This is a genomic window from Spirosoma spitsbergense DSM 19989 (genome assembly GCF_000374085.1).
Classification (GTDB): domain Bacteria; phylum Bacteroidota; class Bacteroidia; order Cytophagales; family Spirosomataceae; genus Spirosoma; species Spirosoma spitsbergense.
This window is the reverse complement of sequence record NZ_KB893564.1, coordinates 1-57,671: the sequence shown is the minus strand read 5'-3', so window position 1 is coordinate 57,671 and position 57,671 is coordinate 1. Positions and strand designations below refer to the sequence as shown.

General features: G+C 50.6%; 49 protein-coding genes and 1 pseudogene (1 of these 50 running past the window's edge). 26 read left to right on the top strand and 24 right to left on the bottom strand.

Annotated elements, in window-relative coordinates; all coding sequences use genetic code 11:
• Both B157_RS0121895 and B157_RS0121890 read left to right on the top strand, forming a co-directional pair.
• Positions 1–323 carry the 3' end of an MBL fold metallo-hydrolase gene (locus B157_RS0121895; RefSeq protein WP_020605452.1) on the top strand. Its footprint begins 1,084 nt before the window's first position, so only the last 323 of its 1,407 coding nucleotides appear in the window; its start codon lies off the left edge, out of view; its stop codon occupies positions 321–323.
• A 37-nt stretch (positions 324–360) separates the two neighbouring features.
• Positions 361–813 carry a DsrE family protein gene (locus B157_RS0121890; protein ID WP_020605451.1) on the top strand — a complete coding sequence of 151 codons (453 nt, stop codon included), beginning with the start codon at positions 361–363 and terminating at the stop codon, positions 811–813.
• A 628-nt stretch (positions 814–1,441) separates the two neighbouring features.
• On the opposite strand, the gene B157_RS0121885 is transcribed toward B157_RS0121890, so the two are convergent.
• The 7 genes from B157_RS0121885 to B157_RS38450 all read right to left on the bottom strand — a co-directional run bounded on the left by B157_RS0121885 (position 1,442) and on the right by B157_RS38450 (position 12,164).
• Positions 1,442–3,094: an FAD-dependent oxidoreductase gene (locus tag B157_RS0121885; RefSeq protein WP_020605450.1), complete on the bottom strand. Its 1,653-nt coding sequence runs from the start codon at positions 3,092–3,094 to the stop codon at positions 1,442–1,444.
• A gap of 42 nt (positions 3,095–3,136) precedes the next feature.
• Positions 3,137–5,143: an FAD-dependent oxidoreductase gene (locus B157_RS0121880; RefSeq protein ID WP_020605449.1), complete on the bottom strand. Its 2,007-nt coding sequence runs from the start codon at positions 5,141–5,143 to the stop codon at positions 3,137–3,139.
• Positions 5,144–5,156: 13 nt separating this feature from the next.
• Positions 5,157–6,617 carry a RagB/SusD family nutrient uptake outer membrane protein gene (locus B157_RS0121875; RefSeq protein ID WP_020605448.1) on the bottom strand — a complete coding sequence of 487 codons (1,461 nt, stop codon included), beginning with the start codon at positions 6,615–6,617 and terminating at the stop codon, positions 5,157–5,159.
• Between the two features lie 20 nt (positions 6,618–6,637).
• The gene (locus B157_RS0121870) at positions 6,638–10,039 is read right to left on the bottom strand and encodes a SusC/RagA family TonB-linked outer membrane protein (protein WP_245565196.1); all 3,402 of its coding nucleotides are present in this window, start codon (positions 10,037–10,039) and stop codon (positions 6,638–6,640) included.
• A 16-nt stretch (positions 10,040–10,055) separates the two neighbouring features.
• On the bottom strand, positions 10,056–11,033 hold the full coding sequence (locus tag B157_RS0121865; protein WP_157618536.1) for a FecR family protein: 978 nt from the start codon (positions 11,031–11,033) through the stop codon (positions 10,056–10,058).
• 5 nt (positions 11,034–11,038) lie between these two features.
• Positions 11,039–11,767: an RNA polymerase sigma-70 factor gene (locus B157_RS0121860; protein ID WP_020605445.1), complete on the bottom strand. Its 729-nt coding sequence runs from the start codon at positions 11,765–11,767 to the stop codon at positions 11,039–11,041.
• A gap of 226 nt (positions 11,768–11,993) precedes the next feature.
• Positions 11,994–12,164 carry a hypothetical protein gene (locus tag B157_RS38450; RefSeq protein ID WP_157618535.1) on the bottom strand — a complete coding sequence of 57 codons (171 nt, stop codon included), beginning with the start codon at positions 12,162–12,164 and terminating at the stop codon, positions 11,994–11,996.
• Between the two features lie 368 nt (positions 12,165–12,532).
• On the opposite strand from B157_RS38450, the pseudogene B157_RS40595 reads away from it, so the two are divergent.
• Together B157_RS40595 and B157_RS0121845 are read left to right on the top strand one after the other, a co-directional pair.
• A pseudogene (locus tag B157_RS40595) lies at positions 12,533–13,036 on the top strand (IS1 family transposase).
• A 220-nt stretch (positions 13,037–13,256) separates the two neighbouring features.
• Positions 13,257–13,937 carry a hypothetical protein gene (locus B157_RS0121845; RefSeq protein ID WP_020605442.1) on the top strand — a complete coding sequence of 227 codons (681 nt, stop codon included), beginning with the start codon at positions 13,257–13,259 and terminating at the stop codon, positions 13,935–13,937.
• A 45-nt stretch (positions 13,938–13,982) separates the two neighbouring features.
• On the opposite strand, the gene B157_RS0121840 is transcribed toward B157_RS0121845, so the two are convergent.
• Positions 13,983–14,813 (bottom strand): GLPGLI family protein, encoded by an 831-nt coding sequence (locus B157_RS0121840; protein ID WP_020605441.1) that lies wholly within the window; start codon positions 14,811–14,813, stop codon positions 13,983–13,985.
• Positions 14,814–14,934: 121 nt separating this feature from the next.
• On the opposite strand from B157_RS0121840, the gene B157_RS0121835 reads away from it, so the two are divergent.
• Genes B157_RS0121835 through B157_RS0121825 form a run of 3 tightly spaced genes read left to right on the top strand, consistent with a single transcriptional unit; the run spans position 14,935 to position 17,285 of the window.
• On the top strand, positions 14,935–15,681 hold the full coding sequence (locus B157_RS0121835) for a helical backbone metal receptor (protein ID WP_020605440.1): 747 nt from the start codon (positions 14,935–14,937) through the stop codon (positions 15,679–15,681).
• Positions 15,678–16,259 carry a Uma2 family endonuclease gene (locus tag B157_RS0121830; RefSeq protein WP_020605439.1) on the top strand — a complete coding sequence of 194 codons (582 nt, stop codon included), beginning with the start codon at positions 15,678–15,680 and terminating at the stop codon, positions 16,257–16,259. The genes B157_RS0121835 and B157_RS0121830 overlap by 4 nt, the downstream gene beginning before the upstream one ends.
• Entirely contained in the window at positions 16,260–17,285 is a 1,026-nt protein-coding gene (locus tag B157_RS0121825) for an AraC family transcriptional regulator (RefSeq protein ID WP_020605438.1), read from the top strand.
• 1 nt (position 17,286) lies between these two features.
• Here B157_RS0121825 and B157_RS0121820 read toward each other — a convergent pair whose 3' ends face one another.
• Positions 17,287–17,631, bottom strand: coding sequence for a DUF4260 domain-containing protein (locus B157_RS0121820; RefSeq protein WP_026308882.1), 345 nt, complete (start codon positions 17,629–17,631; stop codon positions 17,287–17,289).
• 92 nt (positions 17,632–17,723) lie between these two features.
• Positions 17,724–18,725, bottom strand: coding sequence for an NAD-dependent epimerase/dehydratase family protein (locus tag B157_RS0121815; protein ID WP_020605436.1), 1,002 nt, complete (start codon positions 18,723–18,725; stop codon positions 17,724–17,726).
• Positions 18,726–18,975: 250 nt separating this feature from the next.
• Between B157_RS0121815 and B157_RS0121810 the strand changes: the two genes are divergently transcribed.
• The 3 genes from B157_RS0121810 to B157_RS0121800 all read left to right on the top strand — a co-directional run bounded on the left by B157_RS0121810 (position 18,976) and on the right by B157_RS0121800 (position 23,113).
• Positions 18,976–19,878 (top strand): hypothetical protein, encoded by a 903-nt coding sequence (locus tag B157_RS0121810; RefSeq protein WP_020605435.1) that lies wholly within the window; start codon positions 18,976–18,978, stop codon positions 19,876–19,878.
• A gap of 74 nt (positions 19,879–19,952) precedes the next feature.
• Positions 19,953–21,818, top strand: a complete 1,866-nt coding sequence (locus B157_RS0121805; protein WP_020605434.1) for an ABC transporter ATP-binding protein — start codon at positions 19,953–19,955, stop codon at positions 21,816–21,818.
• 101 nt (positions 21,819–21,919) lie between these two features.
• A complete protein-coding gene (locus B157_RS0121800) occupies positions 21,920–23,113 on the top strand; it encodes an OmpA family protein (RefSeq protein WP_020605433.1) in 1,194 nt (397 codons plus the stop codon).
• Positions 23,114–23,170: 57 nt separating this feature from the next.
• On the opposite strand, the gene B157_RS0121795 is transcribed toward B157_RS0121800, so the two are convergent.
• From B157_RS0121795 to B157_RS0121770, 6 genes are all read right to left on the bottom strand, one after another.
• Positions 23,171–24,361: an MFS transporter gene (locus tag B157_RS0121795; protein ID WP_041952236.1), complete on the bottom strand. Its 1,191-nt coding sequence runs from the start codon at positions 24,359–24,361 to the stop codon at positions 23,171–23,173.
• A 51-nt stretch (positions 24,362–24,412) separates the two neighbouring features.
• Positions 24,413–24,796: a nuclear transport factor 2 family protein gene (locus B157_RS0121790; protein WP_020605431.1), complete on the bottom strand. Its 384-nt coding sequence runs from the start codon at positions 24,794–24,796 to the stop codon at positions 24,413–24,415.
• 104 nt (positions 24,797–24,900) lie between these two features.
• Positions 24,901–25,971, bottom strand: coding sequence for a M42 family metallopeptidase (locus tag B157_RS0121785; RefSeq protein WP_020605430.1), 1,071 nt, complete (start codon positions 25,969–25,971; stop codon positions 24,901–24,903).
• A gap of 45 nt (positions 25,972–26,016) precedes the next feature.
• Positions 26,017–26,670 carry a DUF4276 family protein gene (locus B157_RS0121780; RefSeq protein ID WP_020605429.1) on the bottom strand — a complete coding sequence of 218 codons (654 nt, stop codon included), beginning with the start codon at positions 26,668–26,670 and terminating at the stop codon, positions 26,017–26,019.
• Positions 26,667–28,175 (bottom strand): AAA family ATPase, encoded by a 1,509-nt coding sequence (locus B157_RS0121775; protein ID WP_425423212.1) that lies wholly within the window; start codon positions 28,173–28,175, stop codon positions 26,667–26,669. The genes B157_RS0121780 and B157_RS0121775 overlap by 4 nt, the downstream gene beginning before the upstream one ends.
• Before the next feature lie 131 nt (positions 28,176–28,306).
• Positions 28,307–28,735, bottom strand: a complete 429-nt coding sequence (locus tag B157_RS0121770; protein WP_026308879.1) for a helix-turn-helix domain-containing protein — start codon at positions 28,733–28,735, stop codon at positions 28,307–28,309.
• A gap of 134 nt (positions 28,736–28,869) precedes the next feature.
• Here B157_RS0121770 and B157_RS0121765 point away from each other — a divergent pair, with 134 nt between their 5' ends.
• The 13 genes from B157_RS0121765 to B157_RS0121705 all read left to right on the top strand — a co-directional run bounded on the left by B157_RS0121765 (position 28,870) and on the right by B157_RS0121705 (position 41,143).
• Positions 28,870–29,562: a ClpP family protease gene (locus B157_RS0121765; protein WP_026308878.1), complete on the top strand. Its 693-nt coding sequence runs from the start codon at positions 28,870–28,872 to the stop codon at positions 29,560–29,562.
• A 217-nt stretch (positions 29,563–29,779) separates the two neighbouring features.
• A complete protein-coding gene (gene clpX / locus B157_RS0121760) occupies positions 29,780–31,012 on the top strand; it encodes an ATP-dependent Clp protease ATP-binding subunit ClpX (protein ID WP_026308877.1) in 1,233 nt (410 codons plus the stop codon).
• A gap of 164 nt (positions 31,013–31,176) precedes the next feature.
• The gene (locus tag B157_RS0121755; protein ID WP_020605424.1) at positions 31,177–31,791 is read left to right on the top strand and encodes a hypothetical protein; all 615 of its coding nucleotides are present in this window, start codon (positions 31,177–31,179) and stop codon (positions 31,789–31,791) included.
• Positions 31,792–31,998: 207 nt separating this feature from the next.
• Positions 31,999–32,616: a hypothetical protein gene (locus B157_RS0121750; RefSeq protein WP_026308875.1), complete on the top strand. Its 618-nt coding sequence runs from the start codon at positions 31,999–32,001 to the stop codon at positions 32,614–32,616.
• A 287-nt stretch (positions 32,617–32,903) separates the two neighbouring features.
• Positions 32,904–33,512: a hypothetical protein gene (locus B157_RS0121745; RefSeq protein ID WP_020605422.1), complete on the top strand. Its 609-nt coding sequence runs from the start codon at positions 32,904–32,906 to the stop codon at positions 33,510–33,512.
• Positions 33,513–33,802: 290 nt separating this feature from the next.
• Complete coding sequence (locus tag B157_RS0121740; protein ID WP_020605421.1) at positions 33,803–34,945, top strand: aspartate aminotransferase family protein; 1,143 nt, start codon at positions 33,803–33,805, stop codon at positions 34,943–34,945.
• 114 nt (positions 34,946–35,059) lie between these two features.
• On the top strand, positions 35,060–36,034 hold the full coding sequence (locus B157_RS0121735) for an N-acetylornithine carbamoyltransferase (protein WP_020605420.1): 975 nt from the start codon (positions 35,060–35,062) through the stop codon (positions 36,032–36,034).
• 54 nt (positions 36,035–36,088) lie between these two features.
• Positions 36,089–36,871, top strand: a complete 783-nt coding sequence (gene argB / locus B157_RS0121730) for an acetylglutamate kinase (RefSeq protein WP_020605419.1) — start codon at positions 36,089–36,091, stop codon at positions 36,869–36,871.
• A gap of 136 nt (positions 36,872–37,007) precedes the next feature.
• Positions 37,008–38,030, top strand: coding sequence for a sugar kinase (locus B157_RS0121725; protein WP_020605418.1), 1,023 nt, complete (start codon positions 37,008–37,010; stop codon positions 38,028–38,030).
• 13 nt (positions 38,031–38,043) lie between these two features.
• Positions 38,044–38,703 carry a beta/alpha barrel domain-containing protein gene (locus tag B157_RS0121720; protein WP_020605417.1) on the top strand — a complete coding sequence of 220 codons (660 nt, stop codon included), beginning with the start codon at positions 38,044–38,046 and terminating at the stop codon, positions 38,701–38,703.
• Positions 38,704–38,786: 83 nt separating this feature from the next.
• On the top strand, positions 38,787–39,464 hold the full coding sequence (locus tag B157_RS0121715) for a response regulator (protein WP_020605416.1): 678 nt from the start codon (positions 38,787–38,789) through the stop codon (positions 39,462–39,464).
• Position 39,465: 1 nt separating this feature from the next.
• Positions 39,466–40,830, top strand: a complete 1,365-nt coding sequence (locus tag B157_RS0121710) for a sensor histidine kinase (protein ID WP_020605415.1) — start codon at positions 39,466–39,468, stop codon at positions 40,828–40,830.
• A gap of 106 nt (positions 40,831–40,936) precedes the next feature.
• Positions 40,937–41,143: a hypothetical protein gene (locus B157_RS0121705; RefSeq protein ID WP_020605414.1), complete on the top strand. Its 207-nt coding sequence runs from the start codon at positions 40,937–40,939 to the stop codon at positions 41,141–41,143.
• Positions 41,144–41,159: 16 nt separating this feature from the next.
• Here B157_RS0121705 and B157_RS0121700 read toward each other — a convergent pair whose 3' ends face one another.
• Positions 41,160–42,566: a DUF389 domain-containing protein gene (locus B157_RS0121700; protein ID WP_020605413.1), complete on the bottom strand. Its 1,407-nt coding sequence runs from the start codon at positions 42,564–42,566 to the stop codon at positions 41,160–41,162.
• An 89-nt stretch (positions 42,567–42,655) separates the two neighbouring features.
• Here B157_RS0121700 and B157_RS0121695 point away from each other — a divergent pair, with 89 nt between their 5' ends.
• Positions 42,656–43,903 carry a cation:proton antiporter gene (locus B157_RS0121695; protein WP_020605412.1) on the top strand — a complete coding sequence of 416 codons (1,248 nt, stop codon included), beginning with the start codon at positions 42,656–42,658 and terminating at the stop codon, positions 43,901–43,903.
• Positions 43,904–43,938: 35 nt separating this feature from the next.
• Here the strand turns inward: B157_RS0121695 and B157_RS0121690 are convergent, their stop codons facing one another.
• Positions 43,939–45,345, bottom strand: a complete 1,407-nt coding sequence (locus B157_RS0121690; protein WP_020605411.1) for a chloride channel protein — start codon at positions 45,343–45,345, stop codon at positions 43,939–43,941.
• 156 nt (positions 45,346–45,501) lie between these two features.
• On the opposite strand from B157_RS0121690, the gene B157_RS0121685 reads away from it, so the two are divergent.
• Positions 45,502–46,431: a hypothetical protein gene (locus tag B157_RS0121685; RefSeq protein WP_020605410.1), complete on the top strand. Its 930-nt coding sequence runs from the start codon at positions 45,502–45,504 to the stop codon at positions 46,429–46,431.
• 112 nt (positions 46,432–46,543) lie between these two features.
• Here the strand turns inward: B157_RS0121685 and B157_RS0121680 are convergent, their stop codons facing one another.
• Complete coding sequence (locus B157_RS0121680) at positions 46,544–49,108, bottom strand: FdhF/YdeP family oxidoreductase (RefSeq protein ID WP_020605409.1); 2,565 nt, start codon at positions 49,106–49,108, stop codon at positions 46,544–46,546.
• A gap of 201 nt (positions 49,109–49,309) precedes the next feature.
• The gene (locus tag B157_RS0121675; RefSeq protein WP_020605408.1) at positions 49,310–51,340 is read right to left on the bottom strand and encodes a vanadium-dependent haloperoxidase; all 2,031 of its coding nucleotides are present in this window, start codon (positions 51,338–51,340) and stop codon (positions 49,310–49,312) included.
• Positions 51,341–51,684: 344 nt separating this feature from the next.
• Between B157_RS0121675 and B157_RS0121670 the strand changes: the two genes are divergently transcribed.
• Positions 51,685–53,415: a tetratricopeptide repeat protein gene (locus B157_RS0121670; RefSeq protein ID WP_020605407.1), complete on the top strand. Its 1,731-nt coding sequence runs from the start codon at positions 51,685–51,687 to the stop codon at positions 53,413–53,415.
• Between the two features lie 91 nt (positions 53,416–53,506).
• Here B157_RS0121670 and B157_RS0121665 read toward each other — a convergent pair whose 3' ends face one another.
• The 4 genes from B157_RS0121665 to B157_RS0121650 all read right to left on the bottom strand — a co-directional run bounded on the left by B157_RS0121665 (position 53,507) and on the right by B157_RS0121650 (position 57,080).
• The gene (locus B157_RS0121665) at positions 53,507–53,866 is read right to left on the bottom strand and encodes a hypothetical protein (RefSeq protein WP_020605406.1); all 360 of its coding nucleotides are present in this window, start codon (positions 53,864–53,866) and stop codon (positions 53,507–53,509) included.
• Positions 53,867–53,921: 55 nt separating this feature from the next.
• A complete protein-coding gene (locus B157_RS0121660; protein WP_020605405.1) occupies positions 53,922–54,827 on the bottom strand; it encodes a universal stress protein in 906 nt (301 codons plus the stop codon).
• A 246-nt stretch (positions 54,828–55,073) separates the two neighbouring features.
• Positions 55,074–56,417: a vanadium-dependent haloperoxidase gene (locus B157_RS0121655; RefSeq protein WP_020605404.1), complete on the bottom strand. Its 1,344-nt coding sequence runs from the start codon at positions 56,415–56,417 to the stop codon at positions 55,074–55,076.
• A 108-nt stretch (positions 56,418–56,525) separates the two neighbouring features.
• Positions 56,526–57,080: a hypothetical protein gene (locus tag B157_RS0121650; RefSeq protein WP_020605403.1), complete on the bottom strand. Its 555-nt coding sequence runs from the start codon at positions 57,078–57,080 to the stop codon at positions 56,526–56,528.
• Between the last annotated feature and the right edge of the window lie 591 nt (positions 57,081–57,671).

The window sequence follows — 57,671 nt, the reverse complement described above, 5'->3', positions numbered from 1 at the left end:
TGCGGGAATGGACGGTACAGACGTTAAATCTACACTTGACTGATCCTGATCTGACTATTCTTGACGTGCGAAGTGAGGAAGAACGCAGCGCAGGCTATATACCGAATTCCCAACATTTATACGTAGCGCACCTGCGCGATCATCTCAGCGAACTGGACCCCAGTCTGCCGCTCGTAGTGTACTGCGGCTCAGGATTTCGGGCCTCTATTGCCGCCAGTATCCTACAACAAAACGGCTTCTCCGATGTGAGTAATGTTCCGGGTTCATGGACGGCCTGGCAGGAAGCTGACCTGCCGGTTGAAAAACCGGGTCTATCGGATTAACTACTATATCAATCAACGTTTAAACCAACCAGAAACGATGAAAACGATCCTATTGCTGACGGTAAGCCTGCTGATGACTACGATGGCTGCGGTCAACGCCCAGAAACAACCGGCTGAATTTCACGGAGCTACCCCAACGAAAGCGCATTATCAGGTAGTTTACCAGCTCAACACCGATGATGATGGCAAAATAAAGGGGACGCTGCGAAATATCCAGAACGCGCTCGATGACCCCCGGCTGAAGGGTAAGCTCGACGTAGAGCTGGTCGTTCACGGGGCGGGAGTATCTGTCTATCGGACCGATAAGCCCTACGAAGAACTGGTGAAAGGGCTGCAAAGCCGGGGGGTAATTCTGGCCATGTGCGAAAACACCATGCGGGAGCGTAAGATCGATAAAAAGGAACTGTTTCCTTTTATTAGTTATGTACCCAGTGGCAACGGAGAACTGATTATCCGCCAGCAGGAAGGCTGGGCAATCATGCACCCTTAACTAACTCTAATGCCATTGCCCTTACGCTCTGAAACACGGGGGTGAAGGCCGGCTCTCAAATGGCAAGATCGTCCATCAGTCGTTCGCAGGCGACTGATGGACGATCTTCTTTACAACTGACTGTCAGGTGATTCTTTCCGGATGGCGGCTCCTGTACGCTACGGAGTAAGATTGACAGATAGCAAAGAGACCCACCTAGCCCTACCCCAAGATCGTTCACTTAAACGTCGGGTAAGCTAGATGAATTATTAGTCGTCGATCAATGACCAATGCTTTTCCTTCAACCACGCGGATGCTGCTATGGTTGAAGGAGAGAATTGATACCGCCAGGCATTACTGACGAGGGTACCTCCAGAGCAAGAACGTCCCGTTTGGCTAACAAATCCCGTAAAATGGGTTGGCCTCGTCCATAGGTGTTTTTACTCCCGTAGGCAGGTAATTCTTCGGCCGTCAACACATGTTGATTTTGGTCAGGAGTTTCCAGCGTAGGAATTCGCCGGAAGGCACCCCTTAAATAAAATGGCTTAACAAAGGAGCGTACTGAAACAACCGTTCACAGAGCAGCCGCGTCCAGTTTTAATAAACGCGGCTTCTCTGTGAACGAGCTTCTTCTTATGCAATAGATAAACTAAAGGGTCAGTCGCTGACCATCATTCAGAAGGACTACTTTTAATTTCTCGTAGGGTAGCTTCTGCAGACTTACCTTATTCTGAATGGCCAGCACGGCCGCCGTAGCTGCCGACTGCCCCAGAATCATAAAGACCGGCTCCATGCGAATGGAACCGTAGGCAATATGGCTTGCCGACATGGCAACGGGCACCAGCAGATTGGTGCACTCGGTTTCTTTGGGCAGAATTGAGCCGTACGCAATGGAGTAAGGCTGTTTGGGATGCACGCCAATGTCGCCCTCGTTCTGCACAAAGCCATCGGCTTTGATGTACCGCTGGGCATTGTGCGCATCCAGCGAGTAGGAACCCATGCCCACCGGATTCGGTACGGCTGTTTTGCCCAGCGCATCGGCTTCGCGCATCACAAACTCCCCAACCATGCGCCGGGCTTCCCGAATATAAATCTGGTGGGGCCAGCCGCCGTTGTCCGTAAACTCATCTTTGGGCAGCCCCCACTCCTGCATCCGCTCATGAACATCCGCCGATACGCGGGGGTCGTTTTGCAGGAAATACATCAGCCCTTTCTGGTACAACTCATGGTCACGGATAATCGCGCGTCTGCGTTCGTAGGTCGCTTCGGGGTAGTCGTAGTTCTTGCCGAGGTAGTCGGTGCTAAACGGGCCGTGGTTGTTGGTATCCGTCTTGCGGTTCGGAATAAGGTCGTATTTGTTGAAGGTTTCGGTATACCCATTGGCATAAACGCGCGCCAGCAGTTCATAGCGGGCCGGGTCGTAGCCCTCGGGTTTGGCGAATGGAATACGGTTGTCGGGGTGGTTGCTCAGGCACATCCGGAAGCAATACGCCTGAATCTTGTTGTCGCCCGACCCCTTTTCGCCGATTGGTTCTGCCGATACTTCGGGGAGTAAGCCGCTGTTCGGATCGCCCGGCGTTTTATAAGGGCTAACGTTGGTCTTGAAATAATGAGCGTGCTGAAACACCCCCGGCTGCACCCCGTTGAACTCCTCCCCATAAACGCTGTTGGCTTCGCGGCCCACGTGATACGACACGCCCGCTGCCGCCATCAAATCGCCCTCGTAGGTGACGTCGATAAACATTTTGCCGATGTATTGCGTACCGCTCAGCGTCCTGAACGACTGGATGGCGGTGCCCCGCTTCTGCACCCCACCCGCCGACCGATTCAGGTATTCGTTGCGATAAACGGTAATGTTGTTTTCCCGGACGAAATCCTCGAACACCTGCTCGGCGGCATGGGGTTCAAAAATCCACATGGTGCGGTTGGCCCCATCGAGGGCGGGGGTTCCCTGCCCTTTGTTGCCAAACTGCTCCCGCTTCTCCCAGTTCCAGGAGCCGGGCTTCTGATAATGGTCGTAAAGTCGTCCGTAAAACGTCCGCGCCAGCCCGCCAATCACTGATTTGTCGCCCGTATCGGTAAAGCCCAGCCCACCCGCGCTCAGCCCGCCCAGGTGTTTATCGGGCGAAACGACGATGACGGACTTACCCATTTTTTTAACCTGTACCGCGGCCGTTACAGCCGCCGACGTACCGCCGTAGATGATAACGTCGGCCGTTCGGGTGACGGCGTTGACGTGGTTTAAGGGGCCGGACCACGCGCCTAAGATGGTTAGTGTAAAGAGGGAGATTAGTAATTTCATTGACATGAGAATTTGGAAAAGAAACAATAAACAGGCTGCATACTACTGCTTCACCGGCACAAACAGCACCGCATCTGCCACGACGATACCGTCCGCATTTTTATTCGATACGGCCACGTAGCCTTTTTGCCCGGTAGGAAGCGTTACGTTGCCCAGCGACACCCACTCGCCGGAAGTTTGGCCTTCTACCCGGATATCGGCTTCGTTGACAACGACTTCGCGGTCCTTTTTCCCGTCCGAAATCGTGAGCGTTGTGCGACGGCTGCCATTGTCCAGTTTCGGGAAATAAGCATACACACTGTAGGGACCTGGTTTGAGCACACGAGGCCGGAAACGAACCACTTTAGGCGTTTGCCCCTGACTGCTATCGGCCAGCCACGACGGTCCGTAGCTCCCCTTGCCTTTATTGATCTGACTCCAGTTGCCCACCCGGTCGATGCTGCCCTCACTGGCATCATCGACCAGAATTTCAGCCGTGCTGCCATCGGCCAGCGGGTTGGTTTTGAGCTGGCTTTGCAGCTTCGTTATATCTATCCGCTGGACAGGTACGCCTGCGTCGATGGCCATGGCTGCCGCCAGCCCCGCCGATTGCCCCAGCACCATAAAGACCGGCTCCATCCGAATAGATCCGTACGCAATGTGGCTCGCCGAGAGGCATACCGGCACTAGCAGGTTGGTACATTCGGTTGGTTTAGGGGTCAGTGACCGGTACGCAATCGGATAGGGCGGAAAGCCCCCCACTTCGACGTTCCCTTCATTTTTGACCATCTTCACGCCGTTTTTTTCGACCACAATGCGCTGGCAGTTGTGGGAATCCATCGTGTAGGCCGCCATACCAACGGCATCCTGAACCCGTTCGCGGCCTTCGCAGTTACGCTGCGTCATCACATAGTCGCCAATCATGCGCCGGGCCTCGCGGATGTACAGCTGGGGCGACCAGTTTCCGGTATCCGTATACTCGTCTTTGGGGTATCCCCAGGCCAGCATCTCCTGCCGGAGTTCGGCGGGGACGCGCGTATCATGGCCAAAGAAGTACAGCAGCCCTTTTGTATATTGTTCGTGGTTGGCAATAATGGCCGTCCGTTCGGCATAACCGGCTTCGGGATAGCGGGCATTGGCCCCGATCATATCGGTCGAAAAACCGTTCCGGTTGTTGATGTCGGTTTTGCGGTTGGGCATCCGGCTCCAGATAAAATAATTGCCGAGTTTGCGCTGGCTGGGCTGGGCCGCCATCAGTCGAAGCAACAGGTCGTAGCGGGTTGAATCATAGCCAGCAGGGCGGGTAATGGGGATGCTGTTGGCGGGGTCGTCGGTGAGGCAAATGCGGTAATTGTAGGCTTGCGGTAAGTTGTCACCGGTACCGTTGGGGGCTAGTCTGGCCGCGCTGATACCCCACAGCAAGCCCGAATCGGGATTGCCGGGAATTTTGTAGGGATCGATACCGTCGGGAAACTGGTGGCCGTTCATGAGTTGAAAGCCATTGATGGTTTCGTCGTATACGCTGTTGGCTTCCCGGCCTACCATGAAACTCACCCCGGCTTTGGCCATCAGGTCACCCTCGTAGGTACAGTCGATGAACTGCCTGGCCCGAATTACGCGGTTGGTGGCGGCATTGGGCTGGTCTGACTGCTCCAGAGTGATGGACTGAATGGTTGTGCCGACTTTACTGGCCGACACCAGCCGATGGTTGTAAAGCACCGTCACCTGGCCCCGTTTGATGTATTCACCAAATAAATTCTCGGCGACGTGCGGCTCAAAAATCCATTGTTCAAACTTGCCGTAATGCTGCCCGATGCGCCGGTAATAGTCGCGGGCCAAACCGGTCACGGCGTATTTATTGCCAATGTCGGTATACCCCAATCCGCCCGTTGTCAGCCCGCCCAGGTGTTTGCCCGGTTCGATGAGCAGCACCGATTTGCCGGCCTTTTTAGCGGTATAGGCCGCCATAACGCCCGCCGAAGTCCCCCCGTACACGCAAACGTCGACGGAGACGGGGGACGGTGTCTGGGCAAACGCGGGCAGCAGAGCCAGCCAAAGTAAGTACTTCATAGGTCAGATACGATCAATAGCCGGGGTTCTGGTCAGTAACGCTGATGTCGGGGTTGTTGTCAATTTCCTGTTGCGGAATGGGCCAGAGCAGGTGTGCGTCGGCCACGTCTTTACCCCGTGCGGCTTTGATGGTGGTTTTGAGTTTGTCGACGCCGAGTCGTTTCAGGTCAAGCCAGCGCCCCGCTTCCATCATAAATTCGTAGGCCCGCTCTGTCAGGACCAAATCCCGGAAGGAAGCGGCTGTTTGTCCGGCCAGTGTAAAATCGACCGACGGCGCGGGTACGTTGGGCGGAAACCCATAGGCCCGCCGGTGTACTCTGTTCAGGTTTTCGAGCGCGGCTGCCGTAGGGCCGTTAGCCGCCTGACTGCCCGCTTCGGCCGAAATCAGCAGCGCTTCGGCGTAGCGCAGGAAGGGGAAATCGTTACCGGCCGGATTGGCGGGAACATCGCGGAATTTGCGGAAACAGATCGGCTCGGCCGTAGGGAACGTGGTCAGTTTGCCCGACCGGTTGATGTAGGACGAGTATAGATTATAATCCTTCCTTAAATCCTTGTCGCTCCAGTTTTTAATGAGCGGAATGGCCGTTGTTGTCCAGTGCGCACGCACCCCGGTCGTGTACGGCCCATCGGCGGGGTGCTGGTAACTGGGGTAGCCCCAGCCCTGTCCGGCAATCCGGGCGTACTTGAGGTAAAAAACCTCTTCCGGACTGGTAGTCAGATCGGCGCCGAAGACCTTCTCAAACTCATCCGACGTTTTTACCTCCACCAGACTGTACAGTCCGGATTTGATGACCTCATCGGCTTTATCTCGGGCAGCCGTCCAGTTCTCGCGGGTCAGGTACATACTGGCCAGCAGCAGCTTGGCGGCCCAGCTCGTGGGCCGGCCAATTTCGGCCTGGGTGCCGGGCAGGGCCGTTTCGGCAAACTGTAAATCGTCGGCAATCAGTTTGTATACCTCATCAATGGTGGCGCGTTTGCCGCCTACCTGCCCGGTTGTGGTGACCGGCTCGGTGCGAAGTGGTACCCCACCATAGTTGCGCACCAGGTTGTAATAGTTAAAAGCGCGCAGAAACCGGGCTTCGCCCAGCACCGCGTTCCTGTCGGCGTCGCTCAGTGTCACGCCGGGCGTTAGTTTAATGATGATATTGGCGGAGTTGATCGCCTGGAACAGGTCGCGCCAGATGTTGTTGGTACGGCCTACGTTGGTTCCATCCAGCCCCTTAAACTCACTGACGGGTATCTGGGTGCCCCGCGAAATGCAGTAATCGGCCATTCCGTTGAGCTGTGCGGGGTAGTTGGTGCCGTACGAATTTGCCCCCCGCACCTGCGCATATACCGCGTTGAGTCCGGCCATCAGATCGCTTTTTGTGCGGTAAAAATTTTCCTGGGAAAGCCGGTCTACCGGTACTTCCTGAAGCAGGTCGGAGCAGGCCGTAGCGGCCAGAAGCAGGGGGAAAAGAATATATTTCTTCATGATCGATTACGAAAAGGGGGTTAGAAACCAAGCCGGACACCAACCGTTACGGTACGGGCTACGGGGTAGCCAAAGGCATCTACGCCGGGGCTGATGGAGGTAGAGCCGCCAAGGGTGCTCACTTCAGGGTCGTACCAGGAGTACTTCGTGATGGTCATCAGATTCTGCGCACTCACGTAAACCTGGGGTTTCCGGAGCCAGTTAATCCCTAATCTGGCGGTTGGTACGGTATAAGCCAACTGAATGTTTTTCAGCCGCAGATACGACCCATCCTCAATAAAGCGGTCTGATTCCCGAAATTTGGTGTTGACGCTGATGAGGGGGTATTTGGCGTTGGGATCAGGGTTTTGCGCGCTCCAGTGGTTCGCGTAGAGGTCTTTGATCTGGTTCTCGCCAAAGTTGAAGCTGTTGGCAAAACTGGTCACATTGGCATTGAAAATATCGTTGCCCTGCACGCCCTGCAAAAAGAACGTCAAATCAAAATTACGGTAGGAGAGCGTTGAGTTGAACCCATAAATAAACTTAGGATTGGGGTTGCCAATTATGGCCTTGTCGGCCGCCGTTATGACTCCATCGCCGTTTAGATCTTTGAATTTGATCGCCCCTTTTTCGTCCAGCCCATTTTCCTGATAGCCGTAGAACACGCCCACCGGCTGCCCTTCGCGCACCAGGTTCACGGCCACGCCGAGGGGCGGGTTTACGGCAGAACCAAAGATGTCGCTCCCCCCCACCAGACTCACCACGTTATTGCGGTTGATGGATACATTGGTCGCTACGTTCCAGCGCACGGCACCAACCCGAAGAATGGCGGCATCCAGCCCGAATTCAACTCCCTGATTGCGGATAGAGCCAATGTTCTGCGTTGTTGTGGCGTAGCCCGCCGAGGTCGGCAGGGATACCACGGCCAGCAGGTCATCCGTCTTTTTGTGGTAATAATCGACCGTCAGCTGGAGCCGGTTTTGCAGGAAGGCCACGTCCACGCCAACGTCGGTCTGGGTAGTAGTTTCCCATTTCAGATTCGGGTTGGAAAGGGTACTGCTTGGCGCGTAACCAATCCCTAAATCATTGCCGAAGATGGTCTGGTACGAGCTGAGACTGTTGAGCGTCTGGTAGGGGCTGAGGGCCGTGTTGCCGCTCTGCCCGATTGAGGCCCGAAACTTCAGGTCCGATACCACCGTCTGGTTTTTCATGAACGACTCTTCGCTCACCCGCCAGGCAAAAGCCGCCGACGGGAAATACCCCCATTTGTTGCTGGCCCCGAAACGCGACGATCCATCGGCCCGAAAGCTGGCTGTGAGCAGATACCGGTCGCGGTAACCATAATTGACCCGCCCCAGGTACGAAAGCAGCGTCCAGCTCGACGCTGATGAATTGGGCAGACCGGGTGTGGTGCCCGCCTGGAGCGCGTTCGTCGTCAGGGCGTCCGACGCAAAGCCGCTCGCTCCCGTACTGAGGGCGGTATTTTCCTGGGTCTGGTAGGTGAAGCCTCCCGTCAGGGTCAGGTTGTGCCGCTGGGCAAACTGACGGGTATAATTCAGGATATTCTCGTTCAGCAGATTGGTCTGGCGGCCCGTTGAAACAGCACCACTGCCGTTGGGCGACCCGTTGAGCTGCCGTGTCGAATACTGATCCCGGCGGCTATCGACCAGCTCAATACCGCCCGATACCCGAAAGGTAAGGCCCGGTACAAATTCGTAGGTCAGTGCCGAGTTGGCCAGTACGTAATCGCGTACTTCGTTATCGGAGCGGCCGTACATGTAGGCGAATGGATTCTGCAATACGTTGGAGCTGAACGCATAAGGGGCCACATTACTCAAACTCCCGTCGGCATTGAAAGGGGTAATCGTTGGCGGAGACACTAAAATGGCCGATAAGGCTCCGTCACCCCGGTTCCCGTTTTCGCCACTGATCCGACGCTGCGACTGGCGGCTGAGGATAGTGCTGAGCGAGAAATTGAGTTTTTCCAGCACTTTGTGGTTGATGTTGGCCCGCAGGGTTCCTTTCTTAAGGCCGGAGTTGGGTACGATGCCCTGCTGATTGAGGTAATTGCCCGACACCGAATACTGCATCCGGTCGGTGCCGCCCGAGAAAGTCAGCCCGTGGTTTTGAATCGGAGCGGACCGGTACACTTCTTTCTGCCAGTTGGTGCCATCGCCAAAACCCGCCAGTTGCTCCGGGGTAAAGTACGGTTTTGCCCCGTCGTTGGTTGCCCGTTCGTTGGCAATTTCGGCCATTTCGCGGGCGTTGAGCAAGTCGATGAGTTTGGTAGGCGACTGCACCCCGTAGTAACTGTCCACATCGACCTGGTGGCGGCCCGACGTTCCTTTTTTTGTGGTTACGATGACAACTCCGTTGGCGCCCCGCGACCCGTAGATGGCCGTGGCCGACGCATCTTTCAGCACCTCGATGCTTTCGATATCGGTGGGGTTAAGTGCTGATAGCCCACCCGACAAGGCGAACCCATCGACCACGTACAACGGCTCATTACTGGCCCGCAGCGAGTTGCCACCCCGGATTCGTACCGAAATGTCGCTACCGGGTGCGCCGGAGTTTTGCAGCACCTGAACCCCCGCCACCCGGCCCTGAATACCCTGCACGGCAGTCGTAACCGGAAAGGCGTTGATATCTTTGGCCTTTACGGTAGAAACCGACCCCGTCAGATCGCTTTTTCTGACCTGACCATAACCAACAACTACTACTTCGCTAAGCGTTTTGTCGTCGGGCACCAGCGTCAGGTCCACCGTTGAGCGATTGCCTGCGATTACTTCCTGCGAGGTATACCCTACAAAGCTAAAGATCAGCGTTACGTTGCCCGGTCCGTCGCTGGCGTTCGGAACAGCAAGCTGATAGCGGCCCTCGGCATTGGTCGTTGTTCCTTTTTGCGTACCCTTGATCACTACGCTTACCCCTGGAAGCCCCTCGTTGGTTTCGCCCAATACCCGCCCCGAAATGGTACGATCCTGCACCAGACTGCTCATTGGACGCGGCAGCAGCGAGGCCACTGACTCAACGCGTCCTGTCGGCTCCGGTGCGTTGACTCCTGTTGGCGTAGCGGGGACAGCGGCCATGGATTTGGCCGGTAGAATAACGTAGGCTCCCTTGCGAATCCGCTGATAACGCAGGCGAGACGATTCAAGCAGGCTGTTCAGTGCCCGGTCAACGCGGGCATTTGCCCTGAACTGACCGGCCGGAACGAGGAAGCCTTCTAGTAGTTTTTCCTCAAAAAGAATATCTACGTGGTATTGCTGACCAAGCTGCTTCAGGGCTTCACGCAGGGTCATACTCTCCGTTGAACGGGTATTGTCCTGCCCGTTGGTGCGTTGGGTAGCCAGGTGATTTCGGGCAACTAGTTGGGCCTGGAGGGGCGGGGTACTCAGCAATGCACCCACCATGAGCAGAAGGATTGGTATTGGTTTTTGCATTTGGTAAAGGGGTTAATTAAGGGTTTACCGTCAGACGGTAGTGTTGCCGTCCGGTTTTATAGACATGGACATTCAGCATCTGGGCAATCACGTCGAGTAACTCAGGGGCCGACTGCGCCCGGAAGGTTCCGCCTATTTTGCTCTGGGCGAGGGCCGTGTCGGGAACATCGACCGTTACACCAAACTGCTCGGTAATCTGGTAGGCAACCTCCGTTAAAGACGTGTTATCGAAAATGAACTGATGGTCTTTCCAGGCGGTATACGTTGATGCCGTTTGCTGGTGACGCAGGGTAAAGCGGCCTTTGCTGGAGAGCGTAACTACGTCGCCGGGTTTAATGATAAGCGGCCTGGTTAACCCAGGCTGGTCAGCCTGAAGTTGAACGCTGCCTTTGGTCAACGCTACTTTGCTACCCCTCGCCCGGCTATAGACGACAAATTCAGTCCCCAGCACCCGCACCGTCAGGCCGTCGGGCGTGTGTACCAGAAACGGTTGGTTGCTGAGCAAATGCCGTACAGAGAATTCGGCTTCGCCGGTGAGCCATACCTCCCGCGTTTGACGACCAAACTGCCAGCGTGACAACCGGAGTTGGGTATTAGCGTTGAGTGTAACCCGGCTTCCATCGGGTAGGGTGAGCGTGCGCAGTTCACCAAATGCTGTATGGTAGCGGACGTTTAGCAGCGGTTCACGCAGTAACCAGGCACTACCCATCAACAAAGCCAACACGACTGATGCTGCCAGCAACCAACGTCCCCACGCAGGCCGGAAGCCAGTTTCTTTATCTGGCTCGATTATGAGCCTTGTTTGTTGTAATGATCGCTCAAATGCCGGGACTACATCGGGGAGAAACTGTGGATTGTCCCGCTCCCACTCCTCAAGCCACTCGTAATACTGCTCGACGTTAGCCGGTTCTTCGAGCCAGTCGACGAGCAATGCCCTTTGCAGGGGAGTGGTGCGTCCGTCGAACGATTTCAGGATCAAGTCTTTAGTGACCATCAGCATCAGATGTTTTGTTGAGTGACTGCACTAATGAGTCGTAAAAAAGGGTTTATCCCTTGCCCCGTTAGCTCAAAACTGAGTATCGCGGCTAACGTCAGCAAATCGTTCTGGCGCAGCACCTGTCGTAACAGGGTCAGCATTTTCGTGATATGACCTTCAACGGTCTTGATTGATACCCCCAGTTCGTCGGCGATCTGCCCATTTTTCTTTCCCTCAAACCGGCTCATCACAAACACCTTCTGGCTGTGAGCCGATGCAGACTGAATTGTCTCATTGATTTTTAGTTGTAGTTCGTTGAACTGAAGCAACTGCAGAGGAGTGGAGCCGTCTGTTATCGGGTCAGTATCAGCCGAATGGTCAGGCATTTGTTCACGACCAAACTCCTGCCGCAAATGAGTGAACGCCCGGTTTCGGACAATCGTAAACAGATACGCACGAAACGAGGTCGTGACTACCAGGTCGAGCCGTTTCTGCCAGAACTGAGCGAAGGTATCCACGACAATGTCCTCGGATAACTGCCGGTCATAAACGAACCGGGCCGCATGGCTGCACAGAGGTTTATAGTACCGGTTGAACAGTAACTCATACCCTTTAATAGGGCTTTGAGCAAACGCCTGCCGGATCAGAAGTTCTGAATCGGTGACAAGCGACCTGGGTGCATCCCTATCGGGACGAGGATGCAACGGCCGCAGGTTGGTATCGTATAGGAACTCAGAATGGGTATCAGCCATACCGATCGGGGGTTAATGTGCCTTCACTAGTCAATAGAGTGTCGAAAAAGCAGAATACCCTTGCGACATTTCAATATTTTTTTGACTTTTTTTTTGATTCGTATGCTCGGCATTGTAGTGGACAGTTATGATGGGTGTCAAGAAAAAGGTTGGCAAAACTAATTGCACTTTTAGCAGGAAGGGCTTTCAGCAGGATGTCTTCCATCTGATGCCTTTTCAGATCCTTTCAATCGGACGTTTGGCTGCTGCCATTCAGATCGGGCGAGTTGGGCAAATTATTGACCAGATAAATCTGATGCCGTCGCGCTGCCGCTTCAACAGCGGCTGTTTTATGGGCAGGTAAATTATCCGGCACGGGCCGCCCCGCACAAAACAACAACGGCCTCGTAATCTGCATGAATAGAGCGCAACTATGGGAATATATCGATAAAGGAATCGATGGGTGAGTTGGCTAGGGGATGATAATAATCCTGGCCTTGTAAAGCTAAAAAACCGAAGGTATTCGTCCGGCTTTTGTCCGTATTAACTACCCGATCGACCAAAGACGAGCCGTGTTGTTATGTAGTTGCGGGCTGGATTCATCGGCAAAGCCAAAGGTGACCGCACGGCGGACCGTCCGGTTCAGATTATAACCCAGGGCTTGCAACTCATCGAAGGTCGCCTGCAAGCGATCGGCCAGCCTGGCAGCCGCTCTGTGGCGACCGACGCACCGAGCGAGGTCGGGGCTTGTAGAAATGGAGTTCCATTTGCCTAGTTGTGTCCGTCATGATTGTGAAAATAAGGATTTTCCTTTTTCCCAGCTCCGGCCGCCCGGTTTTATTTACCCTGAGGCTTGACACAGTTCAGCGAGCAGTTAAAGTCGATTCTGAACTCGATGAGTTATGGAGTTTTGTGGGCTGTAAGGCCAACAAACAATGGCTTTGGCTGGTCCTTGATCGGGCGAGTCGCTAGGTGGTGGCCCTATTTGTGGGGGATCGAAGTGCAGATGGTGCCTTAGGTTTACGGCAGGCTTTGCCTGAACGTTACCGCCAGAAAGCGACTTTCTATACCGACGATTGGCGGCCCTGTAAGCAAATTATTCCTGCTCATCAACACCGTTTTAGCCAGCAGAAAATGAAGACAAATCATGTCGAGCGGTTTTTCTGTACCCTTCGTCAACGATGCTCTCGGTTGGTTCGATTGAGTTTATCTTTCTCGAAAAAACTGGACCGGCATGTTAAGTCAATCAGGTTTATGGCGACAAATTACAACCTATCATTACAAACTTAGGACCACCAGTTTTCAATGTAGTAACATTTCTTTCGTCGGGAGACCGTCAAGGTTAATTACTGTTGCTTATCTATAGCTGGCAGAACGATCCGTAAAATAAGAGACCGTTCCCTCAATCTATTCGGAATACAATTAATAAACGCCGTAAACTACACACCCAAAGCTTGTTATCACCGCGTTTCGCTGTTCAAATAAATGCACACTTTAGCTGTATAGCCGGATGAAATCGCTTCAGTTGAATACCAAATGGCCTCTTGTTATTGCTTACGGGTTACTCGTAGGGGTTTTTTCCTGTGAAGATCACAGACTTCCTGTTGATCTTCCTGAATCTGCCTGTCTGGCGGTAGATGGCTCTCCACGCACCTACCCCTGCGAATTTGTTATTGACAAACTCACGTTTCTGGCCAAAGATGGTACAACCGTTGCAGAGGTTACGCCAACCAGTCCGGTTGCTATACTTAGCCGCGAAAAAGCAAAGTCCGAAATTCTACCCGGCTCATCAGGGGTGGGGGCAGTTACCTACGATGTCCGGGCTACGATCAGGCGGGTAGCTAACCCGTCATTTCCCGTAACGGCAGGGTACCTGCTCAGTGCAACCACAAATACCGCTCGGGAACGGATCCTGCATACGCCGGGCGAGCGTTACTTTATCGGTTCGCCCATTCGCCTGGATATGCTGATTGGCAATACCAGTGACGTTACGTTTGAGTTACAGTACCTCTACCGGCTCACTACCGTTGGTGGGGTGCTCCGCCCGGTACTGGACGGCCCGGCCACCAACATTTTTTTCGTTGAAAATGACAACACAACCTTTCAGTTTAACCGGACTATAAACCCGTATCGCTTTGTGGGCAGCGTAGTAGAGTCATACATAAAAATCAATGCCAGTGTTGCCCCTTAACCAGTTCTCTAATTGATATCGGTTTTAAGAGACACCACTTCAGGATTAGTTATTACTCCGTCGCTGGAATCCGCCTTCCTGCATCATTTTCTGCCGGAAATCGGCCATGCCTTTTCGGCGCATTTCTTCCAGTTCATCGGCCGATACAACTTTAGCTTCTTTGGGTGGTTGCACGCTGCTTTCGGCCACGGCTTCCGTCGAAACGCCCGTTGCTTTAAAGGATTCAGTGTCCGATTCGATTTGTAGCACCACACCTTTTGGCGGGGTCAGATCGGCCACGGGCGAATAGGTAAAGGGGAGCTCTGTGGTGTACCAGATGGTATATGGTTGTTTGCGTCGCGTGGCGGTGGCTTTCTGGCAGGTATAGCCCGCAATTTTCTTCGACTTCGATGTGGTTTGCCAGTCGGTTGCGGCTGGCATTGGCTTTTCAGAACGATACACCTGCGTCGTCGAATCTTTCTTTACCGTCAATACGTCGATGCGCTGGCGGTTAGCTAAATCCAGAAATATCTGCTGCTCAAATGGAGGTGTCCTCCGCACAGTACGGGTTCCAACACCAGTGCTACCCGCGCCATCCGGCCCACCCACTGTACGACTCATCATCATATTCTGCGGGCGGTCGCGTTCTTCTTTGGCCATCGTGCCGGAAAAGACCAGTTTTTGCGTAAACGACATCACTTCCGGCATGCCTTCGGGGGCATCGGGCGCACCGGGACTACCGGGACGAACTTCCTGCCCGTTGATGACCATCCGCATCTGCGATCGGTCAATCTGACGCATCCCTTCATACGTGATTTTGCCCGATGTGGGCGTTTGGCCAAATAGAGTTGTCAGCGACAGACTCGCGGCCAGTGTAAGACAAATAACTTGTTTCATGGTTGAATGAGGGCTTGTGTCAGTAAACGTTGCACATTTTTTTCAACTGACCGTTAAATTTTTGTTAAACGCGGTTAAATAATAATCCGATGGCGAATTTCAGCCGCTGAATTACTTTCGTATGACTCCACAACGTATTATTTCTGTAGTGCCCTCGCAGACCGAACTACTCTTCGACCTGGGGTTGAATGAGGAAATCATTGGCATTACCAGATTCTGTATTCACCCGGCCGATAAAGTTAAACAAAAGACGCTGGTTGGTGGTACGAAAACGCTGAACCTCAATCTTATTCACAAGCTGAATCCTGATTTTGTCCTGGCCAACAAAGAAGAAAACACGCGGGAACAGATTGAGTCACTCCGGCAACGGTACACCGTACACGTCACCGACGTAAACACCCTGCCCGATGCCCTATCCATGATTCGGGAAGCAGGTGCGCTGGTCGGGAAACGTATTGAAGCCGAAGCACTGGCAAACCGAATTGAAGACTCCCTGCTTCCTTTTTCGCAGGCCCCCAGTCTTACGGTGGCGTACCTCATCTGGCGAAAACCGTACATGGTGGCGGCTACAGATACGTTCATCCACGCTATGCTCGAACAGGCCGGGTTCCGGAATGCCTTTGCCGGGCAAACCCGCTACCCGGTCATGTCGGCAGAGGAACTAAGAAATGCCCGGCCTGACCTCATTTTTTTGTCGTCGGAGCCATATCCATTTGGGCAAAAACATATAGTGGAACTACAGGCCATTTGCCCGTCGGCGCGGATACGGCTGGTGGATGGTGAAGTATTCTCGTGGTACGGCAGCCGTCTGTTGCAGGCTTCGGACTATTTCAGGAACTTGCGTAACGAAATTGACCAATCGGTATGATTACAGACATCTCGCAGCTCGACCCCAACGGCACCTATACCTACGCCGACTACCTGAAATGGCAGTTTGACGAAAGCGTTGAACTCATCAAAGGAAAGATATACCGGATGTCTCCGGCACCCAAACGAAAACATCAGGATGCGTCTGTAAACCTGGAATTTGCGTTGCTTAAATATTTCGAAGATAAACCATGTAAAGTTTATGATGCTCCGTTCGATGTGCGGTTACCGGTTCGCAATGAGCGTAAACCGGACCAACTGCATACTGTCGTGCAGCCCGATATTTGTGTTATCTGCGATACCAGTAAGCTTGATGATGATGGTTGCCTGGGGGCGCCCGACTGGGTAATCGAGATTACTTCGCCCCGAACGGTGAAGAATGATTTCAATGAGAAGTTTAACCTGTACGAAGAATCGGGTGTTCGCGAATACTGGGTTGTGCAGCCTAAAGAAAAAGCGGTCAACGTATATGTGCTGGAAGATGGGAAGTACGCTCTGGTCGATGTGTATGAGTCGGGCGAAGTTCCCAGCCGAATTTTCCCCGACCTGTTTATTCCTCTCGACCGTATTTTCGAATAAATGCCTGCCTCCAACGATACACTCTCCATTGCTTCGGTCAATCTGCTTCTTTTTGTAGCCCGGCAACGCGGGGCCGATGCCGATGCGCTGGCCCGTGCCGTAGGCATCAGTCCCGAGCAACTGCGCGACCCCGACGGGCGCGTGCTTATCCGGCAGATACAGACCCTCTGGCGGGAAATCATTACCGCCACCGGCGACCCGAATATTGCCCTGAATCTGGGTGAACTGGTCAATCCGGTTTCCATCGGTGTACTGGCGTATGTTATGATGCATAGCCCTACGCTGGGTCGTGCCTTCGAAAAACTATGCCAGTACCAGGACATTGTTTGTGAAGGTATTCGTACCACCGGGCAATTAACCCCAGACGGCAAACAGTTTGCGTTGTCGCTGCACATTACCAGTGCCGATATCATTTATCCGCACCACGCGCTCAACTCCGAACTATCCATATACCTATCAGCCATGCGAGCCCTGACGGGGTATCGAATCGCGGCCGATGCTATCCACTTCGCTTACCCAAAGCCGGTTGATACGCGGGAACATGAGCGCGTATTTGCCCCCGCTCAACTAACCTTCGATGCGCCCGAAACGATTATGGTTCTTGATGCCAGTCTGCTGGCCATACCCGTCCTGAATGCCAATCCAAGCTTATCGGTACTGTTTGAGAAACACGCCGATGCCATGCTGAAACAGCTCAAAACGCCAACTTTACCGTCGCGGGTGAAAAGGGAGATTATTTCGCTCATGAAGGGAGAAGAACCAACCCTGGCCACCGTTGCCGACCGGCTGGCCATGGGTGTCCGTACGATGCAGTTACACCTGAAGGAACTGGGGACTTCCTATCAGCATATCCTCGATGAAACCCGTCAGGAACTGGCGGTTAGCCACCTGCGCGAACAGAACCTGAGCACCACCGACATTGCCTACCTGCTGGGGTTTGCTGAACCAAGTGTCTTTTTCCGGTCGTTCAAAAAATGGACAGGGCAAACGCCGGGCGCATTCCGGCTGGCGCAGGAGGTTGCCTGATTTACAAACTCTCCAGGCTGGTATGCTTGAAACTGTCGAAGTACTTCAGGCCATAGCCCATCATACGGTCCATGCTCGAATGAGCAAACAGGATAATGCCCGCCAGCATCAGGATTTGGTTACCCATCATCAGGCCCAGTAACCCGACTACAATGCCCAGTCCTTTGTGATGTACGATGTTATACAACACTGCCCCGATGGCTGGATTGATTAGGTAGCCAATCATACTGACATCGGGTAACAGAATGAGAGCAGGGAACCACCACCAGGCGAAATCAAGGTGGGAGAACAGGTAAATGGCTCCCAGAAACTGAATCAATTCTTCGGACTTCAACAGTGTTTTCATTAGCTTATAGTTCATAAAGTACTTCGCGCTCTTCGCGCCTTTCTTCTTTGCGTTCTTTGCGGTTAAAATCTATCCTAGACAAGCTTAAACGACTACTTAAGCTGATGTTCTGAAAACCAGGCTAGTGTGTCGGTCAGCGCCTGTTTCATGGGCGTTGGACGAAAATCCGGGAAGAGTGTAAGCAACTTTTTATCATCCAGCACAATCGTATTTTCGTAGAGATAGAGCATCTCTTTTACTTCCCTGAGTGTGGGCATAAATAGTCCCAATACGCTAATAAGAAATCGGCTATACACCTGCATTTTCAGTGGTTTGCCCGCCAGTTCGCTTATCTGCCCGAACCACGACCGTATCGACGGTAGCGTTGTTCCACCGTAATTCCAGACTTCGTAGGGGTTCGATCTTTCGGTTGCTTTCGTAGTCCAATCCCGTAACATGAGCCGGGCAATAATCTCGGCGGCATCGTTGGTGTACACGGATTGGTGGGGCACATCGACAGTCAGGAGCCAGGGGAGGGCTTCGCCATTCAGCGCATTTTCAAAAACAGGACGTACGCCATCGTTGAGAACGTTTGGCCCCCAGAAATCCGGTAATCTTACGTTGAGCACGCGACACTTCCCGGCGCTGGCAGCCTGCTCAAGCATCTTTTCAATCGCCACTCGAAGCCTGCCCTTCCGGGTACAGGGATTTACCGCGCTGTCTTCCCGAATCGGCTCGCTGGTATTGCCGAAGTTGTACACATTGCCGGGGAAAACAATGGTAGCCCGACTTCCGTTAGTCCCGCCCTGACTGGCCGCGTCGATGATTTTCTGCGTGGCCGTATCCATGTTCCCAAACCACTGGTTGTACGGGTAATTGATACCATGAAAAATATACTGTTTGTCGGCAGCAAGTCGGTTGAGTAACGGGGCATCCTGCACATCGCCTTCTACAATCGTGAGCGTTGGCTCATTCGGAAATAGTTTTTCGGCTTTGGCCCGGTTGCGCACAAGAATAGTAACGGGCCATTGCCGGGCCAGCAGATTAGCGGCTACAGCATAGCCGATGCTACCGGTAGCGCCCAGAACAAGAACAGAAGGATTGGGGTTGCTCATGATGTTATTGCGTTGATTAGTACGCTACAAAGGTCAGGCTATCCGCTCATTCGGCTACTGACAAACGACGAAAATGAGGGTGACGAATAACGAAAATCAGCGTGTTTCCATAGCCAGAAAGATTGATGTACATTTGGTATACCATGGTGGAGTCGTACACAAAGCAACATCTATTGGAAAAGCTGCGTACTGAGTGAATCGTGGAATCACGTTCCGGCCTAACTCATTTTGTTAAACCAGTATCCGAGTAATGAAACACCGCTTACTTCTCTGTTTTTTGCTGAGTTTGCCGACCTCGGTTATCGCACAGGAGGTTGTCATTGATACGAACTACTATGTCCCACCGATCGCACGCCGACGGGTACTCACCGCCGACCCCGACCAGAACCCCAACCCCTACGAATCCGACAAAACCCGGCAGCGACGCATCAAAACCGAGCTGTTGAACCAGTTCAATGAAACACAAGTCTGGTACGCTGCTGTTGAGGGCACTCTTCGTGGTGATGGTAGCGTGCTGAGCAACTCATTCAACGGGCTGGTTGGCAGCTCCGGCAAAACAACGGGCAGCGCGGGCGTACTAATGGGGTACACGTACCGAAATGCCTGGGTTGTAGAAACCGGTGTTACCTACGCCCCCGTTCACCTGAACATCACGATACAAAGCAGCCCGACTCCATACGTCTTTAATTACCAGACCATCGGTTACAACATTCCCCTGCGGATTAAGCGCCGGATTGGGTCAGGGAGTAAGGGGCAAAATGGTACGGGTTTCTGGGTCTCGGCCGGGGCCTGGCTGCTTCCTAATGGGAATAACCAGCCGGATGCCCTGCACTTTACCGGGCGTAGCGGATACGGCAGACGGGCACCCGTGGACACGCTTCTGCTCAGCATCAATACCACAACGGCCAACCGTATTTCGGGCCTGGCCGAATTGGGTATCGAGTACGCCACCCGACTGTCTTCATCGCTGGAACTGGCCTTTTCGCTCCGCAAATACTGGGGAATGGGCAACGCGCTCCGCTCCGACATGGTCTATACCGTTAATGGGGCATCTGAAACAAAAAGTACCCTCACTGCCAATGGTTCCGGCTGGGGGCTTGGCATAGGGCTGCGCTACATTTATGCCCGTCAGCATGAACTAAAGAAGCGTTGAGAAGACACTGTTTAGGGGGATTCAAGGGACTTCGGCCAATGAACTAATCCAGCGTTGGGCTTGTCTTTTCAGATATGGCAAAAGCTGAAGTTCCACGCGCTAAATCAACAGAAGGGAAAGAAGAAATAAGCTGGCGGGAGCGTTTTGCCGCCCTGAGAAACCTACCTGCTTTTTTCAAACTGGTCTGGGGCGTATCGCCCGGGTTATTCCTGGGCAATGCCGCCTTCCGACTCGTCCGGGCGGCCATTCCGGCGTCCACGCTTTACATTGGCAAACTCATTATTGACCAGGTCGTTGCCCTCTCAAACGGCACCACTACGCACGATGACCGGTACATCTGGTGGCTGGTTGGGGCAGAATTTGGTCTGGCAATTCTTTCCACGGCACTGGCCCGGGGCGTATCGCTCATGGATGGTCTATTGGGCGATCTGTTTGCCAACCAGACCTCCATCCGTATCATGGCACACGCAGCTACCCTGGATCTGGAACAATTTGAAGACGCTACGTTTTACGACAAGCTCGAACGGGCACGTCGGCAAACGACTGGTCGCACGGTGTTACTGTCGGGGGTGTTTGGGCAGGTGCAGGAGCTTATTTCCGTCGCTTTTCTGGCGGCTGGTCTGGCGGTGTACAACCCCTGGCTGCTGCTCCTGATTCTAGTGGCTGTAACGCCCTCGTTTATCGGTGATAATTATTTCAATCAGCGCAGCTATTCGCTCTCCCGTTCCTGGACTCCCGAACGGCGTGAGCTGGATTACCTGCGCTACGTAGGAGCTAGTGACGAAACGGCGAAAGAGGTCAAGATTTTTGGTTTGTCAGACTTCCTGATTGACCGATTCCGCGTCTTATCGTGGCAATTCTTCATAAAGAATCGGGCACTGTCCGTTAGTCGGGCAGGGTGGGGAACGTTGCTGACGGCACTCGGCACAGCCGGATATTACGGGGCCTACGTCTGGATTATTCAGCGGGCCGTTTCGGGGCAGATCTCCCTCGGTGATCTGACGTTTCTGGCAGGATCGTTCCGGCAGGTTCGCGGCTCGCTGGAAGGGATTTTGCTTCAGTTCAGCAGCCTGACACAAGAGGCTATTTACTTGCAGGACCTGTTCGATTACTTCGCCATCGAACCCCTCATTCATTCGGCTAAAACAACCCGTCCCTTTCCCCGGCCCATGGGGGAAGGGGAAGCGGCACTCCGATTTGTGTTCGAAAATGTTGGTTTCAAGTATACTAACTCAGAGCGGTGGGCCTTACGAAATCTGTCGTTCGCACTCGAACCGGGCGAAAAACTGGCGTTGGTTGGCGAGAACGGGGCCGGAAAAACAACGCTGGTCAAACTACTGGCGCGGCTTTACGACCCCGCCGAGGGCCGGATTCTACTTAACGGGTACGACCTGCGGGAGTATGATTTGCTCGAACTCCGGCGTAACATCGGCGTTATTTTTCAGGACTATACCCGTTTCAAAATGTCGGCCGGTATTAACATTGCCGTTGGCGATATCGACGAACGCACCAATCAGCCGCGCATTGAAGTGTCCGCGCAACGTAGTCTGGCCGATAGCGTTATTGCCAAACTGTCCGGGGGCTACGATCAGCAACTGGGTCGTTCGTTTGGCAAAGGCGTCGAACTGTCGGGGGGGGAGTGGCAAAAAGTAGCGCTGGGTCGGGCGTACATGCGTGATGCCCAGCTTATCATTCTGGACGAACCTACTGCCGCCCTCGATGCCCGTGCCGAGTACGAAGTGTTTCAGCGGTTTGGCAAATTGACCGAGGGGAAATCGTCGGTTATTATTTCGCACCGGTTCAGCACGGTTCGTATGGCCGACCGGATTCTGGTGCTGGAAAACGGCACCCTGCTCGAAATTGGCAGTCATTATGAGTTACTGGAGAAAGACGGTCGCTACGCCGAATTGTTCGGCTTGCAGGCGCGGGGGTATCAGTAGTGCTTTTTCTGGTAGAAATCACCTGTTGTCAGACAGTTTATTGTACCCAGTCCGTTAGTAAACGTACGAGTTAATCTTTTGCCCCCATAACTAACGCCCTTATGTGTCAATCCATTGACCGCCACGGGCTGGTTGTATTCTTTTTTACGCTGTATTGCCTGTTTTGTATCAACAGTACGAGCATCGGCTATACCGGTCTGCCCACCGAGCGCACGTTTTTCGGTCAGGGAACGAGACCCGCATCCATTAGTGATTCGACGCAGAAAACGAAGCCCAGTACGCTGGTCATTAAAGTCTTTGACAGTAACATTACCACACCGCTTACGTCGGCTACGGCGGTAATTACATCAATACTCACCGGTAAAGTCGAACGGTTAGCTCTTCCTGCGGGGCAGCTTTACTGTACATTCACGAAGGCCGACCAGTTGTCTATCGACATCAGCGCACCGGGCTATACATCCGTCAATCGTAAAATGACCATACCTGTATCTCCGCAGGGCAACCGCTACGAATTTGATGCCGTGCTGGATAAAACGACCATTGGACTGACAGTTCTGGCGGTTGATAGAAAGACGGGTAACATCATTCCAGATGTTCGATTCACGATTAGCGGAAAAATGATGGGCAATAACTCGATTACACTCACTGCCGACCCCGCCACTGGCTCATCGAAAGTAGAACTGCCCGGCAAAGGGAACTATTCGTTAAGCAGTACCGCCAATGGGTATGATAGTTTTGTGAAGTCGATTCGGTTGGATAGTGTTCAAAGCGAGGCTCGGGTTATACTGACACAAAAACAATTGCCCACCGGGGTAAAACCCGTGGCGAAATCTCCGTCTGCCAGTGAAAACCCGGTTGTTCAACCCGTGGCGAAAGTAGCAGTCGCCGTGCCAAAAGCCGTTACGGAAAAAATCACTCCATTGCCAGTTTCCAGCCCATTGAAGAAACCGGAGAAGGGTATCTTAATTCGTCTGCCGAACGTCTATTTCGACCAGAGCAGTCCTGTTCTTCGCCCCGAATCTTACGCCGAACTCAACCAGTTGTATGATGCCCTGACTGAAAACCCGGCGTTGCAAATCGAGATTCGTGGTCACACGGATAATCAGGGAGATTTCGATTTAAACGTGAAGCTCTCCCGCGACCGATGCCAGGCAATTGTTGATTATCTGGCTAACAAAGGGATTGCCAAAAACCGCTTGAAAGCAGTTGGGCGCGGCCCTATCGACCCAATAGCTCCAAATAACAACGAAGAAAACCGGAAGAAAAATAGACGGGTGGAATTTGTAGTGATTTAGTTGCTTTTACCCGAATGCACCTGTGGTACCAAATGGTTGACTTAAAGCAGTAAATCCCTAAACGCCCGATGAAGTACGCTTTTTAAGTAAGGCAAGAAGCCCTACTACCGGCCCTAGTGCGAGTGTCATATACACGTATTGACCATCTATACTTCCTGACAATAAATTGATGAGCTGAATACTGATAATGGTAATGGAAAAGCCAATACAGTTCACAAGGGTGAGCGATGTTCCCCTCGACCGTTCCGGCGCGTTCTGGGCTACCAATGTCGAGAACAAAGGTGAATCAGCAATAACCACCACTCCCCAGAAAAACAGAAAAATAATAAACGCTGAAGGTGATGGGCGGGATAAAAAAAACGGCGAAACGAGACAGCACAGGCAGGATAATACGAGTGAACTAGTCGCTACTTTTTTTGCGCCGAAATAACCCGACAGGTAGCCACTTCCTACACAGGCAAGGCTACCCGATGCGATAATCAGGAACGATAAAAAGGAGATGTTCAATCCTGCTGCTGGATAGCGGTTTGCGTAGCTGGCTAACATGACGGGAACAAAGGCCCAGAACGCGTACAACTCCCACATATGGCCAAAATAACCGAACGCAGCTGCCCGGAAATTCCTGCTTTTGAACCCCGATAAAAATTCACGGAAAATTAATTGCTGACCTGCTTTTCGGAAGGGGCCGTCGGGGACAAACAGCCAGATTGCCAGGCCACCCAGAACGGAAAGAATTGAGGTTAGGTAAACAACGTATACCCAGGGAAAATGCGTGGTTATACTCTTTAGTAAGTGCGGAAAGGCCGTACCAAGCACTAAAGCGCCAACGAGAAACCCCAGCGATTTGCCGAGTCCTTTCTGAAAATAATCCGATGCTATTTTCATGCCGACCGGGTAAATGCCCGCCAGAAAGAACCCGGTCAAAAATCGGAAAAAGAGAATGCCCGTTGGCTGAACGCCGGGCAGCGCAATCCCTAGATTAAATAATCCGGCTAGTAGCGAGCAGACAAAGAATACACGTGAAGGAGAAAAACGGTCGGCGATGGCTAGCAGGGCAAAAACCAAGGTGCCAGTAATAAACCCAAACTGAATGACGCTGGTCAGGTGCGCTAAAAAGCCCGGGTCCAGCTGAAAACGTTGCAGGATATCGGGCATGATGGCGTTACCCGCGAACCAGAGCGACGTGCAGAAAAACTGCGAAACAACAATTATCGGCAGCACCCACTTCGAGGTAATTACTCTTTCCATAGGTTCCTGCATGAGCTGGTGAGGTACTTTATTCACACGACGTCGGCATCGTCAAAACATCGTGTTTTCATTCGCTGACTCATCGGGTATTACCTGAAGTACGTCCCAGTGCTCTACTATTTTACCGGTATCGTCAAACCGAAAGATGTCGATACCGGCGTAATCCTTGTCGCCCGGCCAGGTTTGGCAGCAATGAAGCACCACTATATTTTCTTCAGCAATGGCCCGTTTGACTTCTACCTTCTTGCCTGGATACTCGTTGGTCATACGGTTGAAATAGCGGATAAATGCTTCTTTACCATCGCCTACGTGTGGATTGTGCTGGATATATACATCGCCCGTGTACTGCTCAATTGCTGCTTCGGGCTGGCACTGATTGAACATCAGGTCATAGAAAGCAATGGCATTTCGCTTGTTTTGGGCAGGGTTAGTCATGGGAGCATCTATTCGTTTGGTGTGGTCAGGTTCGAGAACCTGACCACACGCCAATAATTGTTTCTGGGATTCAGGTGTGCGAACCTGAATCCACAACAATGTTTTTACTTGATATACCGGAAATCCTCGTTGCCTTTCAGGGAAAGTAATGTTGAATAAATCAACTTGATAACATTCTGTACATCGTCCATGTGTACGGTCTCAACCGTGGTGTGCATGTACTTGAGCGGGAGCGAAATCAGGGCTGAGGCAATCCCTTCCGTGGCGTAGGCAAACGCATCTGTATCAGTGCCGGTGGAACGGCTCACGGCCTGCCGCTGAAAGGCAATCTCATTTTTTTCGGCCACATCAATAATGTATTCCAGCACGTTGTTCTGCACCGCCGGGCCGTAGCACAGCACCGGACCGTCACCACATTTGAGGTCGCCCTGCTCTTTTTTCTCGTACTTCGGCGATTGCGTATCGTGCGTTACATCGGTACAAATGGCCAGATCGGGGCGTAACCGCCGGGCAATCATCTCGGCACCACGCAGGCCAATTTCCTCCTGTACCGCATTCACGATGTACAGTGTGAAAGGTAGCGTTATGTTGTTTTGTTTCAGGAGCCGAGCCACTTCGGCAACCATGAAGCCGCCCATCCGGTTGTCCAGCGCCCGACCCACAAAATAACGGTTGTTCATTTCCCGCAGCCCATCCGCAAAGGTGCAGACTGTCCCCACGTGGACACCCATGTCCAGCACTTCCTGCTTGGTTGCGGCACCCACATCGATAAACAGGTCGGTTACTTTAGGCGCTGAGTCTTTCGCCAGGTCACGGACGTGGATAGCGGGCCAACCGAATACGCCTTCCACCACGCCTTTTTTCGTGTGCAGGTTGACGCGCATGGAGGGGGCAATCAGCGCATCGGACCCACCGTTGCGCCGAACAAACAGGTAGCCATCATCGGAAATGTAATTGACGAACCACGAAATCTCGTCGGAGTGGGCTTCGATAACGACTTTATAATCGCCTTCTCCTTTGATAACCCCAACGGCGGTGCCGTATGTATCCACGATGTACTCATCGGTGTAAGGCTTGAGGTAGTCCAGCCAAATCTGCTGTCCCGACGATTCGAAACCGGTAGGGGAGGCATTATTCAGGTACTTGTACAGGAATTCTTTACTCTGCTCGTTCATTGGTTGCTAAAAATTGTTCGAATGTGAAATTACAAAAGCTAATCATTAGCTATTTTTTGTCAGTTTATGGATCGATAATTTATTTCGTACCTCATCTTCAAAATTTTGATAGGCTGTAAGTTGCTTCAAAATTGAAAAATCAAATACGTTTTGAGCGATTAAATGCACTGCTTTTCCAACATTAAATTTATCTAGTTGCCTGCCTTTCAAGCCACTGGCTTGGCGAAGGTGCTCTTGTAAAATCAATTTAGGATCAGGTAACGATTCGAGAGCTTTCGGATTTGGCAAAACAGGTTTGTGCCGACTATTTGGATTTCCTGCTGCTGTTCTAATCGCCTGCTCGTCAATTAGTAACCAGGCTTCCATCATGCGAATAGGAATGATAGGGATAGCAATCTGTTTTTTGGGGTCAAAATCAGATTCATCTACTGCTTTACCTATTTCGTTACTCCGGTTTGAGAGCGATTCTTTCTCGCTGTCCCGGTGTATAAATAATAAATCACAAGGATATAATCTGAGAGCGACATTGATTCGATGCGTTAAATTCTTTGGAGGGTGTTTTAAAGGAGCCAAGTCGGCACGGATTCCCTGTATCAGTAAGGTAGAGTCCAGTTGGAGAAGCGTCCACTCAATGATTGGCATGAGTGCTTTGTCCGATGAGCCATCACTTAAAAGTGTATAAGTGATTTCACTAATCATGAACCAAAATCGATCTGAAGTTGCTTAACGTCCTCCCTTTCTATCACTCTTCGTGACCGAACTATGTCAGATAGTAAATGGTCAGATTCGTACTGTCTGGGACTAGCTGTCAAATAGGCAATAAGCTTATCTAATGAAGCAGAATTACGCTCAGTCCCTTCTATGCGTGTCCGCCAGGTATTGCGTAATGGACTATATACGACTTGATCATAGAAGTCACCTTTGCTGTTACGATTACGCTTAGACTGAGCCATTAACAAGCTATCTTCCGGAACCAACTGAACTACACTTGGTGAGTGAGAATTGATAATGACTTGTCGCAGGGGATTATCATCACCTACAGGATAGCGTATGTCCGTACAAATCTCTTGTAGAAGATCTAAAATCTGCTTTATTTTCTCGGGATGAATACCATTTTCTGGCTCTTCTAGACAGATTACACCGCCTGATTTATAATCTAATTCCAAAACAGATAGTCCTAAAAAACGTAGCGTTCCATCCGATAATGAGCGTGCAGGAAACACAGTACCGTCGCGGCTCTTAAGCATCAATGTTAGCATTTCCCGTTTATCATCTTTTTCAACAGTAATACTGGCAACATTGTCTACCAACCCCGAAAGTTTATTAGCTAGCCGTTGGTATACGTCTCCATCGGCTTGACTTTGTTGTTCTTCAAGTTTCAGGCGATAGAGAGTTGCAGGCAGGTGACTTCCATCTGCCCCCAAACGTGCATTAGGTATTGTGTAAAACTCGTCTGATTTACGTAAAGCACTCGGTTCTAACTGAAGCATCTGCCATGAACGCATTTCTTTCTTGACAAGTGACGCAGTAGGGTTTTCTAATGCATTCGCGGTTGATAGAACGGTCTTGGGCAAAGTTGATGCTCTTATTTTGACAGGCTGGCCACCACTATCCTGATGAAAATTGATGATTCGCTCCTCCCCTTCAGTTGTTGAGATAAATGGAACAGTACGACGACCCTTTATGACAGAGTTCTGCCATTCAAGTTCTTTTTTACGGAGTATTCTCTGATCCTGGGCAGAAAGATTGTAAGCGGGAGCAAATCGCATCACTTTGCGGGCTTCAACAAGTGGTATTGGATGCAACTCTTCTTTAGTAATTTCCAGTAAACCTTGTGGATGGAAAATATCACTTTGGCGGTATGATAGAATTAACTCATAACGAACTGTAGTGATTCGCGCTGTTGCAATTTGTCCCAAATCATCACTTCCATGTTCGGGTATAATCATATCGATAACAAACCGCATTTTTAGCTCGTATTCATCGCCAACTTTGTGGAATAAATCTCGGATGTCAGAGTTTTTCTGCCCTTCACTACGAACAGATTTAGCCGCTTCAACCAGTGGCATATGCATTAAATCACCCAGGAACCGGATTGCATCAAAAAGATTAGACTTACCTACTCCGTTAATACCTGCGATACAGGTGAATGGTCCAAAATGAACGTCTACGTCCATAAGGTTTTTGAAGCCACTTATTTGCATTCGTGTTATCATATATGAATACTGATATAAGCCTTTTACAAAGCTGATTAAAGCAGTGAGGTAACTTCAAGATTTGTGAGCTATAATAGTAACTCACGAAAAAAGTATTTTTAAGGTAGGAAGGAAAACCCTCAAAACCCAATCCGCTCGCGGGTCTGCTCCACGGCCATAGAGCGAAGGACTTCCATCGCTACGCGGTCGTCGTGCTTTCGTTTCCAGTAGTCGGCTTCCAGGCGAAGTTTATCTAATTCGACCTGTTGTTTCTCGATGGTGAGCCGGAGGGTTTCCAGTTCGTAACCGACTAACTCGTCGATTTTTGGTTCAATTACCTGCGCTGAAAGGGCTTCATCAGACAATAAAGCGAGGGGCGAAACGCCCAGCACATCGGCAATCTGGGTCAGACGGGAGAGGGTCAAATCCGTTTTTCCGCGCTCGATGTCGCCATAGGCCGTGGTGGACAGATTGAGCAAATCAGCCATGTTTTCCTGCGATAAACCGCGCTGTAGCCGCTCTAAACGGATTCGTTCTGCCGGTCCACGATTAGCGATGGAAGTGTTCATATCAAGTAACAACGATAAATTATTAATCAAAACCGACAGGGTTTTTCGGGATGATAACGCAATTTTGTATCGAAACAATTCTCGAACTTACACCAAACACTATTGGTTTTTATAGTAACGAAGTAAACTTACTTATGAATTACGAAAAAGAATTCCGCAATTTCGCTGTCCACCATATGGGTCTGAACGGCCTGACAGTAGATGGGTATGTAAACCATACCATCAATAACCACCACACGGTTGAGAACATGACCCGTTCGGTTATTGAAGAACGTCCAATGAACTTCAGGGAGGTTGACGTGTTCTCGCGACTGATGGCCGACCGTATTATCTTTATGGGCCTTCCCGTTGATGACAACATCGCTAACATCATTGTGGCCCAGTTACTGTTTCTGGAATCGGCCGATCCCAAGAAAGACATCCTGATGTACCTGAACAGCCCCGGCGGTTCGGTCTATGCCGGTTTGGGTATTTATGACACCATGCAATACGTTCGGCCCGATGTGGCTACCGTATGTACCAGCCTGGCGGCATCGATGGGTGCCGTGTTGCTGGCGGGTGGTGCTGCGGGCAAACGCTCGGCACTGCCACACGCCCGGATCATGATTCACCAGCCATCGGGCGGTGCGCAGGGGCAATCGGTCGATATTGAAATCACCGCCCGCGAAATCGTCAAACTCCGCGAAGAGTTGTACGAAATTCTGGCCCTGCACTCTGGGAAAACCGTTCAGGAGATCGAAAAAGATTCGGACCGGGACAAGTGGATGCGCGCCGAAGAAGCTAAAGAATACGGCATGATTGACGAGGTACTTCGTCGGGAAAAATAAGGTAAACAGAGAAAATTACCCGCCCTTCGGATTTGACCGTTTGGCCGGTAATGGATAACTTTGCTAACAACGAATGACTCAGGTTCGCCTGAGTCATTTTTTTTTGTTGAGCAAAACATCAACAAATAGTCCAATCAACCGTTTAACCAGAACCGGAGCATAGGAACTACCTGTTCCAAAAGTCTGGGAAAATCAATCAACTATCCTGCAACCCTTCATGCCACAAATCAGTTGCTCCTTCTGCGGACGACGAAAAAACGAAGTGATGCTGCTCTTATCCGGTATCGACGCACACATCTGCAACTACTGCATTGAGCAGGGACATCAGGTGGTGCTGGAAGAAATGCGCCCAAAACGTAGTGAACCGGCTGAAGTGAAAATCAACCTTATTAAGCCCATCGATATGAAGCGGCATCTCGACCAGTACGTTATTGGTCAGGATGATGCCAAGAAGTCGATTACGGTGGCTGTCTATAATCACTATAAGCGGTTGATGCAGGCCAAAACGGATGATGACGTTACGATTGAAAAATCCAACATCATCATGGTGGGTGAAACCGGAACCGGAAAGACGTATCTGGCTAAGTCTATTGCTAAAATCCTCGAAGTGCCTTTCTGCATTGCCGATGCCACCGTCATCACCGAAGCCGGGTATGTAGGCGAGGATGTAGAAACGATTCTGACCCGACTCCTTCAGGCGGCCGATTATAACGTGGAAGCCGCCGAACGGGGTATCGTTTACATTGACGAAATTGACAAAATTGCCCGCAAGTCGGACAACCCCAGTATTACCCGCGATGTAAGTGGCGAGGGCGTTCAGCAGGCGCTGTTAAAATTACTGGAAGGCTCCGTTGTGAACGTACCTCCGCAGGGCGGACGCAAACACCCCGACCAGCGACTGATTGCCCTTAATACCGAAAATATTCTGTTTATCTGCGGAGGAGCCTTTGACGGTATCGAACGGCACATTACCAAGCGTATCAACACGCGCCCTATTGGTTTCTCGGGCGATCGCCGGCTGAACGATACGTTTGAGAAGGGACACCTGATGCGGTATATATCCGCCCTGGACCTGAAGTCGTTCGGATTAATTCCTGAACTGATTGGCCGCCTGCCCGTCCTGACGCACCTGGAGCCACTGGATAGAGACGCCCTGATGCAGATACTGACCGAGCCGAAAAACGCTATCACCAAGCAGTACGACAAGCTTTTTCTGATGGAGGGCATTACGCTCCATTGGGATTCCACCGCCCTGAATTACATTGTTGATCAGGCATTGCAATATGGCCTTGGTGCCCGTGGTTTACGCTCCATCTGCGAATCCATTATTACCGATGCCATGTTTGAAATGCCCTCCCAAACTGGTATTAAAGAACTAACCGTCAGTCTGGAATACGCCCGTGAGAAGTTTGGTAAATCCAGCACCCTGCAACTACGTTCGGTAGCCTGATTTAGACCAACACATAAAAAAAGAGTCTGCGATTTCAGCTTGGAATCGCAGACTCTTTTTTTATACAAATCGATTTTTTTATCTGAGTGTTAACAAAACAATATGCTTTCGGTTCTACCGATTGATAATTCACTTTGTTGAACTTCATTTAATCATTTTTCATCATGAAGATTTATGTACAAGGTTTATTCGCCAGTCTGTTAATGGCAACTTTATTTATAGCCTGTAGCCGCCCAACAGCGTATTTTCAACCCACCACCCGCGAACATTTTTCCAGCACGGCAAAGCCCGCGTCCGCTACCGATCTGACTAATCAGTCCACCGCTTCGGGAGTTGTGCCTACGGAGACTGTGGCTTCCACAAATACGCCGGTTATTCAGGCCACGCAGGCATTGGATAAAGTAGATGCCCTGGTACGAAATGACCAGAAATTAGTGGCCGACAGAACCGTTCAGAAACGACTGAGCCGGGTGCGTACCATGCTGGCTACCGCTGTTGGTAAAGGTAATTTGACGCCAAGTACTGGAGCCGTCTCTAAAAAAATGAACCTGATGCAACACCTGATGGTGAAGAAACTGAACAGAACAATTAACAGGCAACTGGCACCCGCTAATCCGGAAAAAGCAATGGCTATAAAAGGCGTTCTGGCACTGGGGGCAGTCGTGCTACTTGCGGGTATCATTATCCTGCTGATTTCTTCTGCCGGTACAACAGGAGCTACTATTGGGGTTATCGGCATCATCGGTGGATTAATCCTTTTACTCATCGGATTAATATGAGCTAATCGCTTACCGTTTCATTCTCTCTTCTAATGTTTATTTTGAGAAGGCTAACTATTTGTAAATCTGTATAATCAAGGGTTTTGGTTACTAATAACTACCTTAATTTTAAATTTTTTTTAACAAATTTATTAGGCTTTAGTTGATGATGATGACAATACCAATTGCTCACTTTACTCTATTTTTTCACTTAATCTTTATTCTGTTATGAGAATGTTTTCCAAGTCCCTAATGGCTGCCCTGATAGGCACTGCTCTTATCTCTTCCTGCAGCCGCCCAGTTGCTTATTTCCAGCCGACAGCTCGTGAGCAATTCAAATCGGTTCAGTCGGAAATTGTTACCCCTACGGACGTTGCGACCATGCAGCCGGTAACGGAAAAAGTAGCAGCGTCGGAAGCGACTGTAGTAGTGCAAAATGCTACGCCTGCCGAGCAGGTTGCTCAGGCTAAGCAAGCTGTGAGTCAGATTGAAGCGTACGTTCGTAATGACAACAAACTGGCATCGAACAAGAAATTAGTGAAGCGCATGGATCGCGTGAAACAACTGCTGTCGAACACGTCAGCCAATGATGCTTCATCGCTGAAAGCAACGTCCGCCCAGAAAAATTCGCTCATCCAGAAAGTGATGCTGAAGCGGGTAGACAAGAAAATAAAGAATCATTTGTCGCCCGAGCGCACTATGGCCAAGTCGCTGCTGACTATTGGTCTAATTGTGGGTGTTATTGGTCTTGTCTTGCTGCTGGTTGGTACGGGCGGTCTGGCTACCCTTGGTTATGTCGCATTGATAGTAGGTTTGATACTGGTACTGGTTGACCTGTTGCGATAACGAATCAGCTTTTAGTGAAGATCTATCGCTGGATAGTCTTTCTTTCGGCGTAGATGTAAAGCCTAACGGCTGCATCTACGCCGATTGGCTTTTGCGGTGTCCGGTAAAATACCATATCAACAAGGGTGATTCAGGCAGCCATTTTCCGGACCGTATTGTATGTTTTTTGGGAATTTGTTTACTCAGTAAAAAATAGTAGTTGATTTTTCCCGAATAAACTGATAAAGTTGCACCTGTTGCTAGTGACAGTTAAAAATTTACCTTTTATCATTCTAACCATCTCATCTATGAGAACACTTACCAAACACCTTTTTGCTGCCTTGTTAGGCACTGCTCTTCTGGCTTCCTGTAGCCGCCCCGTGGCTTATTTTCAGCCGACAGCCCGTGAGCAGTTTGCGGTAAACAAACCCGAAAAAGCGGTTGTAGCGGCACCAGCAGACGTAGTAGTTGAAACGGTAGTCGTATCGAATGAAACGCCTGCTGTGGCTACCGAGCAGGTTGCTCAGGCTAAGCAGGCCGTTAGCCAGATAGAAGCGTATGTACGCAACGACAGTAAACTGGCTGCCAGTAAGACCCTGAACAAGCGCATGGCTCGCCTGAATAACCTGCTGACAACGGCCACCGATAAAGCAACCGTTTCGACGAAGGCTGCCTCCACCCGTAAAATGACGTTGATGGAGCGGACGATACTCAAGAAAATGGACAAAAAAATAAAGAACCACGTAGCTCCTGATAAAACAGATGCGATGAACAGCAATGTTCGGCTTGGCGTCATTATTGGCGTCATTGGCCTGATACTGCTTATTCTCGGAGGAGGAAGCGTACTGGGTGTCCTTGGTCTGATTGGATTTATCGTCGGACTGGTACTTATCCTGCTTGGCGTTATCAACGGGTAATAATGTTATAGAAAGCTCCCATGCATTCACTTACAGTCACGGCGTAGATGCTACCATTTGGGGTAGTATCTACGCCGAACTGATTCTATGTAACCTGGTAGCAACGTAATATTGGCCTCGCTTACCCTTGTTTTTGATGGGCCATACACAGTGGTTAGTACGTAAAGAAGGAAGTCACCCGGCTTCCTTTTTCCATTTTTAGCCCAACTTTTACTCTGATTATCCGTAAACTTGCACCTCATTCAGTTTCAGCTATCGTCGGTACCTGAAACCTTTGACGATATACATCAATGGCATCGCTTTTTAACGTTTATCCGCTTTATGACATTGAACCCGTTCGGGCGCAGGGCAGCTACTTGTGGGATGCCGATGGCACCCGTTATTTAGACCTATACGGGGGCCATGCCGTTATTTCGGTTGGTCATACCCACCCTCGTTACGTACAGGCACTGACGGATCAGCTGCATAAAATTTCATTTTATTCCAACTCCGTCCAGATTCCGCAGCAACAGGAACTGGCCGATAAGCTGGGTGCGCTCTCCGACCATCCCGGCTATGCACTTTTTCTGTGTAACTCCGGTGCCGAAGCCAACGAGAATGCCCTGAAACTGGCATCGTTTCATACCGGTCGGACGAAGGTCGTAGCCTTTACCAAGTCGTTTCACGGTCGTACGGCAGGCGCAGTAGCCGTTACGGATAACCCATCTATCGTGGCGCCCGTCAATTATAAAGAGCACGTTACTTTTTTGCCGTATAACAACCCCGAAGCAGCCCGGACTGGAATCACGACGGATACCTGTGCGGTCATTGTAGAAGGCATTCAGGGCGTGGGTGGTATTCAGGTTGCTACCGACGACTTTCTGAAAACCCTTCGTCAGCGTTGCGATGAAACCGGTGCGGTTCTTATTCTGGATGGCGTTCAGTGTGGCTACGGACGGTCGGGTAAGTTTTTCTCACACCAGTTCAGCGGTATCGAAGCCGATATTATTTCGATGGCGAAAGGGATGGGTAACGGCTTCCCGATTGGTGGTATTCTCATTTCCCCTAAGTTCAAAGCCAGTTATGGCCTGCTGGGTACTACGTTTGGCGGCAATCATCTGGCCTGCACGGCGGGTATTGCGGTGCTGGACATCATGCGCGATGAAGGGTTGCTTGAAAACGCCACCCGCATGGGAAATTACCTGATGGATGGCATCCGGCAAATTGGTGGTTATAAAGACCTGCGCGGACGTGGACTGATGATTGGCATCGAGTATGATTTTCCGGTCGACGAGTTACGGAAAACGCTATTGTTCGGGCATAAGCAGTTTACAGGCGTGGCGGGTAAAAACACCATTCGCCTGCTGCCCTCGCTGGCCATCGGTACGGATGAAGCCGACCAGTTTCTGGAAGCCTTACAAAAGGTGCTAAAGGCCGAGAAAGTAGCGGCTTAGTCACTTTGGGCATGCTTAACGGATAGCCATTGATTCTCTGCGTTCCTATTATTTATCCTTGACTACGTTTTAACAGACTTTTGTGTCTGAATTACCCCTGCCACCAAGCATAAAATGACTAATTTCCTTTCCCTCGCCGACGTTACTGATATCGACGCGCTTATCCAGTCTGGCCTTGATGCAAAGGCAAACCCGTTTGCCAGTCAGCACCTGGGCAAAAACAAAACCATTGGTCTGATTTTCTTTAATTCCAGCCTGCGAACGCGCCTGAGTACCCAGAAAGCAGCCCAGAATCTCGGCATGAATGTGATGATCATGAACGTCGGGCAGGATAGCTGGGGGCTGGAAATGGAAGAAGGCGTGCTGATGAACGGTGATAAGGCAGAACATATCCGCGAAGCCGCTGCCGTAATAGGTCGCTATTGCAACATCATCGGAATCCGGGCTTTTGCCGAACTGCAGGACCGCGACAAAGATTACCGCGAACAGGTAATGCACCAGTTTGCCAAGTATGCCCGTGTACCCATCGTAAACCTCGAATCGGCCACGCGGCACCCGCTGCAATCGCTGGCTGATTGTATCACGATTGAAGAGGTAAGAAGGGACAATGCCAGCTTACCCAAACGCCCGAAGGTGGTGCTTACCTGGCTCCCGCATTTCAAACCGCTGCCGCAGGCCGTTGCCAACTCGTTTGCAGAGTGGATGAACGCCTGCGCTCAGGCTGGTCACATCGAGTTTGTGATGACGCACCCCGAAGGCTACGAACTGGCTCCCGAATTCGCGGGTAACGCTCCCGTAATTTATAATCAGCAGGAAGCGTTCGACGGTGCCGATTTTGTCTACGGTAAAAACTGGTCATCCTATACGCAGTACGGACACGTGCTGACGCAGGATTCTTCGTGGGCAGTTACGATGGATCAAATGAACCTGACCAACAACGGGAAGTTTATGCACTGCCTGCCGGTTCGGCGTAACTTGAAAGTTTCCGATGCTGTGCTGGATAGTCCGCAATCGCTGGTGATTGAACAGGCAGCTAACCGCGAATGGTCGGCACAGGCGGTGCTGAAAGAGATTTTAACGAGTTTATAAAGGGTAACGGAAACGGGCTTTTTCGCCCGTTTCCGTTAACGTACAGCTTTCAACATGGCTTCTTTACTGGTAATCAAAATCGGAGGAAACATTATCGATGACCCCACGGCACTGCAACGCTTTCTAACGGCTTTCTCCGGGTTGAAAGGCGCCAGAATACTCATCCACGGCGGAGGGAAAATTGCCACTCAGATAGCCGAGAAACTCGGTATCGAAACCAAGATGGTAGACGGTCGACGCATCACCGACCAACCCATGCTCGACGTGGTGACAATGGTATACGGTGGCTTGGTGAACAAACAGATAGTCGCTAAACTTCAGGCGCTGGAGGTAAATGCCATCGGACTGACCGGGGCCGACGGCAGTACGGTACTGGCCAGAAAACGACCCGTTAAAGACATTGATTATGGTATGGTCGGGGATATTGAAGAGGTCGATTCCGGGCAAATTCAGTTTTTTCTTCGTCAGGAGTTGACCCCGGTTTTCGCACCCATTACATACAATACTGTCGGGGAATTATTAAATACCAATGCCGACACGATGGCGTCGGCCATTGCGGTCGATATGGTGACGCACAATGAGGTAACGCTGATTTATTGCTTCGAGAAGAAGGGTGTTTTAAAAGACCCATCAGATGATAACAGTGTTATTGATAAACTTACACCTGCTCTGTACGAAGCGTACAAAACGGCCGGAATCATCAGCAAAGGCATGATTCCCAAACTGGATAATGCCTTCAACGCTCTGAAAAAGGGAGTTTCCAGGGTTATTATCTGCCATGCCGATGAAGTCGCTACGGCTGTTGATCAGGGAGCTGGCACAACGTTGATGCTGTAAGCGTGGGGACAGACCCGTTATCCGGTCAAAAAAAGGGTATAAAATAAGCCGTTGCTGCTCTTTTTTAAGCAGGTTACGTAGCGAAAGCAATCAGTAGAGCAACGAGACCCTGTATCCTTCTGTACATCGTTCACTTATGACCAACGTTTGTTGCTTCGGCGAATTATTATTGCGATTTTCTCCAGTGGCTGGCGGCCAGTGGATTCGGCAGGCATCCATGCCTGTTTTTGTGGGTGGGGCAGAATTGAACGTAGCAACGGCATTGGCAAACTGGGGTATTCCGGTCAAATACAGCACGGCATTGCCTCAAAATTCCCTGGCCGATGACGTTGTTGGATACGTAGCCGATCTGGGCATTGACCCATCCGGAATTGCCCGCTTTGGTCAGCGTATCGGCAGTTACTTTTTACCACAGGGTACAGACCTCAAAAACGCGGGTGTTATCTACGACCGCGCTCACTCCGCTTTTTCAGAACTAACCATTGGTAAGGTCGATTGGACGGCCGTTTTGAAGGATACAAGCTGGCTGCACATCAGTGCCATTAGCCCGGCCCTGAGTGCCAGCGTAGCAGCAGCCTGCCTGGAATTAGTTACCGTTGCATCTGCTCGGGGCATTACCGTGTCGATAGACCTGAATCATCGGGCACGGTTATGGCAGTATGGCGAAGCGCCTACTGCCGTTATGCCTGCTATACTGGAGCATTGCGATGTAGTCATGGGTAATCTCTGGGCGGCTAACGTCCTGTTGGGTATTCCGGTCGATGAAAACATTCATCAGAAGGGACAGCAGGCCGATTATCTGGCGCACGCTATAACCACTGCGGAAGCTATTCAGAACCGTTTTCCCAGCTGCCGGGTGGTGGCCAATACCTTCCGGTTCGATGTGCCGCCCACGGGACTTCGGTACTATACTACCCTCTATGTAGACGGACAGCAGTACGTTTCTCCGGATTTACAAACGGACTCCGTCGTTGACCGGGTCGGGAGTGGCGACTGCTTTATGGCCGGTTTGATTTATGGGTTGTATAACCAGCATGCCCCTCAGGCCGTCGTTGATTTTGCGGCTACCGCTGCTTTTGGTAAGTTGCAGGAACTGGGTGACGCTACCCGGCAGACGGTGGCCGATGTAGTGGCCCATTCGTCAATGATAACTTTATAATATACCCTGAAATATGTCTTTATTTTCGCCCGACAGAATCCTTGCCCTGATCACGAACCATCCCATTGTTCCCGTTTTTTACCATGCTGACGTCAATCACGCGCAACAAATCGTTCAGGCCTGCTACGATGGTGGACTGCGCGTGTTTGAGTTTACCAATCGGGGCGACAAGGCATTAGCCGTATTTGGTCAGTTAGTCACGTACGTGCGGGAACACTGCCACGGGATGGCGCTGGGTATCGGTACGATTCTTACGGCCGATGAGGCAGAGGATTTTATTAAAGCCGGTGCTGATTTTGTGGTACAACCCGTTACTACAGTGGCTGTTGGAGCTATTTGTCGCGTTCAGGGCGTACCCTGGATGCCCGCCGGATCCACCCTGAACGAGATTTATCAGGCCACCCTGCTGGGTGCCAATCTGGTAAAAGTATTTCCCGGCAATGTGGTCGGTCCGGGCTTTATAAAAGCGATCAAAGGACCAATGCCCTGGCTGAAACTGATGGTTACGGGGGGCGTAGAACCGACCAGTGAGAGCCTGAATGCCTGGTTCAAAGCAGGTGTTACGGCGGTAGGTATCGGGTCGCAGTTATTCACTGGAGACAGCAGTGATTATACCGCGCTGAGAGAACGCGTGTCTGTGCTCATGGAACAGGTGAAGCCCTTTATTCAGTAACCCGCTCAATAGGGTATTTTTAGTTAATAAGGCATTGGTGAACAAGATTCGCTTTTGGTAGCAATACGCGTACTTTTACCGGTATGAAACTTTTGATTGTTGAAGATGAGCCGAAGACGCTACAGGCTATCCAGCAGGGACTGGAAGAAAGTCAGTTTGAAGTCGATATTGCCTACGATGGACTGATTGCCAAACGCCTGGCCCTGAAAAATAATTATGCTGCCATCATTACCGATCTCATTTTACCCGGTCTCAATGGCTACGAACTCTGTCGGCAATTGCGGGCTGAAGGCATAACGACCCCGATTCTGATGCTGACAGCCCTGGGCGAAACCGATGACAAGATTATGGGGTTCGATGCTGGGGCAGACCAATACCTAACCAAACCCTTTCAGTTTACCGAGCTGCTGGCGCGGATACGGGCTCTGACCAAGCGGGGTACGCAGGTATCCATGACGGCACAAACGTTACGGTACGGCGGTATAGAAATGGACCTGGATGCTAAAACGGTGAAGCGGGATGGGAAACTGATTGAGTTAACAGCCCGTGAGTTTGCCCTGCTTGAGTTTTTGATGCGCAATCAGGGGCGCGTATTATCAAAACCAACCATTGCCGAACACGTATGGGATATAAATTTCGATACGGGAACGAATGTAGTGGAGGTCTATATTAATTACCTGCGTAAAAAGATTGATCGGGATTTTCCCAATAAGCTGATCCATACGCAGTTTGGTATGGGGTATATGTTTAAGGAGGAGTGAGATGACGATTCGCAACCGACTGGCGTTACGCTTCACGGGGCTGGTATCCAGCATTATGCTGCTGGCCTTTGTTAGTATCTACGCCTTTTGTTCCTACTTCATCTCATCCGATTTTTACCGGCGGCTCGACAATAAAGCCAATACAATGGGCGATATGCTCATTCGGCATCGTTTGGACGCTCAACTTATTCACCAGTTAAGTCGTATCCGGAAAGACCAGCTACCCAATCAGAAAATCAGCGTATTCAATAATCAGGACTCGCTCATACTGACCACGAATGAACGAATTACATTGCCCGTGCCCAAAACGGTACTGGCCAGTATCCGTCAGAATAAGCGAAAGGATTTTCAACAACAGCAATATTACGTTTCGGGCATCCGGTTCATGACGGCTTCGGGCCAGTTTGTTGTGGTTGCCGGTGCTGAAAATACGTACGGCGACGCCTTTCTGCGACGGCTTATCTGGGCACTTACCGGTTTATTCTGCCTGATTGCCGGTATAACGACCTTTTCGGGCTGGTTTTTTGCTAGCGATGCCCTCCAGCCGATGCAGCGGATTGACCAGATTGTTAGCGATATTTTTCCGAATAACCGGGATGAGCGGTTGATGGTTAATAAGGAGGAAGATGAAATAAGTCGCTTATCAGCTACCATCAATCGACTATTGGACCGAGTGGACGATTCCTTTCGGATGCAGCGCATGTTTGTGGCCAACGTATCGCATGAACTGAGAAACCCGCTCACCCAAATCAGTTCACAACTGGAAGTAAGTCTCCTGAATCAGCGCCAGCCCGAAGCTTACCGACAAACCATACGCTCTGTACTGGACGACGTAACCGAACTGGCAACCCTCACCCGGGAGCTGTTGCAACTGTCGCAGGTCAATCAGGAAGATGCGGGAGATTTGTTAACCGATGTAGTACGGCTGGATGAATTAGTGTGGGATATCCGTCAGGAGGTAACCGCCATCAACCCCCGCTACCGGGTAATCGTTGAACTGGGCACCCTGCCCGACGACCCCGATAGGCTAATCCTGCACGGCAATGTAACCCTGCTGGGAACAGCCCTGAAAAACCTGACGGAGAATGCCTGTAAGTTTTCTGATGATGGCCGTGCGCTGATTGACGTTGATTTTGGGAATGAGCGGGTAACGGTGCGTATTCAGAATAACGGGCAATCCATTCCTGCCGCCGACCAGCCGTATATTTTCGAACCGTTTTACCGGGGTCGTCAAACCGCCGAGGTACGTGGCTACGGTGTGGGTCTGTCGCTTGTAGAACGAATTGTTCGGCTGCACGCAGGGACGATAAGTGTCTTCTCGCAGAAGGGGCAAACAACCGTGTTTAAGGTAGAGTTACCCCGGTAACGGGCGACTCTAAGCATATTCTAAGGAGTTTATCAGCGAATATTAAGTCGTTTGAACCACCTTCGGCATTGATTAAGTGTGCCCCCGTATAAAATCCACTAGTACCATGACCTATAAGAAAACGGCCTATACCAACGCTTCCTCTTTTGACCCCGGTTTCACAAGTCGTGATGTCCTGCGAAATCAGGCTTACCGCCAACCGGACGATAAGCCCCCCCGCAAACCCGACTGGCTGCTGATACTGGTGAGTATTCTCTTCTTACTAACCGTACTAATTGCCTGGCTGGCTGATATTCCCACTTTGTTTCGATAGTAAAATGGATACGGGATTACTCAATAAGCAGCTTGATTTTCTTACTTTTTGTACGGCTTTGCAACCATTTTTCAATCCGCAGACGTTCGGCTCGTGTATGCTTTCGGGAAAATTTAGCGTAAACCAGCATGACTGTGTCGGGTGTTTCCTTGTTTCCGTTCATCACTAATGAGCGGGAAGCCGTGAACGTCTGCACATCGGGCATGAGGGTTTTTAGCTCGTTTCGCAAATCGGCAACCGACAGGCGCGAGGTTTGGGTAAGGTCGATGTACCGTCTTAGCGAATCAATCTCATGATCTTTGCGCGCAATGGACGCCTGACTGTATTTGATAACCTGATCGGTAACAGTGGTTTTTATAGCATCCACATCAATAGGAGCATCTTTGAAATTTCCCTGCCTTACAACAAGTTGGGTATTCTCCAGACCATAGGGAGGCATTTTTGAGCGCAGCAAATTAATGGAGTCTTTGGGGAGCGGTTCACCCACCAGCGAGAGTTCCAGGACGCTACCATCGCCCCGGTTGAAATAGGCGGTGTAGTTGATGAGTTGCCGGTATTGGAAATTACACTCGTTCGTAACAAATTGCTTTGCTTTCTGTTCGAAGATAGTTTTGCGAACCAGTTGAGAACCCAGGTAACTACTGGGAACCACTACCACCAGTACCGCCATCCAGATGGTGCTGCGTACCCGTCGTTCAATTTCGGGTGTAGGGTATTCTTTCTGGTGGTAACCCAGAAAGCGTACCATGAGCAGCGTGGCTAAACTGATACAGACACTATTGATGAGAAACAGGTAAAATGCTCCGGCAAAGTAATACAGATTACCGGTAGACAAGCCGTAGCCTGCCGTGCAAAGGGGCGGCATGAGGGCCGTAGCGATGGCTACACCCGGAATAACGTTAGTAACTTTATCCCGACTGGAACCGGCTACTATGCCCGCCAATCCGCCAAAAAAAGCAATGAAGGCATCCCATACAGAAGGCGACGTGCGGGATAATAACTCCGATTGGGCAATGTGCAGGGGACTAATTAAAAAGTAGGCTGTTGAGGTAAGTAAACTGATAAAAACGGCAAGACCCAGATTTTTCAGGGCGCGCCCAATCATGGTCAGGTCATTGATACCCACGCCCAGGCCGATACCCATAATGGGACCCATTAAGGGAGAAATGAGCATGGCACCGATGATAACGGCTGTTGAGTTAACATTTAAACCAATGGAAGCGATGAATATGGCAAAAATGAGGGTCCAGAGGCTGATACCTCTGAATTCGATACCGCGACTGATGGACTGAATTACACCTGCTTCATCCTCCCGATCTTCTTCAAGACTAAAGCGATCCTGAAGGAATCCACCAATGCGGACAAGCACAGCCGAACGTTTAGGGGGTTTAGTACGGGGCAGGTTGGGGTCTTTAACGATCATAATAGGTTAGGGGCCTAATAGCGGTGTCGACTGTCGCGGTTTTTTTCAAACGAAATTTAGTGCAATCTTGTATACTTCTTCTTTTTTCAATGGACTTATTTACCCTCATTACCTTACTTATTGTTGTTGCGGCTGTTTTTTCATACGTTAACACGCGCTTGCTTAAGTTACCCGATGCCATCGGCATCATGGTGTTGTCGCTCATCTTCTCGGTACTGATGCTTGGGCTGAACGCTATGTATCCGGCCAGGCTTATGGTGATTAAAGATGCTCTGGGACAGATTGATTTCGGGCGCGTATTGTTCGACGTTATGCTTAGCTTTCTGTTGTTTGCCGGGGCTTTTCATACCGACTCGGCCCGGTTGCGGGTCGAACGCCGGTCGGTTATGCTTTTTGCCTTCGTCGGGGTATTGCTCAGTACGGCTATGGTTGGTACGGGCCTGTATTTTATGGCTGGCTGGTTTGGTTTCGAACTGCCTCTGCCACTTTGCCTGCTGTTTGGCGCGTTGATTTCTCCTACTGACCCCATTGCCGTTCTGGGTATTCTGGCCAAGTTTAAGCTGCCCGAGAACGTCAAGCTCAATATTGTAGGCGAATCGCTGTTCAACGACGGCGTAGGCGTAGTGGTGTTTGCCTCTATCTACCGGATTGTAGTGAACGGGATCGACAGCGTTACCCCCAGCGAAATAGCCCTGCTCTTTCTGGAGGAGGCTGGTGGGGGAGTACTGTTCGGGCTGGCACTGGGCTATGGCCTGTTTTATCTGCTGCGCTCCATCAACCACTACCAGACGGAAGTAATCATAACCGTAGCGGGCGTAATGGGCGGCTATCTGCTGGCGCAGAAACTCCATATTTCCGGGCCACTGGCCATGGTCGTAACGGGCTTGTTTGTGGGTGGCTACGCCCGGCAGAGTGCCATGAGTCACACCACCGAAGAATACGTCGATAAGTTTTGGGAATTGCTCGACAGTATCCTGAATGCCCTGCTGTTCGTGTTGATTGGGCTGGAACTGCTGCTGATCGATATTCAGTACAACTACTGGATGATCTCGGTGGTGACGGTCGTGCTGGTCCTCATGTCCCGCTTTTTGGCTATCTGGATACCGTTTCGTCTCGCCCGGCGCTGGCTCGACCTGGACGATAAAGCACCCATCATGCTTACCTGGGGCGGATTACGGGGTGGCCTTTCCATCGCTATGGCGTTGTCCATCCCGGAAGCACTGCCCCACAAAGACCTGATTGTAACGATTACGTACGGCGTGGTTTTATTCTCCGTTATTGGCCAGGGCCTGACGATGGAACGACTCATTCGCCGACTTTACCCAACCGGCGCATAAAGGGAGAAATACGGTGGTTCCCGGTGCAGAATGGCTTAATCGGAATCAATTTCTATTTCTTCGGTAGGTTTTTTTTTCGTGACAGGTTGCGCCATGGCTTCGCGGACGAAGCTTTCTTTCAGGTGTTCATAAAATGATATTGGATCAACCAGGGAGGCTGCACCCTGAGCCATCAGGCCGCCCAGCAATAACTGAAAAATAGCCGAATGTCGATCCGTCATTTCCAGCACCAGAATAGCGGCTGTAAACGGAGAGCGGACAACACCGGTCAGGAAACTAACCATGCTAACGAGGATAACCAGATTCGTGTCGCTTGGCGTTACGTGGGCCAGCCGGGCCAGGCCATCACCAATAATGGCACCAGCGCTCAGCGAGGTAGCAAAGATACCCCCGGCCGCCCCACTGCTGTAACTCAGGGCCATTCCTGCAAACCGTACCGGAAAGAGATACCAGAATGTATTGTGCTCATTCTGGAAAAGCAACCGGTTTATAATGGGTTTGCCCGTTCCAATGGCATCGGCACCCACAAAATAGGCAAGTGCCGCCAATACCAGTCCGCAACCAGCAACCCAGGCTACTTTCTGTGTCAGGGTACGAAACCGACGACGATAGTTGTTTATCCACAATAAAGCCTTTGCAAACAGCGCCCCGGCAAAACCGCAAAACATAGCTGTAAAAACAACAATGCCCAGAAACCAGCCCGTTGATACCGTGACTTTAGGGAAACCCAGGTATAGATAAGGTCCCAGAATGGCCTGGGCAGTCATACCGGCAATGATAACGGCAGTAAAAACCGCCGTTCGGAAGCGGGTAATATGGGTTTGGGTAAGCTCCTCAACCACAAACACAATTCCACCCAATGGGGTGTTGAAGGCCGCAGCCAAACCAGCCGCTCCCCCCGTAACCAGCGCAATCTGCCGGGATAACTGGGGCCAGCCAGCCGGTTGCAGCCGATTGATAGCCCGGAAGATAGCCGCCGAAATCTGGATAGTTGGGCCTTCGCGGCCAATAACACCGCCACCCGCCAGCAGTACCACGCTACTCAATAGTTTTACAACCGCCACGCGCACACTGAGCAGGTAGGCCGTACGACCGTGCGTTACCGGGGTTGATAGTTCAATGCCCGCCATTACCTGCGGAATACCGCTGCCCCTAGCGGCCGGAGCCAGCCTGACAACCAGATACCAGGCCACTAAAAAGGCTACCGGGGTTATTACAAAGGCCAGGAGTGGCTGGGTACGCAACCAGGTGAAACTAAGTTGTTCGGCCCAACTGAATACCCGTTCATACCCCACAGCAACCAGGCCAGTTAGTATAGAAGCCACCCAGAAAGGTAAACTCTGAAGGATAACACGACGAACGCGCTCGGTGTACAGACGACGAATTACATGTTGATCGAGCCAGGCGAGTAGTTGTGCGTAACGGGAGGGGTTATTGGCCATTCATGAATAGAGTAGTTAGAGAAGTAACGTTCTATTTCGCTATCTGATTGAAAATTAGTTACATTCTAAGCAAATTTTAAGTTTTCTCTAAGTCCGCTGTTAGGGTTGATTAGTAGGTTTGCTTCATAAACTTACTAACCAACACACTATGAACTTATGGAAAACGTTGGACAAAATAACAAAGCAGTAACCTACGGCCTATCAGCCTTAGCGGCCTTGCTGCTGATCGGAGGAATCTATTTCTGGAACAAAAGTGGGAAACTGACCCGCCAGAATGACCTGATCGAACAGCAAGCTGATTCGCTACTATCGGTAAAGCTGCAACTAGAAGGCGATATCCGTGGCCTTAACAGCCAACTCGAAACCGCTTCCGATGAGAAGACCAGCCTGGATAAACGGGTAGAAGACCTAAATACTCAGTTGACAAATCGGGATAGAGCGATGACACAACTCCGCCAGAGTAATCTGGGACGGACCCGTACAATTCAGGGACTTAATCGGAACATCGCCACGATGACGACCAAACGGGATAGTCTGGAGAGTCAGATGGAGGCCGTTCAGAACAAAATCACCTGGTTGACCGATGCTAATACCAAACTAACCAGTCAGAACGATGAATTGTCCCCGCTGAAACAGCAGGTAGCAGACCTCAAGGCAGACCTGCAAACGAAAGTGCCCCGTACGGCACTGACGGGCGATGCATTTCGGGTCGAGACGGTAAAAAGTAATCAGAAAGAAACGGCCAAAGCCAAAAAGGTCAACACGTTAATGGTATCCCTCAGCGTTCCGGCCGAAATGGGTTTGACGGGCACGCAGGAAGTATACCTGAGCCTGACCGACGAACAGAACAATGGTATAATGCCTTCACAAAATACCAGCACGGTTACGCTGTCGGGCAAAAACGAAGTGGTGCCGGTAAACGCTACACAATCGGTGAACTTTGACAAGAATCCACAGCGTATTTCCTTCAACGTTAGCCCGGATAGTAACATCAAACCGGGTATTTACCGGGCGTCGGTTTATACGAAGAATGCGTACCTGGGTACTGCGGAGTTCCGGCTTCGTGACAGTTTCTGGTTCTTCTAATCAACCATTCATTCCCCATTCCCAACGGAATAAAAACAACCCCGTCAGCTACTGATGGGGTTGTTTTCTGTGCACTCAGACAAACTATCGAGGCTTATTCGGTTTGAGTCTGTCAGGCTTCGGCTGCTTCGGCTATAGGCACTGCTTTGGTGCTCCCCTCCGGCATTAGTTCTGCAACGGGTTCAACGGTGATAACCACAAATTTCGATGTTGGCGTATTGCTGACATCCGCAACGCTATGAATAGGGACCAACGGATTCATCTCGGGGAAGTAAGCGGCTGTGTCACCCTTAGGAATATTGTAGGGAATGGCAATGAACTTCTCCAGATGTCGCTTCTGTCCCGCAAAATGGCTGGTAATATTGACTAATTGCCGCTTCTGAATACCCCGCTCCTGCATATCCTGCCGATTCATGAAGATCACGCGTCGCTCGCCAAACACACCTCTGTACCGGTCGTTGTAATCGTAGATAGTCGTGTTGAACTGGTCGTGACTTCGTATGGACATCAGCACCAGTTGGTCGGGCGCCAGGTCATGTTTCTTCATCTCCGTCACGGTAAAATGGGCTTTTCCACTCTCGGTGGTAAACTTGCGCTCACGGGGACCGTTAGGTAGATAGAAACCTCCCGGCTTACGGATTTTTTCGTTGAACTTATCAAAACCGGGAATCACCCGCGACACATCATCCCGGATGTTGTCGTAATTTTCCACGTAACTGACCCAGTTGGTTGTTGTCCGCTCGCCCAGTGTAGAAATGGCAATGCCACAAATAATGGCTACTTCGCTCAGCATTTCCCCTTCCAGGGGCTCTATCATGCCTTTGTTGATGCTCACCACACCCATCGAGTTCTCGCAGGAAGTAAACTGCTGCCCCGAACGCTGCCTATCCGTATCGAGGTGGGTCAGGCAGGGTAGAATGAGGGCCGTTTTACCCGTAACAAGGTGACCCCGATTGATTTTGGTGCTGACGTAAATGGTCAGGGTCTGTTTCCGTATACCTTCGGCCACAAATTCAGTGTCGGGTCCGGCAGATAGTAAGTTGCCACCAAGACTCATGAATACCTTCGTTTTTCCGTCATGCATGGCTTTGATGGAGTTTACTGTATCAAAGCCGTGTTCGCGGGGTGGTTCAAAGCTGTATTCTTTTACAAGCGCATCCAGAAACTCCTTTTGCGGTTTCTCCCAAACGCCCATAGTACGGTCGCCCTGCACGTTGGAATGGCCACGCACGGGGCAGGTACCGGCCCCGGGTTTGCCAATGGCTCCCTTCATCAGGTGCATATTCACAATCTCTTTAATGGTGGCCACACCATTTTTCTGCTGGGTAATACCCATTGCCCAGCAGGTAATAATCTTTTGCTTCGGTGCAATGATGTTCGCTGCTTCGAGTAGTTGCTCCCGCGTTAACCCGCTAATGTGTTCAATATCCTCCCAACTGGTTTTGTTGAGTGAATCCAGAAAGTCATCATAATCGACCGTAAATTCCTGAATGAATTCCTTGTCAAGTATTTGTCCGGGGTTCCGTTCTTCGGCCTGCAACAGGTGCTTCATAATACCACGCAGCACAGCCATATCGCCGTTTACCCGAACTTGCAGGTGGACGTCTGCTATGGAGGTTCCTGGTCCTGCCAACGTGCTTACGGCTTTAATAGGATTCATGAAATCCTGCGGATTCTTGAATTTCCGGAAACTGGTTTCGGGCAGGGGGTTGATGGCAATGATTTTTGCTCCCTTACGCTTGGCTATCTGTAGGGCCGTGAGCATGCGCGGGGCATTGGTGGCTGGATTCTGTCCCATAATCAGGATCACTTCCGCTTCGTGCAGGTCGTTCAGCGTAACTGACCCCTTGCCCAGACCCAGTGTAGGACTCAGTGCCGAACCACTGCTTTCGTGGCACATATTTGAACAATCTGGCAGGTTATTCGTCCCAAACTGACGCGCAAAAAGCTGGTACAGATAAGCTGGTTCGTTAGGTACTTTCCCCGACGTATAAAAGATGGCTTCGTCGGGCGACTGGAGCGCGTTCAGCTCAGTAGCAATCAGGTGAAAAGCTTCGGGCCAGGAGATTTGGGTGTAGTGGGTTGCACCGGGGCGGAGCACCATTGGGTGCGTCAAACGACCGGCATTGTTTAGATCCCGGTCGGTCATGTGCGACAGGGCCACCACGCTATGCTTGGCAAAGAAGTCGGGATCGGCCCGTCGGGTATCCGCATCGGAAGCGGTGGCCTTGGCACCACTTTCGCAGAACTCCGCTATTGATCGCTCGCCATCCGGGTCGGGCCATGCGCAGGACGAACAGTCGTACCCATCTTTCTGGTTGAGTTTCAGCAGGGCCTGCGTTCCCCGTCCCACGCCTGCTTCGCCCCATGAAAACTCCATGGATTGCAGTACTGCCCTAACGCCAGCCGCCACCGTTACGGGTTCCTCCAGTTTGAGGCCCGTAAATTCTTCGGGCGGTTGCGCTAATACTGCGTTTCTACGCTTGGCTCCCACGTTATCGGGAGCAGGGTCAAGAGGCTGGTCCATATTTTCTTTATTGTCTTTGCCAACGGGTTCGTAATGATCGGTTGTCATGGCGGTGCCCTGGTTAGGGTGTTCACCACTTTTAGGTTCATTCTGGGCATGTTGCTCAGCCGGATTACCGGGCCTGCGTTCACTGTTTGGTGACTTCTCCATCGTATAAAATGACCGGGACGGTTCTATTCGTTAAACTGATAAGGCACTATTATACTCTAACAAATTATTAAGGGTATGGGTCAGCAAAAACTCGTTTTTTAATCCGCAAGTTACTATTCCCCGGCTCCGTTTGGCCGGGCATAATAGCAAAAACGGCGCAGGGTTTTATACCTGCGCCGTTTTTGCCAGAAAGAAAAGTTGTTAGATTCGGACGCTCGTACCATCGAAGAGCGGCACCGTCATTGAAAAGTTCTCGCCGTATTGCAATTTCTGCTCCTCCAGAATACCCAAAGCAATTTGCTCACCAAGTTTCAATGACTCGGCCTGATCGGACCAGTAGTGAACCCCGGCCCAGTTACGGGCGAAAGCAATGTTGCTCGCCAACTTGTTGAGTTCGTTTTCTACCGTCAACTTACCCTCTAGATCGGGAATTTTTACCAGATTTTTTCCCGCGGAATCGGCTTCGTAAGCATAGGGTAATATAAAACCTTCATCGAAAAACGCTTTCAGGATCGTTACGCAGGCACCAGCTACAGTAGCATGACCTGAGCCATATGACGGGTGCATAGGCGAACCTTCTACATAAGGCATTGGTAGCAAATAGGAATCACTACCTGCAGAAGTATCTGCTGATCGATCAGCTAGAATATTTTGAGTAGCATTATAGTCCTTCACCGCTTCCCAAACAGCCTTGGCTGGGGTAGGTGGTGTAGTGGTAAGATCTCCTTCAAAGATGGTTACCATCCTTTTTATTACATCCAGCGTTTTTTTGACAGAGGGTTTTTCGGGGGTTGTTATTCCATTATTAGTTGCATATAAATGTATCCAGCCTCCAACCACTTCGGGGCGTACCCGGCGGTGGACATTATATTTCTGAAACCGAACTGCTTTCAGCGCACGGGTAGCCACTTCAGATACTAAGTTTAGAATATGGGGAGGACCGAACTGAGCAAAACCGGTTTGTTTATCCGTACTGTCGGGTAGTTGAAATGGTAAGTCAGGGTCGAAGGGAGCATCCAGTCCCAGTAGGATCAGACAGGCGTTGAAATAAGCCTGGTGTAACGCATCATAGTGTACGTACGTACATAGGTCGCGTGGGGTAGAAATAAATCGGTAACCCTTTTCACGATTAACGTTATTGTCATTATTGATGGGTTCGTACACTTCCAGTTTTTTCAGGTTAGCCGCGTTCTGAACGTCAAGCCATTGCTCCCAAGTAGTCATATAATCCACTTTGGCTTTGGCAATGCGTACCCGTTGGTCAATGGTAGCCGATCCGTAAGCGATAAGCCCTTGATCTTCAGTAAAGGAATCAGCAGGATTCCCCAAATCATCGGTGCTTATGCCTAATGTTTTGTTTCCAACCAACAGAAATTGAGATACATAGGGGCCAATGTCATCGCCTTTTATGTTACCCCTGAAAATATCTGCATAAGTGAAAGGTAATGAGCCTGATTTCTGACGCTCCGGGTCCTCAACAGCTTTAAAGTAGCCTCTTTTTCGCGCTAATTCATACGAATGAAGTCCGTAGGTTTTGGTTCTGTCAAACCAAGGTAATGAGTTTAAATCATCAATGGCATGATGGATTTTAGTGTTGTTGGCGGCTATTGAACCCGGACCACCCTTAAACATTTTGAAGGGAATATCCCGGCAGAGGGCCATCCAGTAGAGTTCTATCATCTCGGCAACAAGTTCGTCGCTGTCGAGGGTAGGGGCGGGCGGAATGGTCAGGGCCTGGGCATCGGGACCTTCAAGGTCATACACCAGGCCCGCTCCCATGCTCTCCCAGCCACGTACGTCAGCCCCCGCACCTCCGTTGGCGTTGAGAGCAATTTGAGACTTCCAATCATTGCCAGGTTTCGCCGGTATTGCCGGATGAGGGGGCATTGCTGGCACTGCTGGAGTTGGCAAGACTCTTTCATTCAGTTTCAATGCCTGTATAGAAGCCAGATCCCCGGCATCGCAGGCACGGATGAAGTCCGAGTAGAAGCCTTTGTCCGGAAAAGCCATGAAACCGTTTTCATCGTGTTGGAAACCTTTGGTGAAGGCCGCTATGTAGGAGGGATAGTTCTTAATAGCTGGTTTAGTTGGGTCTATTGGTAAAATTGGTTCGTTGGCAATCCGATAACGGCTCTCCTCGCCGTTGGAGCGTTGGGGTGGGTGGGGGCGGTTGTAGGCGACGTCGGCAGCATGATAGCGAAACTCATGGGTGGATATTCTGCGGTTTTTCATGGATGTTTGGTTGACTGATTTAAGGAGGTGAAATAACTGTTCTGACTATCAGTAAATTACAAGACAAAGGAACGGGTTTAACAAGGGGCAGGAAACGGTATTTTTCCCCTATTTTGGGCGTAATATTACCTATTGTGTAGCGTTATGGCAGGGTGGCCTGGTATGCTTTTTACAGGGCCTGGTTATACTGCCCTCTGTCACTGAATTATTGATAGCAAGTTATTTTGGTATTTCTAAGCCAATTCTAAGCAGTCTTTAAGCCTGTTCTTAGGTCTTGGCTACTACTTGCCGTTACTTCCCCGGCGATGCGTTCTATCCTACAGGGGACGAAAACCATAACTAGCATGAAAACTAAACTTATCTTTTCTCTCCTGACGGGGTTAGCCGGAACGGCTTTGGCACAGGCCCCCACTCCCGATGCAACTACCCTCATGAGTATGGGGCGTGTGAACGAAGCCAAGTATTTGCTTAGCCGAAGTGCTCAGCAAAGTCCAACCGTACAAAGTTATTTCGATGCCGGGTACGGCTACCTGCGGGCTGGCCAGCCTGATTCGGCCCGTGTGTGGTTTGAGAAAGGAGTACCTCTGGATGGTAAGCGGGAGCCATTGAATGAAACCGGCATTGCTATCAGCTACCTCGTTGCCAATGATGTGGCCAACGCCGGTCCAAAGCTGGAAGAAGTCCTGAAGAAAAGTAAAAGCAAAAACGCCGATATCCTCTTCCGTATTGGTGAAGCGTACACGGGCTATCTGACACCGGGCGATGGTTCCATCAAACCGACCTATCCCAAAGCGGTAGATGCCACCAAAGCTATCGAATACCTGAACAAGGCAGCCGAACGGGATAAGAAAAACCCCGCCATCCAGTTGGCCCTGGGCGATGCCCATTACCTAAACAAAGATGCTGGTACGGCTGTAACGCGCTACGAAAATGCTATCGAACTGGGTATGGATGCCTCCCGGGTCGACCAGCGTATTGGCGATATTTACTGGCAGGGACGTAACCTGAATCTGGCTGTCGATTATTACAAGAAAGCCATTGAAGCGAATCCGAACTATTCACCGGCCTATAACCAGCTTGCTGAGTTGTATTTCCTGGTAAACCGGTATAAGGAAGCCGCGACCTATGAAGATCAATACGTAACAGTATCTAACGACCGGCGGCAGGAAACACTGCTTCGGCAGGCGCAGTTTCACTTCCTGGCCAAAGACTATGACCGGGCTGTAAGCTTGATTGACAGTAACCGGACAGCATTGGCGCAAAATCCCATTGTATACCGGATTGAAGGATGGGCCAATTCGTCGCTGAAAAAGCCACAAAAGGCTATCGACAACCTGACGACTTTCATTGAGAAAGCACCCGAAAAGGTGATCCCGGATGATTACAAATACCTGGGTCAGGCGTATATGGGCATTGAAAGTAACGCCGGTAGCGATTCACTTAATGCCATCAACAAGGCTGTCAACGATTCCATTGGGGTAACGTATCTGGAAAAAGCAGCACCTTTTGATACGACTGACAATCTATATAGCGACATTGCCCGGTACTACTACCGGACAAAGAAACACCCTCAGGCAGTAGCTGCGCTGGATTCGGCGGCTAAACACGGCTTCAAGGCTGATGTGCAGGATTTGTTTCGATATGGAATGAGTAATTATACACTGGGCTTCAAGCGCGATACGGCCAATAAACTGATTCGCGATACAGTACGCTTTGCTATGGCGGATTCCGCCCTGGCACTGGCCCAGAAAATATCACCCGATTATGCGCCCACCGTCCTGTACCGGGCCAAGGCCAACTACTACGCCTATGATCCTGAAGCAGCCGTGCGCAACGGGAATGCAAGACCCTACTTCGAGCAGTTTATTAGCATGGTAGCCGATAAACCAGACGATGTTAAGCGGTATAGCAGAGACCTTATTCTGGCATTTAAGTACCTGATTTCTTACGAGGAACTAGTTACCAAGAATCAGGCAGCTCGTGAAGAGTGGCTGAAAAAAGGATTGGCATTGTTTCCCAACAATAAAGATCTGGCCAAAATTGCGGAACCTGACGAGGACACTGCCCCGCAATAATCGTTTTTTGGTTATTGAACGACATAAAACCGCTACTGGAGTACGAATCTCTGGTAGCGGTTTTGTGTTTTGGGAGAGGCCCCAAAATAAGTTAAAGCAAGTTGATCAACTCGGCAACGACCCGGCTATCGGCATGGACCGACTTAGCAAAGGGCAGGTGTCCTTTAGGCACCATCAGGTATAGTTGACCGCCCCGGGCCGATGCCAGTTGACCCAAAAGCTTCAGTTTCGATGTGAGGTGGTTGACATCATCTGTCTTGAGAATTACTTCGAAATAAGACTTCTGTTCAAACTGCTGACCCGTTACGTCCGGAACAAACGCTTCTCCATCCTGCTGCCGCCCGTAGGAAATTGGCGTTTCAAAGCCATCGGTGTTGGCTTTTATGTCGTTAAAGCCACGCGATTTGGCCCAGGCAGCCACTCGTAGGATATAGTCTTGTTTACTCGGCATTGGTAACGTGGTTTAAGCAATGAATGCAAAAAAATAAAAACGAATGGCTTATGCCTTACTCATTTTGGCCATACTGCCAGGCAATCCGGGTCGTCTGCTCATTCAAAGCAGATTCGGGTCGTATCGCGAGCACCGGTACGCGGGAGTTATAAATGATCTGCTGCGTAAAAGGCCCCATAAAATAATTTTCAGTCGTTATGTTCAGACTGGCCGTAATAATCAGTAGATTAGTATTCAACTCATCTACTTTTTCCAGAACGGTCTCAGCCATTGAATCAGTTTGACAAAATATCGCCTGATTCCTGATGTCATCCTGAGTTAGCTTTTCCGTCAATACAGCAACCTCATCCGTCAACTGGTACATGCTAATTACCTCATCAGGAGCACAGAGCGCCAATATGGTTACCTCTGTCTGGTCATTCTGAATAATCTTCCGGGTGAACGCATATTTGTCCAGCGTGCCTGGAACTGGGCGCACCGGAAACAGAATTCGCTCAAAGGTAATCCATTTCTGGTGGACTGGAACTGTCAACACCGGGCACGAAACGGTTTTTATGATCTGATAGGCATCGGCTCCTGATCGAAACGTCTCCGCATCGGTCCCGTTCTGGGTGCCGATCACGATTAGATCGGCATTGATGCGGCTGGCCATACTCACTACTTCTTCCGGGATCTTACCAGGGCAAAAACTGGCCGAACAACGCACGTGATGTTCCTGAGCGGTTACCGTTGCCAGCATCTGAATCATATCGGTTCCCTCCTGAATCAGATGTTCCTGCGATAAATCAGGCAATTGACCATTGTCAGCCGCGGGCCTGACTGTGGCTGGATTGAGTACATAAATCAGGTGGATTTCGGTTTGCTGCTGCTGACTTAAGTTCACTGCAACGGCGAGGGCATTGAGTGAGTGTTCCGTAAAATCCACCGGAACGAGTATGGTACCAAGAGGCTGAACGTCCATGTAATTTTTGATAGCGGGCAGTGTATACGGTCGGACGGGTTAGTTGACGAATGTAGGCAATTAATTTTAAATGACCTTATTGGCTCGTCGAATTCATGTACGAGCCACCAACTGTACCGTATGACTGAATAAAAAAAATAAAGGCGTGATTTCGGGTAAGCTACTGCCCGATAATCACGCCCTGACTTAGCTGAATGATAGTTTCTGTGACCTGAAGGCGGAGACCTGAGCTACCTGATTACCGAATCACTTGGCCGCTATGACTGGCTCCGGTACCAGTTTCGTTAGTACCCATTGCCCAACGTGCTCGCCCTGGTGGGTGCCTTCTTCAACGCCATCACGGTAATGAATACCGCCGTATACCCGGCTGATGGACGCTTCCTGATACGCAGCCTCAATGGATGAAAAATGACGTACGCCGTGACCATACGGCTGCTCTGTTGAGTCCGTAAAGGCTACGTTCGGGCCAACCAGACGAGCAATGACCCGACCCGCAGCGGCCGAAATATCGCTATGACCACTCACGTATTCCGGGAAAGCTGGTGTTTCCAGGAAGGGTCGCCAGGTAGGGTCCAGGTTATTATTTATTACGGTTTCGGGACGAATACGAACGCTGGTGTATTTCTCATCCCAGCAGGTAATAAAGGCATCGTACATAGCAATGGAGGTAAGTGAATACAACTGCGCACTTTGAATCATGCTGAACTTCTGTTGCCGGGCCAGGGTCGTGGCAATGGCCAGCCAGTGGCCAGGGGGTGTCATCTTTTTGCTGGCAAACATAACGTGTCCCGATACATTGGTCACAAAGGCGTTATCATCCCAGAAGTACGCGATTGCCTGTTCCTCTTTGTCCTGCCGTTTACCCATGTCATACACCTCCCGCGTCAGTTTCCAGAACTTACTTTTCGGATTCAGATCGTAGGTGGCCGGAGGGGGGCAGCGGAACTGCCGGGCCGAGTCCAGCGTAAACAGACGCACCGTATTCCATTGGGGTTCGCAGGCATCGGCATAGGATGGTGGGGTGGGTACCCAGGTACCCGGCTTGTTGGTAACACTATAGCGGAAACCGCGCGTTTCCTTGTAGTGGTCCTTGCCGGCATAGGCCAGTACATGTTTGGCTACTGCTTCGCCATACTGCACGGAGCGGTCATACACATCGTTGGGAATGTTGAGAGCCTTTAATTTTGGCGCCATCTCCTGATCGAATTTATCCCATAAATCCTCCGAAAACGTCAGTGCCCGGGAAACGGTCAGGAAGGCTTTCAAACTGGCCAGCGGAAAGCAGTAGGCTTCATTCGGCTGGGGTTTTGGGGCGGGTGTTGAGCCATTTAATTTACCCAGCAACGAGGGGTAACCAGCATAACCGGGGCGCAGCGCTTCGTACGTGGCCAGATATGTATAGCCATAAATACGGCTGGCAACGGGTGGTTTGAAAATATCGTGAATAATAATGTTGGTCAACCGTTGGGAACAGTCGTTGAGCAACTGCGGATTGGCAGCACGCGTATTGTACTGATCGGGCGTAGCATTGGGCTGACAGGCGCCCAGGCCAATCAGCAGTAGGGGGAGTATTAAAAGAATACGTTTCATGCGTAAGTAGCCTATAGTTAGTTGAGGGGTTGCGGTAGTGCAACCCAAACAGATTCGCAGGCAGATGCAACAGTTTATAAAAACTGATTGATTGGGCCTGGCAGAAAATCAGCAGAAAACAGGCTGGCTTCGGGGTGGGGGGGAGGGGTAATCGAGGTCGGTATCATAAACCGATAACGGTACGCTGACGTAGCGAACGCAGGACTGGACCAGCAAGTGGTCGGGCTGCGACAGATGGAACACTAACGGGGGGAGGTAGGTCGTTAACCGATCTTTCAGGAGTTTGATTAAGCGGCTCAGGGGTGACTGGGTGGCTTCCTGGTCGTTGTTGAGTTGCTGAAGTTGATCGGCCAGATCAAAGAAACGCTCTCTGGCCGACTGGTTGGTTTTGAGTAGCGTGTATAGCGTGTCGTTCGCATAATGTTGCCGAACGATGTTGTAAAAATCGTTTCCATCCTGGATCAGGCCGTCCTGTCCATCGGTATTTTCCCAGGTAGTGGTGTAGGGTAAAGAAATGGGCAGTTTGACTATTTTCCATTGATCTGCCAGCGAAACCGGTGTAGCTGACTCGTATGATTGCTCGAAAGTGAGTACCGCGAGTGGCAACCCGATCAGGTGATAGAGTAATAGAATTAAGAAACCGATGGCGGCAAACGACTTCACTCAGGAAGGAGGATGGTTCAGGCAAAGATACGAATTTATAACGATTTCATTGGTGCATATAACTAAAATAGGGGTAGGTATGGGTATCAGGGTAGGATTACTCATTAAGAGCTATCTTAAGCAACTTCGATGGTAATCGTACATTTTAACTAGTCGGAATAATTGTCATATATATGTATGTAAAGTATTGAATTTTAGGTAGTTGAAAAGTGATTGATTCTTTTTTTTTGTTAATATAATAAATAATTTTACTCGAAAATCATCTTTCGATTAATCAAAATGACTTTTTACTTAACTATAATCATAAGTATGTGTGTACTCTACCCTGCTATTTTTATGGCCTGATAATGAGTTAATTGAAGAACAATCCACCGAAATAGCTTTTTGATCGTCCGTAGTAAATCGGGACAAGGTTGAACTTGATGCCGGCACATCTGCCGAAGTTGATTAAGGCCGTGACGACTAAAGCTATTGGCTTTATAACCATGCTTCTTTACTTTGATAGATTGTACTTTTTTGTGAAAATAAAGCCCGAAACTGACGCATAAACTGTAGGAAAGACTCACTAAGGCTACTAGTTTTTTTAGTTTC

Bases quoted from the DNA above. Each gene is read 5' to 3' on its own strand.
- B157_RS0121755 (WP_020605424.1), top strand. From the start codon at position 31,177: ATGAAGATTTATGTACAAGGTTTATTCGCCAGTCTGTTAATGGCAACT.
- B157_RS0121685 (WP_020605410.1), top strand. From the start codon at position 45,502: ATGGAAAACGTTGGACAAAATAACAAAGCAGTAACCTACGGCCTATCA.
- B157_RS0121750 (WP_026308875.1), top strand. From the start codon at position 31,999: ATGAGAATGTTTTCCAAGTCCCTAATGGCTGCCCTGATAGGCACTGCT.
- argB (WP_020605419.1), top strand. From the start codon at position 36,089: ATGGCTTCTTTACTGGTAATCAAAATCGGAGGAAACATTATCGATGAC.
- B157_RS0121805 (WP_020605434.1), top strand. From the start codon at position 19,953: ATGGCAAAAGCTGAAGTTCCACGCGCTAAATCAACAGAAGGGAAAGAA.
- B157_RS0121860 (WP_020605445.1), bottom strand. From the start codon at position 11,767: ATGGCTGATACCCATTCTGAGTTCCTATACGATACCAACCTGCGGCCG.
- B157_RS0121710 (WP_020605415.1), top strand. From the start codon at position 39,466: ATGACGATTCGCAACCGACTGGCGTTACGCTTCACGGGGCTGGTATCC.
- B157_RS0121705 (WP_020605414.1), top strand. From the start codon at position 40,937: ATGACCTATAAGAAAACGGCCTATACCAACGCTTCCTCTTTTGACCCC.
- B157_RS0121670 (WP_020605407.1), top strand. From the start codon at position 51,685: ATGAAAACTAAACTTATCTTTTCTCTCCTGACGGGGTTAGCCGGAACG.
- B157_RS0121865 (WP_157618536.1), bottom strand. From the start codon at position 11,033: ATGGTCACTAAAGACTTGATCCTGAAATCGTTCGACGGACGCACCACT.
- B157_RS0121700 (WP_020605413.1), bottom strand. From the start codon at position 42,566: ATGATCGTTAAAGACCCCAACCTGCCCCGTACTAAACCCCCTAAACGT.
- B157_RS0121880 (WP_020605449.1), bottom strand. From the start codon at position 5,143: ATGAAGTACTTACTTTGGCTGGCTCTGCTGCCCGCGTTTGCCCAGACA.
- B157_RS0121800 (WP_020605433.1), top strand. From the start codon at position 21,920: ATGTGTCAATCCATTGACCGCCACGGGCTGGTTGTATTCTTTTTTACG.
- B157_RS0121870 (WP_245565196.1), bottom strand. From the start codon at position 10,039: ATGCAAAAACCAATACCAATCCTTCTGCTCATGGTGGGTGCATTGCTG.
- B157_RS0121765 (WP_026308878.1), top strand. From the start codon at position 28,870: ATGAATTACGAAAAAGAATTCCGCAATTTCGCTGTCCACCATATGGGT.
- B157_RS0121875 (WP_020605448.1), bottom strand. From the start codon at position 6,617: ATGAAGAAATATATTCTTTTCCCCCTGCTTCTGGCCGCTACGGCCTGC.
- B157_RS0121810 (WP_020605435.1), top strand. From the start codon at position 18,976: ATGAAACACCGCTTACTTCTCTGTTTTTTGCTGAGTTTGCCGACCTCG.
- B157_RS0121680 (WP_020605409.1), bottom strand. From the start codon at position 49,108: ATGGAGAAGTCACCAAACAGTGAACGCAGGCCCGGTAATCCGGCTGAG.
- B157_RS0121660 (WP_020605405.1), bottom strand. From the start codon at position 54,827: ATGGACGTTCAGCCTCTTGGTACCATACTCGTTCCGGTGGATTTTACG.
- B157_RS0121840 (WP_020605441.1), bottom strand. From the start codon at position 14,813: ATGAAACAAGTTATTTGTCTTACACTGGCCGCGAGTCTGTCGCTGACA.
- B157_RS0121885 (WP_020605450.1), bottom strand. From the start codon at position 3,094: ATGAAATTACTAATCTCCCTCTTTACACTAACCATCTTAGGCGCGTGG.
- B157_RS0121790 (WP_020605431.1), bottom strand. From the start codon at position 24,796: ATGACTAACCCTGCCCAAAACAAGCGAAATGCCATTGCTTTCTATGAC.
- B157_RS0121820 (WP_026308882.1), bottom strand. From the start codon at position 17,631: ATGAAAACACTGTTGAAGTCCGAAGAATTGATTCAGTTTCTGGGAGCC.
- B157_RS0121715 (WP_020605416.1), top strand. From the start codon at position 38,787: ATGAAACTTTTGATTGTTGAAGATGAGCCGAAGACGCTACAGGCTATC.
- B157_RS0121815 (WP_020605436.1), bottom strand. From the start codon at position 18,725: ATGAGCAACCCCAATCCTTCTGTTCTTGTTCTGGGCGCTACCGGTAGC.
- B157_RS0121795 (WP_041952236.1), bottom strand. From the start codon at position 24,361: ATGGAAAGAGTAATTACCTCGAAGTGGGTGCTGCCGATAATTGTTGTT.
- B157_RS0121830 (WP_020605439.1), top strand. From the start codon at position 15,678: ATGATTACAGACATCTCGCAGCTCGACCCCAACGGCACCTATACCTAC.
- B157_RS0121740 (WP_020605421.1), top strand. From the start codon at position 33,803: ATGGCATCGCTTTTTAACGTTTATCCGCTTTATGACATTGAACCCGTT.
- B157_RS0121780 (WP_020605429.1), bottom strand. From the start codon at position 26,670: ATGATTAGTGAAATCACTTATACACTTTTAAGTGATGGCTCATCGGAC.
- B157_RS0121690 (WP_020605411.1), bottom strand. From the start codon at position 45,345: ATGGCCAATAACCCCTCCCGTTACGCACAACTACTCGCCTGGCTCGAT.
- B157_RS0121825 (WP_020605438.1), top strand. From the start codon at position 16,260: ATGCCTGCCTCCAACGATACACTCTCCATTGCTTCGGTCAATCTGCTT.
- B157_RS0121770 (WP_026308879.1), bottom strand. From the start codon at position 28,735: ATGAACACTTCCATCGCTAATCGTGGACCGGCAGAACGAATCCGTTTA.
- B157_RS0121835 (WP_020605440.1), top strand. From the start codon at position 14,935: ATGACTCCACAACGTATTATTTCTGTAGTGCCCTCGCAGACCGAACTA.
- B157_RS0121735 (WP_020605420.1), top strand. From the start codon at position 35,060: ATGACTAATTTCCTTTCCCTCGCCGACGTTACTGATATCGACGCGCTT.
- B157_RS0121675 (WP_020605408.1), bottom strand. From the start codon at position 51,340: ATGAAAAACCGCAGAATATCCACCCATGAGTTTCGCTATCATGCTGCC.
- B157_RS0121725 (WP_020605418.1), top strand. From the start codon at position 37,008: ATGACCAACGTTTGTTGCTTCGGCGAATTATTATTGCGATTTTCTCCA.
- B157_RS0121785 (WP_020605430.1), bottom strand. From the start codon at position 25,971: ATGAACGAGCAGAGTAAAGAATTCCTGTACAAGTACCTGAATAATGCC.
- B157_RS0121720 (WP_020605417.1), top strand. From the start codon at position 38,044: ATGTCTTTATTTTCGCCCGACAGAATCCTTGCCCTGATCACGAACCAT.
- B157_RS0121655 (WP_020605404.1), bottom strand. From the start codon at position 56,417: ATGAAACGTATTCTTTTAATACTCCCCCTACTGCTGATTGGCCTGGGC.
- B157_RS0121665 (WP_020605406.1), bottom strand. From the start codon at position 53,866: ATGCCGAGTAAACAAGACTATATCCTACGAGTGGCTGCCTGGGCCAAA.
- B157_RS0121775 (WP_425423212.1), bottom strand. From the start codon at position 28,175: ATGCAAATAAGTGGCTTCAAAAACCTTATGGACGTAGACGTTCATTTT.
- clpX (WP_026308877.1), top strand. From the start codon at position 29,780: ATGCCACAAATCAGTTGCTCCTTCTGCGGACGACGAAAAAACGAAGTG.
- B157_RS0121845 (WP_020605442.1), top strand. From the start codon at position 13,257: ATGAAATCGCTTCAGTTGAATACCAAATGGCCTCTTGTTATTGCTTAC.
- B157_RS38450 (WP_157618535.1), bottom strand. From the start codon at position 12,164: ATGCAGATTACGAGGCCGTTGTTGTTTTGTGCGGGGCGGCCCGTGCCG.
- B157_RS0121695 (WP_020605412.1), top strand. From the start codon at position 42,656: ATGGACTTATTTACCCTCATTACCTTACTTATTGTTGTTGCGGCTGTT.
- B157_RS0121890 (WP_020605451.1), top strand. From the start codon at position 361: ATGAAAACGATCCTATTGCTGACGGTAAGCCTGCTGATGACTACGATG.
- B157_RS0121745 (WP_020605422.1), top strand. From the start codon at position 32,904: ATGAGAACACTTACCAAACACCTTTTTGCTGCCTTGTTAGGCACTGCT.